This is a genomic window from Streptomyces sp. NPDC051243, from assembly GCF_044455405.1.
Classification (GTDB): Bacteria; Actinomycetota; Actinomycetes; order Streptomycetales; family Streptomycetaceae; genus Streptomyces.
Map to the genome: position 1 here is coordinate 1 of NZ_JBITES010000022.1, position 57,304 is coordinate 57,304.

Here is a 57,304-nt window from a genome sequence, read left to right on the forward strand (position 1 = left end):
GAGAACACCCCCCTGCGCCCGGGCAGCGAGGAATACCTCGACTCGGAGAAATACCAACTCCGACCCCGCGACTGGGAGACAGCCGAACGCGAGGGGCGTACGCTCACGCCACTCCTCACCAAGCTCAACGCCGTCCGGCGCGCGAACCCCGCGCTCCGGCAGCTGCGCGATCTGCACTTCCATCACGCGGACAAGGACGCGGTGATCGCCTACTCGAAACGGCAGGGATCGAACACGGTTCTGGTGGTCGCCAACCTCGACCCCCACCACACCCAGGAGGCCACGGTCTCGTTGGACATGCCGCAACTCGGCCTGGAATGGCACGAGTCGGTGCCGGTGCGCGACGAGCTCACCGGCGAGACCTATCACTGGGGCAGGGCCAACTATGTGCGCCTCGGGCCTGGCGGAGCACATGTGCTTGTCGTCGGCTGGGGGTCCGGGGACCGCGCGGCGGAAGCCGCTGGTGTCGCGCCCCCGGACAAGCACAGCCGTGTTCTGCGACCGTCCACCCCGCAGATCGGAGGGTCACCCACAAAATGAGCGTCAACGAGCCCGTTCAGGACACCTTCGAGGACACCCCTGCCAAGGATCGTGACCCCGACTGGTTCAAGCGCGCCGTCTTCTACGAGGTCCTGGTCCGCTCCTTCCAGGACTCCAACGGCGACGGCGTCGGCGACCTCAAAGGCCTGACCGCAAAACTCGACTACCTGCAATGGCTCGGCGTCGACTGCCTGTGGCTGCCGCCCTTCTTCAAATCACCGCTCAGGGACGGCGGCTACGACGTCTCCGACTACACCTCGGTCCTGCCGGAATTCGGCGATCTCGCCGACTTCGTGGACTTCGTGGACTCCGCCCACCAGCGCGGCATGCGGGTCATCATCGACTTCGTCATGAACCACACCAGCGACCAGCACCCGTGGTTCCAGGAGTCGAGGAAGGACCCCGACGGGCCCTACGGCGACTACTACATGTGGGCCGACGACGACAAGGCATACGCCGACGCCCGCATCATCTTCGTCGACACCGAAGCCTCCAACTGGACCTTCGACCCGGTCCGCAAGCAGTACTTCTTCCACCGCTTCTTCTCCCACCAGCCGGATCTCAACTACGAGAACCCGACCGTGCAGGAGGAGATCCTCTCCGCGCTGCGGTTCTGGCTGGACCTCGGCATCGACGGCTTCCGCCTGGACGCGGTGCCGTATCTGTACGCCAAGGAGGGCACGAACTGCGAGAACCTGCCCGCGACCCACGAGTTCCTCAAGCGGGTACGGAAGGAGATCGACGCCCACTACCCGGACACGGTGCTGCTGGCGGAGGCGAACCAGTGGCCGGAGGACGTCGTCGACTACTTCGGCGATTTCCGGAGCGGCGGCGACGAATGCCACATGGCGTTCCACTTCCCGGTCATGCCGCGGATCTTCATGGCCGTACGGCGGGAATCCCGCTACCCGGTCTCGGAAATCCTCGCGAAGACCCCGGCCATCCCCTCGCGCTGCCAGTGGGGCATCTTCCTGCGCAACCACGACGAGCTGACCCTCGAAATGGTCACCGACGAAGAGCGCGACTACATGTACGCGGAGTACGCCAAGGACCCGCGGATGCGCGCCAACATCGGCATCCGGCGCAGGCTCGCCCCGCTCCTCGACAACGACCGCAACCAGATCGAGCTGTTCACCGCCCTGCTGCTGTCGCTGCCCGGCTCGCCGATCCTCTACTACGGCGACGAGATCGGCATGGGCGACAACATCTGGCTCGGCGACCGCGACGCCGTCCGCACGCCCATGCAGTGGACCCCGGACCGCAACGCCGGCTTCTCGTCGAGCGACCCGGGACGCCTGTTCCTGCCCACGATCATGGACCCGGTCTACGGGTACCAGGTGACGAACGTCGAGGCGTCGATGTCCACGCCGTCCTCTCTCCTGCACTGGACCCGGCGCATGATCGAGATCCGCAAGCAGAATCCGGCCTTCGGACTCGGCTCGTACACGGAACTCCAGTCGTCGAATCCGGCCGTGATCGCCTTCCTCCGTGAATACGAGGACGATCTCGTCCTGTGCGTCAACAACTTCTCCCGGTTCGCCCAGCCGACGGAACTGGACCTGCGCAGGTTCAACGGGCGGCATCCGGTGGAGCTGTTCGGCGGGGTGCGATTCCCGGCCATCGGTGAGCTGCCGTACTTGCTGACGCTCGGCGGTCACGGCTTCTACTGGTTCCGGTTGCGCAGGGACACCGCCTGAGAGCCCGGGCGGGGCGGTTTCTCCCGCCCCGCCCGGGGCACGCATGAGTAACACCCCGCCCCCGGGGAAAGGACGCGACGCCATGTCGGAAGCCGTCACCCGTATCACCACCACCCCGCCCGCTCTCCTTGCGTCACTGGATCCACTGTTGCGGGAGTGGCTGCCGAGGCAGCGCTGGTTCGCGGGCAAGGGGCGTCCGGTCACCGGCTTCTCGCTGGTCGCGGCCACCGAGCTGCTGCCGCCCGGCGGCAAGCTGGGCCTGTACCACCTGCTGGTGCGCGCCCATCAGCCCCTCGTGCCCGTGCCGGGCGCGCCCGAGCAGCCCGCCGACTGCTACCAGCTCCTCATAGGCGAGCGCGAGGCGCTGCCGCCCCGGCTGGCGCCCGCGCTGATCGGACACGTGGCCGAGGGCCCGCTCGCCGGACACACGGTGTACGACGCCCTGTACGACCCGCGCCCCTGCGAGCTGCTCCTGGAAGCGCTGCGCACCGGGGCCAGGATCGGCGGACTGCGCTTCGAACGCGACGGGAGCCAGGAGATCCGGTCCGCCCTGGTGCCGCGCCTGGTCACCTCCGAACAGTCCAACTCCTCGGTCGTCTACGGCGATACGTTCATCCTGAAGCTGTTGCGCAGGGTCGTGCCCGGCGTCAATCCCGACCTGGAACTCCCGCTGGCCCTGGCCCGCGAGGGCTGCGACCGGGTGCCCGCGCCGACGGCGTGGATCCGCGCGGAGCTGGCCGGTGAGCCGTACGTCCTCGGCGTGCTCCAGCCCTTCGTGCAGGGCGCGGCGGACGGCTGGGAGCTGGCGCTGCGTGAGCTGGCCAAGGGTGAGGACTTCGCCGCAGCGGCACGTGCGCTCGGGCGCGCCACTGCCGAGGTGCACACCGCGCTTGCCCGTACGCTGCCGACCGTGACCCTGGGGCATTCGCAGGTGCAGCAGCTGGTCGACGGCATGGTCGAGCGGCTGGAGACCGCCGCGCAGGCGGTACCCGCGCTGCGGCCGTACGCGCCCGGCCTGCGCTCCGCCTTCGAGGCGCTGGCCGACCTGGCCGCCGAGGGGTGCACCTGGACCGCCCAGCGCATCCACGGCGATCTGCACCTCGGGCAGTGCCTGCGCTCGCCCGCCGGGCAGTGGTGGCTCATCGACTTCGAGGGTGAGCCGTCGAAGCCGATGGCCGAGCGGCGGATGCCGCAGCCGCCGGTGCGGGACGTCGCGGGGATGCTGCGCTCCTTCGACTACGCGGCCCACTCGGCCGACCGCCCGATACCCGGCTGGGCCGAGGCCTGCCGAGCCGCGTACTGCTCCGGTTACGCACAGGTCAGCGGCGCCGATCCGCGGACCGATCCGGTGCTGCTGCGCGCGTACGAGACGGACAAGGCGATCTACGAGGTCGTCTACGAGGCCCGGCACCGCCCCGACTGGCTCCCGGTACCGCTGTCCGCGATACACCGCCTCGCCATGGACAGCGGTACCCCCGCCCCCTCCACTCCCCCATCCCCACCTTCGCCTAGGAGGCCCCGCCCGTGACCCCCCGCACCACTCCCTCCAGCAGCTCGGAAGCCGAGAACACGGCCGAGGAGTCGGTCGAGAAGAAGAGCGTCGTCAAGAAGGCGACGACCAAGGCCGCGGAGGCCGCGGAGGCCGTGAAGAAGGGGACGGCGAAAAAGGCGGCGTCCAAGTCCGCCACGAAGAAGACCGCCGAGAAGAAGGCGCCGGCGAAGAAAGCCACGGCCAAGAAGGCGGCCGCCAAGAAAGCCGTGGCGAAGAAGGCTGTGGCGAAGAAGGCCGCGGCGTCGAAGACCACGGCAGCAAAGACCACCGCGTCGAAGTCCACCGCGGCCAAGAGCACGGCGGCCAAGACGACCGCGGGCAAGACGACCGCGGGCAAGAGCTCTGCGTCGAGCGCCGTCGGCAAGAAGGCCGCCGCCAAGAAGATTCCCGCGCAGAAGGCGGCGCAGAAGAAGATCCCGGCGCAGAAGGCGATCCCCAGGTCGCCCGAACCCGTCGAGGTCGCCGTCTCCCCCGCCCTCGACGCCACCGACCGCGACCGTCTCCTCACCGGCGCCCACCACGACCCGCACTCCGTCCTCGGCGCGCACCCCGTGCCCGGCGGTGTGGCCTTCCGGGCCTTCAAGCCGTACGCCCTGTCGGTGACCGTCGTCGTGGGGAGCATGCGGGCCGAGCTGCACGACGACGCGGAGGGGTTCTTCTCGGGCCTGCTGCCGCTGCGTGAGGTACCGGCCGACTACCGGCTTCTCGTGGCGTACGAGGGCTCGGTGCAGGAGACCGAGGACGCGTACCGTTTCCTGCCCGCGCTGGGCGAGCTCGACCTGCATCTGATCGGTGAGGGCCGGCATGAGGAGCTGTGGCGGGCGCTCGGCGCCGAGCCGATGACGCACCAGGGCGTGACCGGCACCCGCTTCACTGTGTGGGCGCCGAACGCGCGCGGTGTGTCCCTGGCCGGCACCTTCAACTACTGGGACGGCACCGGCTATCCGCTGCGCTCGCTGGGCGGCACCGGCGTGTGGGAGCTGTTCGTGCCCGGCATCGGCGAGGGCGAGCTGTACAAGTTCGAGATCACCCGTCCCGACGGCTCCAAGACCCTGCGCGCGGACCCGCTGGCCCGCCGGACCGAGGCGCCGCCCAACACGTCGTCCGTCGTGTACGCCTCGCAGTACGAGTGGGGCGACGCGGCGTGGCTGGAGCGGCGCGGGACCGTGCCGACGCACGAGGCGCCGTTCTCGGTCTACGAGGTCCATCTGGCCTCGTGGCGCCCGGGTCTGACGTATCGTCAACTCGCCGAGCAGCTTCCGGCGTACGTCAAGGACCTGGGCTTCACGCACGTCGAGCTGATGCCGGTCGCGGAGCACCCCTTCGGCGGCTCCTGGGGCTACCAGGTCACCGGCTTCTACGCGCCCACGGCCCGCCTGGGTACGCCGGACGACTTCAAGTACCTGGTCGACGCGTTGCACCAGGCCGGCATCGGCGTCCTCATGGACTGGGTGCCGGCGCACTTCCCGCGCGACGACTGGGCGCTGGCCGAGTTCGACGGCCGTCCGCTGTACGAGCACGAGGACCCGCTGCGCTCCGCGCACCCGGACTGGGGCACCCTCGAGTTCGACTTCGGCCGCCGCGAGGTGCGCAACTTCCTGGTCGCCAACGCCCTTTACTGGTGCGAGGAGTTCCACATCGACGGGCTGCGGGTGGACGCCGTCGCCTCCATGCTCTACCTGGACTACTCGCGCGAGCCGGGCCAGTGGGTGCCGAACGAGCACGGGGGCCGGGAGAACCTGGACGCGGTGGCGTTCCTGCAGGAGATGAACGCGACGGTGTACCGGCGGGTGCCGGGGGTCGTGACGATCGCGGAGGAGTCGACGGCCTGGGACGGCGTGACGCGTCCGACGCACGTGGCCGGTCCCGGCGGCTTCGGGGGCCTCGGCTTCGGGCTGAAGTGGAACATGGGCTGGATGCACGACTCGCTGGAGTACATGGCCAAGGAGCCGGTGCACCGCAAGTACCACCACAACGAGATGACGTTCTCGATGGTGTACGCCTACAGCGAGAACTACGTCCTGCCCATCTCGCACGACGAGGTCGTGCACGGCAAGCGGTCGCTGGTGTCGAAGATGCCGGGCGACTGGTGGCAGCAGCGCGCGAACCACCGGGCGTACCTGGGCTTCATGTGGGCCCACCCCGGCAAGCAACTGCTCTTCATGGGGCAGGAGTTCGCACAGGGCGCGGAGTGGTCGGAGGCGCACGGGCCGGACTGGTGGCTGCTGGATCCGGCGTACGGGGCCGAGCCGGACCATCGCGGGGTGCGGGACCTGGTCCGCGACCTGAACACGGTCTACCGGCACACACCGGCGCTGTGGCAGCGGGACACGGACCCCTCCGGGTTCCAGTGGGTGGTGGGTGACGCGGCCGACGACAACGTCTTCGCCTTCCTGCGGTTCGACGCCGACGGCGGTCCGCTGCTCGCGGTGTCGAACATGTCACCGGTCGTCCGGCACGACTACCGGCTGGGCGTCCCGGACGACGCCCCCGCCTGGCACGAGACGCTGAACACCGACGCGGCGAAGTACGGGGGCAGCGACGTGACGAACCCCGACCCGATCAAGCCGGAGGCCCAGCCGTGGCACGGCCGCCCGGCGAGCATCCGGCTGACGCTGCCGCCCCTTGCGACGGTGTGGCTGCGCCCGGCTTAGTCAGTCGGCGGGCTCGGCCAATGACTCGACGAGTTCCGGGAGTTCACGAAGGGCGCGTAGGGCACGGGGCACATCGCGAGCGATCGCGTCGGCCTGTCCTCGGCTGAACACGAAAGGCACCTCCTCCTCGCGCGCCCGGTCGGTCATCTGGTCGATGACCTGTTTGGCCAGCCGGGACTCGTCGAGCAGTCGACCCACCCGCACCGCCAGCTCGTCGGCCCACTGTCCAAGGCTGGGCGCGCCCGCAGTACCGGGAGACGAAAGCTGGGCGCCGCCTTGTTCCGCATCATCCGAGTTCTGCGTGGACGAGGCTCCGGGTTCGCCCTGTTCCCTTGGGGACGGGACCCCGGGGACGGATGCGGGGACAGGGTCCCCCTGCGGGGCGGCCACGACCGACGACACGGCGGTGCCCGTGGCACGGCCCAGTGGGAGGGCGGGGGGCTGACCGGCTGGGCCGGCGGACACGTTCAGCCGGCTGAGCGGTGCCGCCCCGGCTCCGGGCGCCGCCATGGCGACGGACGCGGAGGGAGGCTTGGGCTTGTTGGGACGCTTTCCCGTCGCCTTGGGGAACTCTCGGTTGAACCACGTCCGGTTCATGGACTCCACCAGCAGGTCTCCGGAGCTGCTCACCCTCCTGGGCTTCCGGTCGCCCTGGTCCATGGCCCGGGCCAGTTCTCTCAGCACGGCGACAGCCTGAGTCCGGTTGTTGTTCCTCAGAGCGTTGAGGGCGTTGCGCACGGTACGGCGTACGCGGGTCGCCTCCGTACCGTCGTCCTCGTCGGATTTCTGGCCCGTGAGCGATCCACGGTCGGCGTCGATGATGCCGAAGGCGGCGAGCCAGTGTGCGGCGCGGTAGCTCACGAGTTCCTCGAACGCATGGTCATCGGCATCAGCGTCCGCGAGCAGCGTCCTCAGCGGGCGGTCGGACGGATTGATGCCGTCTCGCACGTCCGAGGCCTGGAACATCTCACCGATGCGCGGGTTCCAGGCCTTGGGGTAACTCTCCGAGGTCAGGGCTGACCATGCGCGCGCCCGCCGGTTCACCTCCATGGCGGAGAGCTGTGAGGGAGGCGATTCACTGAGCACACGTCGGATCACGAAACGCTTGGCGCGGTCGGCAGGGAACAGCTCCCGCAACAGCATCATGGAACGCAGATCCCTGAGCTCGCTCACCGAGGCATCGCCAGGAACGCCCGGCAGGTCGGTCACGGGAGCGGAGCCGGAGAGGACCTCCGCGGTCTTCTCGTCCAGCAGGCTCGCCGCCACATAGGCGCCGAGAACGCTGCGGGCGAGTGCACGGCCCCGGTCGTTCTGGGTGAATTCCAGCGGCGGATGGACGTGGTCACGTCGATTGCTCATCTGCACGATGCGATACAGGCGGTGCGGAGTGGAGCTGCCCACCACCAGATGGGCCTCGACGACGGCGACCTTCACGGCCCGTACGGCGCGGGAGGGGCTCTCCGGGTCCCAGCCCCCCGCAGCGGCGTATTCGTCGTTGAGCGTCTCCGACAGCCGTGTCAGCCAGTCGTGCGGTTCGAAGACGAGCTCTTCGCCCTCCCCGCCCAGTTTCTTCATGGGGACACCGGTCAGCACCTCGGCAGACCTCACCCCAAAGATCTCCTGGCGCTCCTTCGTCCGGTTGTTGCCCCGGACAGCCATCCACCCCCAGTGCTCGGAGGGGTGCAGCGGCCGACCGTCGTCGCCCTCCGTCGGCGCCTCGATGAGATGGAACTGCTGGGCGACAAACAGGCCGGGCTCCAACTGCCCGTTGAGGACAAGGTCCTGATTCAGGTCGTACGGCCGATGGCCGACCCGCTTGCCGAGCGCTTCGGCCGCCAGATCGACGTCGGCGATCAACTCCGCCCGGCTCGCCACGGAACTGCGGAGTGCCGCGAGGACCTGCTGCTTCCCGCCGGGGTCAGTCCGCGTCCAGGCGTGGACCTGGGGCAGAGCGCGCCGCTCCTCCGTGACCTCGGAGGGATCGGCCGGGGAGTGCCAGGCCGAGCTGATCCGTTCGTTGTTCTCCCAGACGACTCCTCCGACGCCGTGCATACGGACAGCCACGGCCGTCATGTCCCCGGCTTCGGTGACGATCCGGCGCAGGGCGCTCTCCGTCAGCCTGCGCCGCCCTGCGCTGTCGGCCATCCCCAGCAATCGGCTCGGCTCCACAAGAAAGGGAGCGATATTGCTGAGCGCTTCCCGGGGGATGTTGACCCCCGGGGTGGCGACTACCGCCTCGATCCACTCTTCCTGCTCCTCCTTTGCGGCGGGCAAAGGAAAAGGACGCTCGATCTCGGCCACCGAATCCCCCAAATTCTCTAGGCTGGATACCGTATTAGAGAATGAGCGGAAGGCCGACGTCCATCAGAGCTTTCCACTGTCACCGATACGAGGGAGCACCGTGACGGTTAAACCCCCAATAATGATCAGCTTTGATCGAACGCGCTCAACTCTTGAGAAGGTCGATCAGGAGCCCCAGGAGGAGGCTCACCAGAGAGATACACATCGCCCTGACCTTGCCCCTACCCTGCTCCAGTCGCATCCGCTCGAGTTGATCTTTCAGCTCGGCCAGCTGAACACTCAGCCCATCAAGCCGCTTCCCCAGCTCTTCAGAGCGCATAGAGCCATCGTCATCTGTTGCGGACACAGGCGATCCTTAAGGAAACATACTCCAGCGCCGGACCCCCTGCCCGACCGCCAGCAGATTGTCATTTCGATCGCCACGTGTCGACTCTCATCAAACGCCCCCGCGAGGCATCGTCAGCCAGCCTGAGTCCGATTTGATTCGCCGTACCACGACGGATCACACACAGAAAATCCATGGCCAGACATTCCAATTACTAATTTCACCGAGAAGTCCACCCGCTCGCACTAAGCACCGAACAAACGATCCCTTATGCGCGAGCAGATGGTCGCCCCTCAATATGCTTGACCCAAAAGGTCACTCAGTGATAGCCGTCGAGTCAGCCAACGCCCTCGGGAGCGGCTCGGCATGCAGCACCCCGAGCCGCTGCGTCGCCCGCGTCAGCGCCACGTACAGATCACTCGTGCCGTACAACCCCGGCTCCACCACCAGCACGGAGTCGAACTCCAGCCCCTTCGACTGACGCGGATCGAGCAGTACAACCCTCTGTGTGAGGTCGGGCTCCGCCCCCGCCGTCACCCCGTCCAACCCCGCCGCCAGCCTGCGGTGCAGATGACGCGGTGCGATGACCGCGAGGCGGCCCTCGGTGGGGGTCAGCTCCGTCACCGCCTTGGCGACCGCGCCGGGCAGGTCGTCGGTGGCGCGCACCCAGGGCCGTACACCGGTCGAACGCACCGAACTCGGCGGCTCGAAGTCCGGGTTCTCGGCGCGTACCACGGCCGCCGCGAGCTCCATGATCTCGGCCGGCGTTCGGTAGTTGACGCCGAGGCGGGTGTGCTCCCAGCGGTCCTCGACGTACGGGGAGAGGATCCCCGACCACGAGCCGACGCCCGCGGCCTCCGCCGTCTGGGCCGGGTCGCCCACCAGCGTCATCGAGCGGGTCGGGCTGCGTCGCATGAGCAGCCGCCAGGCCATCGGCGACAGTTCCTGCGCCTCGTCGACGATGATGTGCCCGAACGCCCAGGTGCGGTCGGCCGCCGCGCGCTCGGCGGCGCTGCGGTGGTCGTCCTCCTCCTGGCGTTCGGCGAAGCGCTCGGCGTCGATGATGTCGTGCGCGGAGAGGACCTCGCTGTCCTCGTCCTCCTTGTCCTCGAACTCGTAGGTGCGTGAGGCGTACGAGACGTCCAGCACGCCCTGCGCGTAGGCGACCTGGGTCTCCCGCTCGCGTTCCGCGCGCGCCCGCGCCAACCGGTCGTCCTCGCCGAGCAGTTCGGCCGCCTCGTCCAGCAGCGGCACGTCGGACACCGTCCACTCCCGCGTCACCGGACGGCGGATCGCGGCCGCGTCCTCGTCGGGGAGGTAGCCGACCGGGTCGGCGAGGAAGTCGGCGACCAGGCGCTGCGGGGTCAGACGCGGCCACAACTGGTCGATGGCCGCCCACACTTCGGGGTTCTCGGCGATCTCGTCGCGGATCTGGGTGATGTCGGCCGCGTCGAGGAGGCTGCTGCCGTCGTACGGGTCGGTGCCGACCCGCTCGGCGTACAGCTCGGTGAGCGTGTTGAGGATGTGGCCCTCGAAGTGCTCGCGCGCCACGTTGTGCGGGAGCTTCGCGGCCCGGGTGCGCTCGCGGGCGACCCGCACGAGGTCGTCGTCGAGCATCAGGACCTCGCGGTCGTGCTCGATCGCGATCACCGGATCGGGCAGCGCCTGCCGGTCGCGTACGACTTCGGCGAGCACGTCCGCCATGTCGGCCCGCCCCTTCACCGCGGCCGCCGCGCGTGTGTCGGTCGCCGTCGCCTTCACGCCGGGGAACAGTTCGCCGACCGTGGCCAGCAGCACGCCGGTCTCGCCCAGCGAGGGCAGCACCTCGCCGATGTAGCCGAGGAAGGCCGGGTTGGGGCCGACGATCAGGACCGCGCGCTTGGCGAGCAGTTCGCGGTGTTCGTAGAGGAGGTAGGCGGCGCGGTGCAGGGCGACCGCCGTCTTGCCGGTGCCGGGGCCGCCCTCCACCACCAGCACCCCGCGGTGGGGCGCCCGGATGATCTCGTCCTGTTCGGCCTGGATGGTCTGCACGATGTCGTTCATCCGGCCCGTGCGCGCGGAGTTCAGCGCGGCGAGCAGCACCGCGTCGCCGGTCGGGTCCTCGTGGCCGGTCCGCTCCTGGTCGCCCAGGTCGAGGATCTCGTCGTGCAGGGCGGTGACGGTACGGCCGCTGGAGGTGATGTGCCGACGGCGACGCAACCCCATCGGGGTGTGGCCGGTGGCCAGGTAGAAGGGGCGGGCGACGTCGGCGCGCCAGTCGATCAGGATCGGCGTGCGGTCGGCGTCGTCGGTGCGCAGGCCGATCCGGCCGATGTGGTGGGTGACACCAGAGGCGAGGTCGATCCGGCCGAAGCACAGCGAGCCGTCCACCGCGTTCAGCGCGGCGAGCAACCCCGAGCGCTCGGCGACGAGGATGTCGCGCTCCAGCCGGGCCTGCATGGGCGTGTTCCCCTGGGCGAGCGCGTCCGTGACGGACGTCTCGGTGTCACCGCGCAGCGCGTCCACGCGCGCGTACAGGGCGTCGATGAATTCCTGCTCGCGTCGCATTTCACCGTCTTGAAATTCGGTGTTTGACAATTCTGCTCCCGCCCGGATATACTGTGCTCACTGAACTTCTCCGCGACCAATTCCACTGAAGTCGCGAACCATTGAATATACGCAGAGAAATCCCCCGAGCGCAATTGCTCGGGGGATTTCTTCGTATTGCGTCGGGTCGGGCCGCGTCGTGCGTCCGGTCAGAGGACGTCGGCGAGCTCCTCCAGCAGCCGCCGCTTGGGCCGTGCCCCCACCATCGACCTCACGGGCTCCCCGCCCCGGAAGACCATGAACGTCGGCATCGAGAGCACCTTGTAGGCGTTCGTGGTCTGCGGGTTGGTGTCCACGTCCAGCTGCACCACCTTCAGACGGCCGCTCGTCTCGTCGGCCAGACCGCTGAGCACCGGCCCCATCTGCCGGCACGGCGGGCACCAGTCCGCGGTGAACTCCACCAGCACCGGCAGCTCCGACCCGATCACCTCCGTCTCGAAGTCCGCGTCGGTCACCTCGGCCACGCCCGCCGCCTTGATCACAGCTCCTGCCCTCCCAGTTCGCACAACGGTGGTTCCGCCTCGCTCATCGCCGCCAGCCGCACCCCGATCTGCGCCCGCACGGCCCGCAACTCGGCGATCAGCGCGTCGAGTTCCGCCAGCTTGCGCCGGTAGACCGCGAGCGAGGCGGGACACGAATCGCCCTCCGGGTGCCCGGCCCGCAGACACTCCACGAACGGCCGGGTCTCCTCCAGGTCGAACCCGAAGTCCTGGAGCGTCCGGATCTGCCGCAGCAGCCTCAGATCGCTCTCGTCGTACGTCCGATAGCCGTTGTCGCCGCGCCGCGCGGGCAGCAGCCCCCGCGACTCGTAGTAGCGCAACGTGCGCGTCGTGGTCCCGGCCCGCGCGGCCAGCTCGCCGATTCGCATGCGTACGAACGTAAGCCTTGACGTCGGCGTCAGGGCAACCGCGGCAGCAGGGGCTTTGTGCGCACCGGGGAGGACAGCACGATCGACGTCGTCGTACGGCCCAGCGCCGAGGTCTGTTCGAGGACCTCCTCCAGATGGACCGTGTCCTCGACGGCGACCTTGAGGATCCAGCAGTCCTCGCCCACGACATGGTGGACCTCGATGATCTCGGGGCGTTCGATCAGCTCCAGGGTGCGCGGGTGCCGGAGGTTGTAGCCGCCGTGCGGGTTGACCCGGATGAAGGCCTGGATGCCGTAGCCGAGCCGGGCGGGGGCGACCTGGGCGCCGTACCCGGTGATCGCGCCGGCCGCCTCCAGCCGCCGTACCCGTTCGGTGACCGCCGCCGGGCTGAGCCGCACCCGGCGGCCCAGTTCGCTCAGCTTGATCCGGCCGTCGGTCTGGAGGAGTTCGAGGATCTGCCGGTCCAGGGCGTCGAAGGCCACCGGGGTTTCGTTGGCGGCAGGGCGCAGATGCCGTGGTTCTTTCGGCGCGGTGGCCGGATCTCCCATGTCTTCCCCTTCAGGAGGTGGTGCGGAGCCAGGAGAATTATGGTCATGCGAAAGGCACGAGAGGTACTGGTCATCGGCGGCAACCGCTATTTCGGCAAGCGGCTGATCGCGCGACTGCTGGCCGCCGGAGACCGGGTGACGGTTCTCAACCGCGGATCGTCGGCGGCCCCGCCGGGCGTGGTTCACCTTGTCGCCGACCGCAACGACGAGAAGTCCCTGACGGCGGCGCTGGGTGCACGGACCTTCGACGTCGTCGTCGACCAGGTCTGTTACACCCCGCGGCAGGCTCGGATCGCCCGCCGGGTGTTCGCCGGCCGCACCCGTCGTTACGTGCTGACGTCCACGGTCGAGGTGTACGAGTACGAGGACTCCGTCGCCCCCGTGCGCGAGTCGGACGTGGATCCGCTGAGCGTGGCCGTGAACCTCGAACTCCCTTGGGACGACCCGGAGTTCCTCGAAAACCACTACGGCGAGGGCAAACGGCAGGCGGAGGCGGTCCTCGCCGCCGACCCGGCGTTCCCGTACACGGCGGTGCGCGTCGCCCATGTGCTGGGCGGGGACGACGACTTCACGGGCCGTATGGCCCACTATGCGAGCCGCATCCGCGCCGGTGAGCCGATCGCCGTACCGATGGTGAACCACCCGGCGACATACATCCATGTCGAGGAGATCGCCGACTTCCTCTTCTGGGCGGTGGGCCAGGACTTCACGGGCCCGGTCAACGCCGCGTCCCACGGTCTGCTGACCACCGAGGAGCTGTGCGCGGAGATCGCCGCGCACATCCCGCACGGCCGGACCGTCTTCGGGCGGGTCGAGGTCGGCGAGGTCTCCCCGTTCGCCTTCACCCGCGCCTACGGCATGGACAACTCCCGGGCCACGCGGCTCGGTTTCCGCTTCACGCACACCCGGCAGTGGCTCCCGAAGGCCGTCGCCGAGACCCTCGGAAAGGACGGCGGCTGACATGCGGTACCGCACTCTGGGCCCCCACCGGGTGAGCGCGATCGGCCTCGGTGTGATGCCGCTGTCCATCGAGGGCCGCCCCGACGAGCAGCGCGCCCTGGCCACCGTGCACGCCGCGCTGGACTCGGGGGTGACGCTGCTGGACACGGCGGACTCCTACCATCTGCCGGGCGCCGGGCCCGGCCACAACGAACACCTCGTCGCCCGCGCACTGGCCACGTACGGCGGTGACACGGACGGCGTTCTGGTGGCCACCAAGGGCGGCCGGGGCAGACCCTCCGACGGCAGCTGGACGGTCAACGGCCACCCCCGTCACCTCAAGGCGGCCGCCGAGGCCTCGCTCCGGCGACTGCGCGTCGAGGCGATCGGTCTCCACCAGCTGCACAAGCCCGACCCGGCCGTCCCGTTCGAGGAATCGGTCGGCGCGCTGCGCGAACTCCTCGACGAGGGCAAGATCCGCCTGGCCGGCGTCTCCAACACGGACGCGGACCAGATCCGCACGGCCCGTCGGATCCTCGGCGACCGGTTGGTGTCGGTGCAGAACCAGTACTCGCCCGCCGTACGGGACAGCGAGGCCGAGCTTCGCCTGTGTAGCGAGCTGGGCCTGGCGTTCCTGCCGTGGAGCCCGCTGGGCGGTATCTCGCGCAGCTCGCTGGACGGGCCGTCGCGGACGGAGGGCGAGGGCCGCTTCGGTGCCTTTCGCGCCGTCGCGGACGCGCACGGCGTCAGCCCTCAGCAGGTGTGCCTGGCCTGGCTGCTGGCACGGTCCCCGGCCGTGATCCCGATTCCGGGGGCGAGCCGTCCGGAGTCGATACGGGACTCGGCGGCCGCGGCCGAGCTGGTGCTCGACGCGGAGGAGCTGGCGCGGCTGGACGGTGGGGAGGAGCGGGAAGGGTGAACGGCGCTGTTGGCGTCACTTCGCGTGGCCGTGCACGCCGCGCTGACTGGGCCGGTCACGTCCTGGCGAACGGTGAGCGGCTGCGCGCATGCGTTACTCCTGCTGTCCGTTGCACCTGCTCACGGCCGGTCTGACGTAAGGGGTGCTCCGAGTGCCGGCCTGGCGTCGGACGAGCGGTCCATGGATCGGCCCCGTGCCGTCGTGCAGGGGCAAGCCGGTGGCGTGGTCGGCGTGGGAGATGATCTCCGCCGTGATGGAGACGGCTGTCTCCTCGGGGGTACGGACGCCGAGGTCGATCCCGATCGGTGAGCGCAGCCGGGCCGGCCGGGCCTCGGGCACACCGGCTTCGCGAAGGCGGCGCAGGCGTTCGTCGTGCTTTTCGGGGCAGGCGTCTGCGTCGCCGCCGATCTGGACGCGGGCGGTGCGTCCCGCCCGCAGGAGGGCAGCCGCCTGTGCCGTCACCGCCCGGTCCGCCTCGCCGTCGTCCAAGGTTCCGTGGGCCGCGTCGCCGAGGATGCACAGGGTGCGGCCGAGGAGTTCCTCGGGACCGTCGACGACCTGTGCCACAGCCGTGGGCCCACCCCGTCGGACCTCGTCGAAGGCGGCGGCCAGGTGGGGCTGCGCTGTGGGGTCGACGCGCTGGACCAGGACGTCGAGCTCGCCGCCGCAGGTCAGCCCGTCGGCGAAGGCGTCGTCGTCGGAGTAGCCGAACCAAGCGCGCCGGGGCATGCCCCCCTTCCTTGAGTACCTGCCGGCACAGCTCGTATGCGGCGCCCTCGACGCAGCCACCGGAGATGCTGCCGACCGCGTTGCCGTCCCTGTCGACCGCGACCGACGTACCGGCCGGCAGAGGGGCGCTGCCGTGGACGTCGACGACGGTGGCCAGGGCGAAGGGGCGTGCTTCGCGGCACCAGCGGTGCAGTGTGTCCGCGACGGTGAACATGGGCCTGTCTCCGTGGGTGTGGGGGAAGGGCCGCCTGCACGCTCTACGGGCCCGGGAACGCGGCGGCGGCTCTGGGCCCAGATCAACGCCTCCGCGAAGATGGGCAGTTCGCGGATGCGGCGGCCGGTGGCGTTGTAGACCGCGTTGGCGATGGCGGCCGCCCGGATCCACGCCGGTCAGTTGACGCGGGGCGGGTCGGCTCAGGTGACGGAGGCGCTCATTCCCCCTCGGCCCTATATGTCCTCCGCCGCCACACCCACGTCCTCCCCGCCGCGGTCCGTCTCCGCGTCCCGCACCCCGAGCAGGCGGCGGGTGAGGTGGTCGTGGTCGGAGAGGAGTTCGTCGAGGGCGGCGCGGACGTCGTCCGGTTCCGTGCGGGGTGACTCGCGCTCGGCCGCGATCAGTACGGAGCGCCGTACCAGCTCCTTGGTGAAGGAGGCCGTCGTGCCCTCCGTGCGGGCCACCACCTCGTCGGCGATGTCCTTGCCGAGGCCGAGACCGGCGCCGTAGAGCCGGAGGAGGCGGGCGCGGCCCTCGGCATCGGGGAGGGGGATCTCCACGGCGAGGTCGATACGGCCGGGGCGCTGGACCAGGGCCGGCTCCAGCAGGTCGGCGCGGTTGGTGGTGAGGAGGAAGGCGACGTCGGCGTCGTCGCCGAGGCCGTCCATCTCGTTCAGGACCTGGAAGAGCAGGGGCTGGTCGCCACCGCCGTAGTCCCGGGCCTCGGCGATCAGATCGCAGTCCTCCAGGACGACGAGCGCCGGCTGGAGCATACGGGCGAGGGCGCAGGCGGGGCCGATGGCCGAGATGCTGGTGCCGGAGAGGATCACGACCGTGAACTGCGGGAGGTGGGAGAGCAGATAGCGGATCGTGTGGGTCTTGCCGGTGCCGGGCGGGCCGTACAGCAGCAGTCCGCGGCGAAGGTGCTGGCCTGCCGCGCGGAGTTGGTCGCGCCGCCGGGCCACGCCCATGACCTGGCGCTCCAGGCGTTCGAGGAGGCCGGTGGGCAGCACGACCTCGTCGCGGGTGAGGCCGGGGCGGCGGTGGAAACTGAAGGGCCCGAGGCCGTGCCGGAACTCGGATCCCTCGAAGGAGAGGACCTGGCCGCGGAAGACGTTGTGTTCGCGTACGAGGGTGTCGAGCCCGGCGAGCAGACGGTCCGCGAACTCCTTGTCCCGCGCGAGGACCTCCACCTCGACCTTGTTGCGCCCGTACTCGTCGCGCGGGCCGCGCAGCAGCACGGCGAACCGTTCGTCGCCGTCCCGGCCGAGGTAGAACCCGCAGGAGACGCAGGCCAGTTCGGTGTCCGGTGCGACGGGGAGATGGGCGTAGTCGACGGCGCCGATCACGAAGTGGTCGTAGCGGTCGGCCGCGTCGAGGATGTCGCCGAGGGTGAGGTCGCCGTGGTGCCGGCCGCCGCGCAGGCCGATCAGTTCGTAGGAGCGGGCGGGGTCGGCGGCGAACCAGCGCTCCAGGGCGAGGTGCACGTTGGGCAGGTCGTACGGCGCGTAGGCCGCCTTGACGACGGGGCGGTCGGCGGGGGTGGAGCCGAGGTGGGCCATCAGGCGGGCGCTGAGGTTGCGGCCGTCTTCCCGGTCCTTGCCGGATGCGCGGGTGACCGCGGTCAGGAACTCGTGGAACAGGTCGTTGACTTGGTCGAGTGAGACACGTGGGGGCTCATGACCCGAGCTGAGCATCGCCTCTTCCGCCATGCCCGCCTCCTGCTCCCGGTGGACGGCCTGCATCAGGGCTCCAGCGTGCGGGCCGAGCGGGCGGCAGGTCAAAGCATTTCATTCGGCCGGGCACGCCTTCACCACGTCTTCCGGTGACGCGGTTCAGGCGTACGGCAGTTGCCGTACGCCTGAATCGGGAAATCGGGGACCGGCGACCGTGACCGGGCGGCTGAGCGACGGGGGAGCCACTCAGCCGCCCGGAGTGTGTCGGCCGGACGCCCGGCCCCGGTTCAGGCGGGGCCGGACGTCCGGAGCGAGGAGGGGCCGAAGGCACCTTCAGGGGGCTCCCTGGCAGAGCGCCTACGCCTTGGCGAGTTCCTTCTCGCCACCCTGTTCCGACGCCTCCGCGGCCGGGCCGCCGTGGCCGTCGTCGTCCAGGAGGGTCTTCTCGTCGAACGGGAGCTGTCCGGCGAGCACCTTGCCCACCTGGTCCTTGTCGATCTCCTTGGTCCAGGTGCCGATCAGGACCGTGGCGACGGCGTTGCCCGCGAAGTTCGTCAGGGCGCGGGCCTCGCTCATGAAGCGGTCGATGCCGACGATGAGGCCGATGCCGTCCACCAGGGCCGGCTTGTGCGACTGCAGACCACCGGCCAGCGTGGCCAGACCCGCACCGGTGACACCGGCCGCGCCCTTCGAGGCGACCAGCAGGAACAGCAGCAGCGGGATCTGCTCACCGATCGACATCGGTGTGCCCATGGCGTCGGCGATGAACAGGGACGCCATGGTCATGTAGATCATGGTGCCGTCGAGGTTGAAGGAGTAGCCGGTCGGGACGGTGATGCCGACCACCGGCTTGCTGACGCCGAGGTGCTCCATCTTCGCGATGAGGCGCGGCAGCGCGGACTCGGAGGAGGAGGTCGACAGGATCAGCAGGAACTCACGGCCCAGGTACTTGAAGAGCGTGAGGATGTTGAGACCGGCGACGATCCGCAGCAGCGCGCCGAGCACGATGAACACGAAGAGGAAGCAGGTGACGTAGAAGCCCAGCATCAGGATGGCCAGCTTCTTGAGCGCGTCGACACCGGCGGACCCGGTGACGGCGGCGATGGCGCCGAAGGCACCGACCGGGGCGGCCCACATCACCATGGCGAGGACGCGGAAGACGAGCCGCTGGATGTGCTGCACACCACGCAGGATCGGCTCGCCGGTGGAGCCCATGCCCTGCAGCGCGAAGCCGACGAGCAGCGCGACCAGCAGGGTCTGGAGGACCTCCTGGACGGTGAAGGCGGAGACGAGCGTGGTCGGGATGATGCCGAGCAGGAACTCGGTGGTGTCCTTGGCCTCCGAGTCGACCTGGGCGTGACCGGCCTCCTTGACCGCGTCGGTCACGGCGAGCCCGGTGCCCGGCTCCAGGATGTTGCCGACGACCAGACCGATACCGAGCGCGACCAGCGACATCGCGAGGAAGTAGACCAGCGCGAAACCGCCGACCTTGCCGACCTTGGCGGCCTTCCGTACCGAGCCGATGCCCAGCACGATCGTGCAGAAGATGATCGGCGCGATCATCATCTTGATCAGGTTCACGAAGCCCGTTCCGATGGGCTTCAGCTCCACCGCGAAGTCGGGCGCGATGAGACCCACGGCGATACCGAGGGCGACCGCGATGATCACCGCGATGTAGAGGTAGTGCGTGCGGTCCCGCTTGGCGACGGGTGCGGCAGGTGCCGTATCGGGGGAACTGGCGGCGGCCACGGCTGCCCTCCTTGACGTCTTCGTCGGCATCACCGGCGTGCGGCTCACGTCCGGGGTGGGGGTTCGCTGATCAGGTGCCGTACCCCGGGGAGGGGCACGCCGCCCCGGGGGACGGGGGTGTCGTGCGGGGTGTCTTCATTCAGCGATGCGGTGACTATCTCCTGCCGTGTGAGGGCGGTCACCCTTCCGTTCATTTAGTTCACAATCAGCCAGGGAGGCAGACTGACGACATGCGCATCCCCGCGATTCCGAGACCCCGCAGCCTGGCCGGCCAGCTCTTCGCCATGCAGGCCGTGCTGATAGCGGTGCTCGTCGCCGGGTACGCGGTGTTCACGTACGTCAGCGACCGCGGCCAGGCCGAGGAGGCGGCGGGCCGGCAGGCGATGGCGGTGGCCCAGTCGATCGCCGACGCCCCGTCCGTACGGGAGGCGATCCGCACCTCCGACCCGACCGCCGAGCTCCAGCCGTACGCGCTCCGCGTCCAGCACGACGCCGACGTCGACTTCGTCACGATCATGAACTCCGAGGGCATCCGCTGGACGCACCCCGACCCGGAGCAGATCGGCCAGCACTTCCGCGGCCACACGGAGCGCGCCCTGCGCGGTGAGCCGTTCACCGAGGTGTACACCGGCACGCTCGGCCCGTCGGTCCGCGCGGTCGTGCCGATCTACGACGGCGGGCGTACGCCGCGGGACATCGTCGGGCTGGTCAGCGCGGGTATCCGGGTCGAGGCGATCAGCAAGCGGGTGCAGGACCAGCTGACGGCCCTGATCGGGGTGGCGGGGGGCGCGCTCGCGCTGGGCGCGATCGGGACGTACGTCATCAACGCGCGGCTGCGCCGTCACACGCACGGCATGAACGCGGCCGAGCTGAGCCGGATGCACGACTACCACCAGGCCGCGTTGCACGCGGTGCGTGAGGGGCTGCTGATGCTGGACGGGCAGTACCGGGTGGCGTTGATCAACGACGGGGGACGGGAGCTGCTGGGGGTGGCGGGTGACGTGGTCGGCCAGTCGGTGGCGGACCTGGGCCTGCCCGCACCGTTGACCGGGGCGCTGCTGGCGTCCGAGCCGAGAGTGGACGAGGTCCATCTGACCGCGGAACGGGTCCTGGTGGTGAACACGTCACCGGTGTCGGGCGGTGAGCGCCGCGGAACGGTGGTCACGCTCCGGGACGTCACCGAACTCCAGTCCCTGATGGGCGAGTTGGACTCCGAGCGGGGCTTCACGCAGGCACTGCGGTCACAGGCGCACGAGGCGGCGAACCGGCTGCACACGGTCGTTTCGCTCATCGAGCTGGGGCGCGCGGAGGAGGCGGTGGAGTTCGCTACGGCTGAGCTGGAGCTGGCGCAGGCGCTGACCGACCAGGTCGTGGCGGCGGTGAGCGAGCCGGTGCTGGCGGCACTGCTGCTAGGGAAGACCGCGCAGGCGAACGAGCGGGGCGTGGAGCTGGTGGTGTCGGAGGACAGCCGGCTGGATGACGGGCTGCTGCCGGAGACTCTGCCCGCGCGGGATCTGGTGACCATGTTGGGCAACTTGATCGACAACGCGGTGGATGCGGCGCAGGGGAGCGTGCGGGCGCGGGTGACGGTGACGGCGTACGCGGAGGGGGGCGTGGGCGGCTCCGGTGGCGAGTTGGTGCTGCGGGTGTCCGACACGGGGGCGGGGGTGGATCCCGCGCATGCGGAGGCGGTGTTCCAGCGGGGGTTCTCGACCAAGCCGGCCGGGCCGGGGGGCCGGGGGCTGGGGTTGGCGCTGGTGCGGCAGGCCGTGAGCCGGCATGAGGGTCGGTTGTCGGTTGCGGAGGCCGACGGAGGTGGGGCGGTGTTCGAGGTGCGGTTGCCGTTGGGCGAGGGGGCCGGTTCGACGGGCGGGACCGGTCCGGCAGAGGGCGCCGTGTCCGGGGGACGGGGCACTTCGGCGGACGAGGCCGACGGGGCCGGTGGCCAGGACGGGGGCGCGTCGGCAGAGCGGGCGGATTCCGCGGGCGGCGTCGTTTCGGCGGAAGGGGCCGTTTCGGCTTCGGCGAAAGGGGCCGCTTCCAAGGGCTCGGTGAGTTCAAGAGGTGACGTATGACGGCGGCGGCCGAGAAGGCGATTCGCGTCCTGGTCGTGGAGGACGACCCGGTGGCGGCGGACGCGCATGTGATGTACGTCGGCCGGGTGCCGGGGTTCGTCGCGGTCGGCAAGGCGCATACGGGCGCGGAGGCGCGGCGGGCGCTGGAGCGGACGCCGGTGGATCTGTTGCTGCTCGATCTGCACCTGCCGGATGTGCACGGGTTGCAGTTGGCGCGGTCGTTGCGGGCGGCCGGGCATCACGCGGACGTGATAGCGGTGACGTCGGCGCGGGATCTGGCCGTGGTACGGGAAGGCGTGTCGCTGGGGGTCGTGCAGTACGTGCTGAAGCCTTTTACGTTCGCGACGCTTCGGGATCGGCTGGTGCGCTACGCCGAGTTCCATGCGGCGGTGGGTGAGGCGAGCGGGCAGGACGAGGTGGACCGGGCGCTGGCTGCGTTGCGGGCGCCGGGGCCGGCGGCGCTGCCGAAGGGGTTGAGTGGGCCGACGCTGGAGCGGGTCACCGGGGTGGTGCGGGACGCCGAGGAGGGACTCACGGCGGCCGGGGTCGCCGAGGCCGTGGGGATCTCCCGGATCACGGCCCGGCGGTATCTGGAGCACCTGGTGGAGGCGGGGAGGGCCGAGCGGAAGCCGGTTTATGGGCAGGTGGGGAGGCCGGAGTTGGTTTATCGGTGGGTGAGGGGGGTGGAGAAGGGGCGTTAGGGGGCGTGTCGTTGAGGGCGGCGGCGTAGGTGCGGGCCTGAGCGGCTTGGTCCAGAGCGTTGGCGTGGGTGTAGGCGTCGGCGGCCTGAAGCCAGTGGGTGCGGGCCTGGGCGGTGCGATGAGCATACCTGTGGAGCACAGCCAGGCTGTGGAGAACGACTGCCTCGCGATACCAGTCCTCGAAGTCCCGGAAGATCGCACGGGCCATGCCGTATGCCTCAACCGCCTCCTGCGCCCGGCCCATCTCCCCCAGGGCTCTGCCGAGGTTGCCCCACGCGAAGGCCTCGCGGTGGCGGTCCCCTTCGGCCTGGTACAGGTCGCGGGCGCGGGTGTGGGCATCGACAGCCTCCTGCGCCAGCCCCGCCTCCCGCAGGGCAGCGCCGAGGCTCGTCCACGCGCTGGCCTCTCCGAGGCGGTCACCGGTTGCCTGGAACAGGTCGCGGGCGCGGGTCTGGGCGTCGACAGCCTCCTGCGTCAAGCCCGCCGCCCATAGGGCGCCGCCGAGGTTGTTCCACGCTCCGGCCTCGCCATGGCGGTACCCGGCGGCCTGGAACAGACTGCGGGCCCGGTTGAGGACGTCGATCGCCTCGTCCGCCCGGCCAGCCTCCCGCAGAGCGAGGCCGAGGTTGTTCCACGCGCCGGCCTCGTCCCACTGATCCCCGGCCCGGCGGGCGGCCTCCCGCGCAGCCCCCGCGACGGCGATCCAGTCATCGAAGTACCGCCGCCACTCCAGATACGTCCCCAGATGCTGGGCCAGCGTCACCGCCGCCCCCGCGAACCGCTCCTCCCGCCCCCACCCCACCGCCGCCACCAAACCCGTCCGCTCCCCGTCCAGCCACGCCAACGCCTGCCCCCGATCCCCGAACCGCTCCGGCACCGGCTTGCCCGGCAGCCACAACAAGCGGGCATCAGCCGCACCCGCCCACCGCCGGTAGAACTCCAGCACCCGCTCCCGCGCCGCCTCCCCCTCCTCCCGCAACCCCGCATCCCCCGCCATCACACCCGCCCCGAACACCCGCACCAAGTCATGCAACCGCCACCATCCGCGCCCACTCCCCCGCTGAACGAGGTGTGCACGGGCCAAGGCCTTCATCTCCCGTACCGGAGGCACCTCGCCACCGACCAGCGCGGCGACGACCTCGTCACTCACCTCGGACCCCGGCGCGAGAGCGAGCAGGCGCAACAGCCGGGCCTGCTCGAACGGCAGTCGGCGGTAGGAGAGCTCAAAGGCGGCACGAACGCTGCGCTCGCCGTCGTCCAGATGGTCCAGCCGATCCCGAGACTCGGCCAGTTCCTCCACAAGTTCCGCCACCGGCATGTCCGGGTCCTCCGCCAGCAGAGCGGCCGCAATCTGCAGGGCCAGCGGGAGATGCCCGCACAGGCCGGCCAGCTGCTCGGCCGTATCGGGGGCGTCGACGACCCGGCTGTCGGACGGGTCGGCGATCCGCAGTGCGAGGTCGAGGAGTTCGTACGCCTCCCTCGGGCTGAGCTGGTCCAAGGGGACCAGCCGCGCGCCCAGTTGGGGCAGCCTGTCGCGGGACGTGACCAGGACCTGGTGCCGGGCGTCACCCGGCAGGAGAGGCCGCACCTGGTCCGGCGAGGAGGCGTTGTCGGTCAGGACCAGCACCGCACCGCGTTCCTCGGCCCGGGTGGCCAGCGTCGAGCGGTAGAGCACCGCCCGCTCATCTGCTGTAGTGGGGATGTGTTCCGGCGGGATGCCCAGGGCGCGGAGCAGTGCCTGGAGGGCATGGTCGGCGGTGACGGGCTCCTGGTCGTAACCGTGCAGGTCGATGAAGAGAACCCCGCCCGGAAACCAGCCCCGCGCGCAGGCCAGATACGCGGTCTCGACGGCAAGCGCGGTCTTGCCGATGCCACCGAGCCCGGACACGGCAGCCACGAGGGTCGCCGCCGACTCGGACGACTGTTCCCCGGCTGGGTCCAGCGCGCCCAGCAACACATCCGTCTCGCGCTCCCGGCCGGTGAACCCGCCGGGCCTCGGCGGCAGCCCGGCCATCGCCTCGGGAAGGGCGGCCCCTCCCTGGTGGACCACAAGCTGCACGCCGACCACCTCGCGCAGGAAAACCCCGCCCCGAAAGTCGGCGTGGTCGCCGTCGTACCAGGACGTCTCACTCCCCGGCGCATACCGCTCCATGGCCCGCGCGACGACACCGGCGACGCCCCGGGGATCGGCGCCGAGCAGGTCGGCCACGGCCTCGCCCCACTCCCGTACGGCAGCCCGCCGGGCCGGGTCTTTCGCCGCCTCAGCGATATCCAGGGCAGGCGCCCCGGCGTCCAGCCCAACCGCTCGCGCAAGCCGCTCCACCGCCCGGCGTCCGCCGTCCCCACCCGCGCCCTCGGCCAGGGCCGCCAGTAGCGCCGCTTTCATCCGCCCGTTCCCTACCCGTGCTCACCCCGTTGGCCAGCGCATAGTGCGTACGTCAAAGGTACGGCGTCAGGAGGGAGTTCACGGTGCCTTCGCGTACCACAGGACCTGCGAGGCAAGCCCCGCCACGGCGAGCGCTTCCAGCACCGACAGCGTGACCATCAGCCCGCCGCCATCGCCGTCCGCCCAGAACACCACCAGCGCGGCCAGCGGCACGGCGCAGAAGGCCGTCAGGTCGACGACGGTCTGGACGGCCTTACGGGCCCTGCGCCGCGCGTCCCCACGGTGCGCGGTCTCCCAGCCGAACGCCTGGAAGCCGCCCCCCGGCTCGGCCAGCGCCGCGAGCCGCGGACCGAGATCCTCGCGGACGTACCTGCCGATCGCGGAGATCTTCTCGTCGTTCACGAGGTAGGTCCACCCGAGCACGACGCACACCGGCGGCAAAGCGAGCAGCATCGACGCCTGTTTGGCCTGCGCGGCCGCGGCGATGACGGCGGCGACGACGGCAAGCGTCACGTAGAGCAGGTTGTCCCGGAACCCGATCCGCGCCTTCTGCTCGTCCTTCACGCTCTGGTACTCGGCGAGCAGCAACTGCCCGACGGTGACGTCCTGTTCCGGCACTCGATTCCTTCCCCCGGCGGTACGTTATGAGTGTGCCGGAGACACAGCCCACTGTTCTCGTCCTGACCGCGCTCCCCCTCGAATACGCCGCCATCCGCGTGCACGTCGAGGGGCGGCGGGAGCTCGTGCACCCTGACGGAACCCGAGTGGAGAAGGGCCAACTGCCCAGCACTTCCTGGCATGTTGCCATCGCCGAACTTGGCATGGGCGCCGAGCGGGCCGCCTCTCTCACCACACAGCTCATCAACTGGCTGCATCCCGAGGCCGTGCTCTTCGTCGGTGTCGCCGGCGGTCTGAAGGACGACGTCGGGATCGGGGACGTCGTCGTGGGTACGCAGGTGTACGAGATCCACGGCGGTAAGCAGACGCCCGAGGGTTTCCTTGTGCGGCCGAAGGCCCTGCCGGGCTCGCATGCGCTGGAACAGGCGGCGCGTTCCGCCGTGCGGGACATGCCGGAGGTGCGGGCGCACTTTATGCCGATCGCCACGGGGGACGTGGTCTTGGCGGACGCCGAGTCCGAGATCGCCCGGTTCATCCGCGGGAGCTACAACGACGCGGGCGCGATCGAGATGGAGGGCTCCGGGACGCTCCAGGCGGCCCACCTGAACGGCCAGTTGAACGCCCTGGTGATCCGGGGCATCAGCGACCGGGCCGACGCGGGTAAGAGCAGAGCCGACGCCTCGGGTTCGCAAGAGCTCGCCGCCAAGCAGGCGGCCGCGGTGACGGTGGCGGTGCTGCGCAAGCACCGGCCCCGCAAGGGATCCTCCGCTTCCTCCGACTCCGAGGAGGGTCCCCATCGGCACGGGGACGGCGCGGCGACGTACGGCGGAGACCACATCGACTTCCGGGGCGGCACCTTCTACGGCCCCGTCACCGGCAAGGGCAACGGGCGAGGGTAGGGGCGGCAGGGGCACCACCCATGGTCCGGTCCCGCGCGCGACCGCGACACTCCCGCCCCGCCCTCTGGGCTTCACCGGCCGATCGGCGGATCTGGACCGCCTGCTCCCGCACCTCTCCCCCGGGGAGGACGACACGGCCGCGCTCCCACTCCTCATCTTCGCCGTCACCGGTATGGGCGGCGTCGGCAAGACCGCGCTTGCGGTGGAGGCGGCGCACCGGTCCCGTGCGCGGGGCTGGTTCCCGGGCGGAACGCTCTTCGTGGACCTGCGCGGGTACGACGACGACCCGGTTACGGCCGATCAGGCGGTACTGGCTCTGCTCGACGCGCTCGGCGTACGGGACCGGGATCTGCCGCCGACGTCCGAGCGCCAGTACGACGCATATCGGGCGCTCCTCGCTGAACGAGACCGGATGCTGCTGATCCTTGACAACGCCTCGGACCCGTCCCAGTACCTGCCGCTGCTGCCCGGAACGGACCACCACCGGGTGCTCATCACGTCCCGGGACCGGCCCGACGCCCTTGCGGTGCGCCTGATCGACCTGGAAACACTCGCCCCGGATGATTCCGTCGCCCTCGTGACCCGCGCCCTGCACGACACCGACGAACGGGACGACCGTCCGGCGCGTGACCCCGACGCGCTACGCGAACTGGCCGACCTTTGCGGCCACTTGCCCCTGGCCCTGCAGATCGCCACGGGGATGCTGCGCCGAAGACGGCATCGGGACATCGCCTCGCTGGTGGCTGAGATCGGCGACGCCGGGGACCCGACCTCCGTCCTCGACCGCGGCAGCCCCGGAACCGACCTGTATGGACGCTCACTCGTCCTGCGCCCCGTGCTGGAGACCTCGTACCGTCGGCTGCCGCCCAATGAGGCCCGGCTGCTGTGTCTGCTCTGTCTTGCTCCGGGTGCGGAGACCGGCACAGAGGCGATCGCTGCTCTTGCCGACCTCGACACGGAGTCCGCGCTGTCCCTGCTGGAGGACCTGGCCGCCAGATATCTCGTCGCGCCGGCGCGGGGCGGCTATGGGAAGGCTTCCGCAGTGCGGTGGCGGGTGCATGACTTGGTGCGGGTATTTGGTGCGGGAGTGGTGGCGGGGGAGGCGGGGTTGCGGGAGGAGGGAGAGGCGGCGCAAGAGCGGGTGCTGGACTTCTACTGGCGGTGGGCGGATGCGGCGGATGACCGGTTGCGGTGGCTGCCGGGGATGGCGGAGCCGGAGCGGTTCGGGGACCGGGGGCAGGCACTGGCGTGGCTGGACGGGGAACGAGCGGGTCTGGTGGCGGCTGTGGCGTGGGGGCGGGAGGAGCGCTTCGCGGACGCGGCGGTGAGGCTGGCCGGGTGTCTGGGGGAGTACTTGCGCTGGCGGCGGTATTTCGACGACTGGATCGCCGTCGCGGAGGCCGCGCGGGAGGCCGCCCACCTTGCCGGGGACCGACTGGGCGAGGCCATGGCGTGGGACCATCTCGGCCTCGCCCTGCGGGACGCAGGCCGGGCGGAGGACGCGATCACCGCCCACACCCAGGCCCGCGACCTGCACCAGGACGCAGGAGACCGCCACAACGAAGCCGGCTCATGGAACAACCTGGGCCTCGCCCTGCGGGAGGCAGGCCGGGCGGAGGACGCGATCACCGCCCACACCCAGGCCCGCGACCTGTTCCGGGTCGCCGGAGACCGCCACCATGAGGGCGTCGTGTGGAACAACCTCGGCAGCGCTCTGCGCCAGGCGGGCCGGGCGGAGGAGGCGATCGCCGCCCACATCCAGGCCTGCAACCTGTCCCGGGCCGCAGGAGACCGCCACAACGAAGCCGGCTCATGGAACAACCTCGGCCTCGCCCTGCGGGAGACGGGCCAGATGGAGGAGGCGATCGAGGCGTACGGCAAGTCCCTGGTGCTCCGCGAGGAGTTCGAGGACTGGTACGGCGAAGGGCAGACCCTCGAAAACCTGGCCTTCCTTTATGAGGACGCCCACCGGCCCGCCAAGGCTCGCGCCGCCTACCTCCAGTCCGCCAACGCCTTCACCCGTGCCAATGCTCCGGACCGAGCAGCACAAGCCCGCGCCCGCGCCGCCGAACAACCCGGATAACTCCCCGCCCTCACCTCACCCCCAAATACCCCCGAGCCCCCGCCAAGGCACCACCGCCGCATCCGTGTCCCACCCGGACTCCCGAGCCTCCCCGAACCCCCAGTCCCCGTTACACGCCCGCACCACGCACCCCAACACGCGCAACGCCGCCCGCCTCCGCGCATCGCACGCCGCGACCAGCCGAGGATTCTCGTGCCGCCGATGCCCGTCGTACAGCACCACCCGCAGCGCCCCCTCCCGATACCGCAACGACAGATACACCTCGTGCCCCGGCGTGAACCGGCAAGCACATGCGGCGAGATCCCCCACCACCTGCACCACCGCATCCGCCATGTCCTCCAGCCCATGCCCTTGAAGCACGGCCCGCGTGGTGACCCGAGCGATCCGCGAGCTGACCGGCCCTGCGGGCAGGGTGAGGCTGTACGTGAGCGCGTCGGGCGAGGGCGGCGCGATGTCCGTCTCCTCGGCGAAGACGGGACAGGTGGAGACGGCCCCGAGTACGGACACAGACATGAGCAACCCCCTTGTCGACTGCGGACGTTCGACGGCGTACCGACACCCCGCCCGGTACGCGGGCAGGCTCGTGCGATGCACTTCCAACGGCGTCGGGCCGTAAGCGGCTCATCACTGGCTGTAGGACATGATCGGAGTACGTGTACTACTTTTCGCGGAACTCCTCGGCCAGGAAGACCACTACCTCACCGACACCCGCGAAGCCCTCCGCACCCTCATCCGCGACATCAAGGCCGGAAAGGCCGACCACCTCCTGTAGCCGATAGCCGAAGCCGCCATCGCCACGGCAACCACCGCCGCCCAATCGGCCGCACACACATTGACCTGACTAGACCACTCAACTTACGTTCACCAGGCAGCCATCCCCGCGCCACAACGAAGTGCGTCCGCAGGAGGTCATGCCCCGTGCGCCCCACCGCCGCCCGCCCCGCCCTCCCCACACTCCTCGCCCTCACCCTCGCCGCCGCAGGCACCCTCACAGCCTGCGGCAGCAGCTCCGGCAGCGACCCGGACACCGTCAAGGTCTCCTTCAAACAGTCCACGGACAACTCCATCAAGGTGATGGACACCTACCTGGCGGACATCAAGAAGCAGTTCGAGAAGGCGAACCCCGGCAAGAAGGTCGAGTTCGTCCCCATCAAGGCCCCGGACTCGGAGTACTACACCAAGCTCCAGCAGATGCTCCGCTCCCCCAAGACCGCCCCCGACCTGGTCTACGAGGACACCTTCCTCATCAACTCGGACATCACCAGCGGATACCTGAAACCCCTCGACCCGTACCTCGCCAAGTGGCCGGACTGGAACCAGTTCCTCGACACGGCCAAAGAAGCCGCCAAGGGCGAGGACGGCAAGACGTACGGCATCCCGGACGGCACCGACACCCGGGGCCTGTGGTTCAGCAAGGACATCTTCAAGAAGGCCGGCCTGCCCACCGACTGGCAGCCGAAGACCTGGAACGACATCCTCGACGCGGCCCGCACCATCAAACAAAAGGCCCCCGACGTCATCCCCCTCAACGTCTACACGGGCAAACCCGTCGGCGAAGCCGCCACCATGCAGACCTTCGAGATGCTGCTCTACGGCACGGATGGCGCCGGCACGAACGGCGGCACCTCGGACCCCCTCTACGACAAGTCCGCCAAGAAGTGGATCGCCGGCAGCCAGGGCTTCAAGGACGCCCTTGCCTTCGTCGAGACGGTCTACAAGGAGAAACTCGGCCCGGACGTCTCCGACGCCCTCGACCCCAACGTCATGACCCGCGTCCGCGGCGAGTGGCTCCCGCAGGGCAAGCTCGCCATCGCCCTCGACGGCTCGTGGCTCCCGCAGGACTGGCTTGCGGGCAGCGGACACGAATGGCCCGAGTGGTCCGACGAACTCGGCCTCGCCGCCATGCCCACCCAGAACGGCCAGGCCCCCGGCAAGGTCAGCATGTCCGGCGGCTGGACCTGGTCGATCCCGGCCAAGGCGGGCAACCCCGACCTCGCGTTCGAGTTCATCAAGACGATGCAGACGAAGGCGAACGCCCAGAAGTGGTACGTCGCCAACTCCGGCATCGCGGTACGGCAGGACGTCGCGGAGGACCCCGCCTACATCGACGCCCAGCCCGGCATCAAGTTCTTCACGGACCTGGTCGCCAGCACGCACTACCGGCCCGCCTACCCGGCGTACCCGAAGGTCTCCACCGCCGTGCAGGAGGCGATGGAGGGGGTGACGACGGGCGACATGTCGGTGGACGAGGCCGCGAAGGGCTACGACGAGGAGTTGAGGTCGGCGACGGACGACCAGGTGATCGAGAAGAAGTGAACGAACGGCGAGGACGACCGCCCATGACCGCCGAACCGCAGCACTCCGCGGCGGGCCCGGGGAACGCCGAATCCCCGTCGGACCCGCCGACTTCGCCCCAGCCGCCCCAGCCGGCCCAAGCGACCCCGCCGACCCCACCGACCCGACGGACCCGACGGACCCGATCGGCCCGACCGACCGCCCCCACCGCTCCACTCCCCCGCACCCTCACCCGAGCCCTCCCGGTCATCCCCGCCGTAGTCCTCCTGCTCCTCTTCCTGGCCGGCCCCATCGCCTACTGCGCCTACATCGCCTTCACCGACCTCCAGCTCACCGGCCAGGCCGAGGAGTCCTTCGTCGGCTTCTACAACTTCCGTACGGCGTTCGGGGACGAGGCGTTCCTCAACGCGGTCTGGCTGACCCTCGTCTTCACCGTCATCTCGGCCCTGATCGGGCAGAACACCCTGGGCCTCGGCCTGGCCATGCTGATGCAGCGCGCGTCCAAGCCCCTCCGCACGCTCACCGGCGGCATCGTCATCACGGCGTGGGTCCTGCCGGAGGTCGTCGCCGGATTCCTCCTCTACGCCTTCTTCCGCCGCGAGGGCACCCTGAACGCCATCCTGGACTGGCTCCATCTGCCCGCCCAGAACTGGCTGTTCACCCTGCCGATCCTGGCCGTGTCGTTCGCGAACGTATGGCGGGGCACGGCCTTCTCGATGCTGGTCTACTCGGCCGCGCTCAACGAGATCCCGCGGGAGATCACCGAAGCGGCCGAGGTCGACGGCGCCGGCGGCTGGCGCCGTATGTGGCACATCACCCTCCCGATGATCCGCCGCTCCATCGGCACGAACCTCATGCTGATCACCCTCCAGACCCTGTCCGTATTCGGCCTGATCTGGGTGATGACCAGGGGCGGCCCGGGCGGCAAGAGCCAGACGCTGCCGCTGTTCATGTACGAGGAGGCGTTCCAGAAGAGCATGATCGGCTACGGCACCGCGGTCGCCCTGCTGCTCCTGGTGGTGGGCTCGTTGTTCTCGGTGGTCTACCTGCGTCTGCTGCGAACGGAGGTCTGACGCCCATGGCCCGGACATCCAGGACCCTCGCCTCCCGCAGGACCAAACGCCGCCTGGCCGCCGACGCGGGCCTGCTGGTGGTGGCCGCCGCGTTCGTGCTCCCGCTCGCGTGGGTGATCCTCTCCGCGCTGGACACGCACGCGAACCTCCAGGTGAAGCTCCCGGACGGCATCACCCTGGACAACTTCGACGCGGTCCTGACGCCGGACATCACCTTCACGCCCCTGCTCAACAGCCTGCTCCTGTGCGGTGGGGGCACCGCCCTGACCGTCGCGTGCGCGGCACTCGCCGCCTACCCGTTGTCGCGATTCCGGTCGCGTTTCAACCGTCCGTTCCTGCTGACGGTCCTGTTCGCGACGAGCCTGCCGATCACGGCGATCATGGTGCCGGTGTACGCCCTGTTCGTGCGGGTGAACCTGATCGACACCATGCAGGGCACGATCTTCTTCTTCGCCGCGTCTCAACTGCCGTTCGCCATCTGGCTGATGAAGAACTTCATGGACGGTGTACCGAGGGAGTTGGAGGAGGCGGCCTGGACCGACGGGGCCTCGTCGCTCCAGTCGCTGGTGCGGATCGTGCTGCCGCTGATGGGGCCCGGGGTGGCGGTGGTGACCGTGTTCTCCTTCGTGATGATGTGGGGGAACTTCTTCGTCCCGTTCATGCTCCTGCTCACCCCGGACCAGATGCCGGCCGCCGTGAGCATCAACGAGTTCTTCGGGAATCGCGGGACCGTGGTGTACGGCCAGCTCGCGGCGTTCTCGATCATCTACTCGACACCGGTGATCTTGCTTTATGTGCTGGTGGCCAGACGTTTGGGTGGGGGGTTTGCCTTGGGTGGGGCGGTCAAGGGATGAGTGCCCGAGCCCCAGCTCAGCTCAACTCAACTCAGATCAGCTCCCGGGCAACACCCCAGCCCGAAAGTCCTCCACCCCCACGACCCTCCGCACCCGCACCGGTTCGATCAGCAGCATCACCCGCCGCTCTCCCGGCAGCAGCCACGGGTACCGCTCCTCCCCGATGTACTTCTGCGCGAGCCGGTCCATCGCGCGCTCCGCCTCCTCGCCCTCCACGAACCGCACGACCCGGCCCCGGATCTCGGCCCGGTCGTACGGGTTCGCCACGTCATGGTGGGAGAGGGAGACGTTGGGATTCAGCCGCAGGTTGTCCACCTTGACGCGCCCGATCGACGTGTTGACCATGACGTACTCGTCTTCGATGTCCGCCCACATGGGCGAAACCTGGGGCATCCCGTCCGGGCCCACCGTCGCCAGATGCCAGAAGTTCGGCGCGCGGAGACGTTCTCGAATATGCCCGCTGAGCTTGCCGTTCACGGCGGTCACCACCTTCCGGGCCGCCTCCGTGACGACCTTGGGCCCATCCTGGCCGCCGCCCCGCGCCGGTCGACAGACGATCTTCGGCCAGCGGCGAACCCGCCAGTAGCCGTAGCTTCCTACAATCCGTGATCCTGGCTGAACCGACCGTAGTCACCCCGCCCCGTTCGCCCTACGTTGTGCCCGTGCGTCGACCCCCAGCCCAACCGAACCAGCCGAACCACCCCAACCGCTCCGGCCGCCGGAACCCACCCACTCCCCCCTTCAACGCCTCCGCCGCCCGCAGGCTCCGTGCCGCCCTGAACATGGGGCCCGCGCATGTCGCGTACGGCCTGCGCGTCTCGTACGGACTGCCCTACGTGACCGAGGATCTCGTGATCGCGTGGGAGCGGGAGCTTGCCGCTCCCACCAGCAACGAGCTCACCGCCCTCGCGGGCGTGCTGTGGTGCTCGCCCAGTGAGCTGCTCGGGAAGCCGCGGACGCTGCGCGAGCACCGGATCGCCCGTGGCCTCGCGCCCGAGGACGTGGCCCGTACCGTCGGGCACGAGCTGACCGCGTACCTCCGTATGGAGGAGAACGAGGACTGGCGCGGCACCGACCGTCAGTCCGCCGCCCTCGCCGAGATCCTCGGGCTGTCGCTGCCCGACTTCATCACCGTCACGGGGCGCGACGGCAAGCTCGCCGAGCTGCTGCGCAGCGCCGTGACGACGCGCTGGCAGGGGTACGTGCGTCCGGTCGGCAAGATGCTGCCCCTGGACCGGCGTGCCCTGGAGGCGACCCTCCAGGAGCTGCACCAGAACTACCAGGGCCAGATGACCGCCACCCTCAGCTGGGGCGGCGGCAGTGGTGACTCCAGCGCGGCCGGCCGCGAGTTCCTGGACCGGATCGTGGAGCACTTCTGGACGATGCTCCAGGGAAACACGGCCTGAGTCCCGTGCGATCGTCAGTGATCGTTCGGGAACATCCTGAGCCGGCCGCCGCTAGGTCGTGTCGTTTGGATCATCCCGGCGTCGCGGGGTCTGGCACGCGCTCCCCCAAGCTCTTCGAGCAGGGGGTACCCCCAGCCGCGTTGTCGTCATTCGCCGACTCCCCCACGCTCGAACCGGCTGCGCCCGGCTCGCGCGGGGACACCCCCCATCGCCGCCGGCTCGGGTCGACTGAAAGGCGCCGCACCTCACGGCCGACCTGATCCAAACGACAGGGCCTAGAAGACCGACTCCGCCTCGTCCATCCGGTCCTTCGGCACCGTCTTCAACTCGGTGACCGCCTCCGCCAGCGGCACCATCACCACGTCGGTACCGCGCAGCGCGGTCATCTTGCCGAACTCGCCCCGGTGCGCCGCCTCCACCGCGTGCCAGCCGAAGCGGGTGGCGAGGACGCGGTCGTACGCCGTGGGCACGCCGCCGCGCTGGACATGGCCGAGGATGACCGGCTTGGCCTCCTTGCCGAGGCGGCGCTCCAGCTCGAACGCCAGAGCCGTGCCGATGCCCTGGAAGCGCTCGTGGCCGTACTGGTCGATCTCGCCCTTGCCGTAGTCCATGGTGCCGTCGGCGGGGTGGGCGCCCTCGGCGACGCAGATCACCGCGAACTTCTTGCCGCGCGCGAAGCGCTCCTCGACCATCTTCACCAGGTCGGCCGGGTCGAACGGGCGCTCCGGGAGGCAGATGCCGTGCGCGCCCGCCGCCATGCCGGACTCCAGGGCGATCCAGCCCGCGTGGCGGCCCATGACCTCGACCACCATGACGCGCTGGTGGGACTCCGCGGTCGTCTTCAGACGGTCCATGGCCTCCGTGGCGACTCCGACCGCGGTGTCGAAGCCGAAGGTGCGGTCGGTCGAGGAGATGTCGTTGTCGATCGTCTTTGGGACCCCGACCACCGGCAGACCCGCGTCCGACAGCATCCGCGCCGCCGTCAGGGTCCCCTCGCCGCCGATCGGGATCAGCGCGTCGATGCCGAAGTCGCGGGCGATGTCCGGGGCGCTCTCGCACGCCTCGCGCAAGCGGTCGCGCTCCAGCCTCGACGAGCCCAGGATCGTGCCACCACGGGCCAGGATGCCGCTGACCGCCTCCAGGTCGAGGCTGCGGTAGTGGCCGTCCAGCAGGCCCGCGTATCCGTCCTCGAAGCCGATCACCTCGTCGCCGTACTGTGCGACGGCCCGGTGCACGACCGACCGGATCACGGCGTTCAGGCCGGGGCAGTCGCCGCCTGCGGTGAGAACTCCGATACGCATCGTGCTGTGTCTCCTGCTCGCTGTTGATACCGGTGAGCCAATCCGATTGTTTCACGTCCCGGAGAACGATGTCGGCCCCCGAACCTGACGGGCGCCTTATCCGTAGGCAAGGGTATTGTCAAGAGGGTTTCGCTCACCTCACTGGGCGATTTTGCGACCGAGGCTCCGCCAAGCCGCTGACATACGAAGCTGACATACGAAACGGAGAGCACGCGTGACGCGCAGCGTGTACGTGACCGGCATCGACCGCGGCGACGGCCGCCAAGTCGTCGAACTGGGGGTCATGGAGCTGCTGACCCGCCAGGTCGACCGGGTGGGGGTGTTCCGGCCGCTGGTCCACCACAGTCCCGACCGGCTGTTCGAGCTGCTGCGCTCCCGCTACCGGCTGTCCCAGGACCCGGCCACGGTCTACGGCATGGACTACCACGAGGCGTCCGCCCTCCAGGCCGAGCGGGGAACGGACGAGCTGGTGTCCACGCTGGTCGACCGGTTCCATGCCGTCGCCCGCGACTACGACGTCGTCCTCGTCCTCGGCACCGACTACGCCGACACCCAGCTCCCGGACGAGCTGTCCCTCAACGCCCGGCTCGCCAACGAGTTCGGCGCGTCCGTGATACCGGTCGTGGGCGGGCGCAGGCAGGCCGCCGAGTCGGTGCTCGCCGAGACGCGCAACGCCTACCGGGCGTACGAGGGCCTGGGCTGTGACGTGCTGGCCATGGTCACCAACCGGGTCGCCCGGGAGGACCGGGACGAGATCGCCGAGCGGCTCGACTCGCGGCTGCCGGTGCCCTGTTACGTCGTCCCGGACGAGCCCGCTCTCTCCGCGCCGACCGTCTCGCAGATCGCCCAGTCCCTCGACGCGAAGGTGCTGCTCGGCGACGACTCGGGGCTCGCGCGCGACGCCCTCGGCTTCGTCTTCGGCGGCGCCATGCTGCCGAACTTCCTCAGCGCCCTGACCCCGGGCTGCCTGGTCGTCACCCCGGGCGACCGCGCCGACCTGGTCGTCGGCTCGCTGGCCGCGCACAGCGCCGGCACGCCGCCGATCGCCGGTGTGCTGCTCACCCTGGACGAGCGCCCCGGCGACGAGATCCTCACCCTGGCCGCCCGTCTCGCCCCGGGCACCCCGGTGCTGTCGGTGCCCGGCTACAGCTTCCCCACCGCCGAACAACTCTTCTCGCTGGAGGGGAAGTTGAGCGCGGTCACGCCGCGCAAGGCGGAGACCGCCCTCGGCCTGTTCGAGCGGTACGTCGACACCGGTGACCTGCTGAAGCGGGTCTCGGCGCCGAGCAGTGACCGGGTCACGCCGATGATGTTCGAGCACAAGCTGCTGGAGCAGGCCCGCTCGAACATGCGGCGCATCGTGCTGCCCGAGGGCACCGAGCCGCGCGTCCTGCACGCCGCGGAGGTGCTGCTGCGGCGCGGGGTCTGTGACCTGACCCTGCTCGGCCCGGTCGACCAGATCCGCAAGAAGGCCGCCGACCTCGGTATCGACCTGGGCGAGTCCCAGCTGATCGACCCGGCGACCAGCGACCTGCGCGACGCCTTCGCCGAGCGGTACGCCGCCTTCCGCGCCCACAAGGGCGTCACCGTCGAGCTGGCGTACGACGTGGTCAGCGACGTCAACTACTTCGGAACGCTGATGGTCCAGGAGGGGCTGGCCGACGGCATGGTGTCGGGGTCCGTCCACTCGACGGCCGCGACCATCCGGCCCGCCTTCGAGATCATCAAGACCAAGCCGGACGCCGGCATCGTGTCGTCCGTCTTCTTCATGTGCCTGGCCGACAAGGTCCTCGTCTACGGCGACTGCGCCGTGAACCCCGACCCGAACGCCGAGCAGCTGGCCGACATCGCCATCCAGTCGGCGGCCACCGCCGAGCGGTTCGGTGTGGAGCCGCGGATCGCGATGCTGTCGTACTCGACGGGTACGTCCGGTTCGGGCGCCGACGTCGACAAGGTGCGTGAGGCGACCGAGCTGGTGCGCGAGCGGCGGCCCGATCTGAAGATCGAGGGGCCGATCCAGTACGACGCCGCCGTGGAGCCGTCGGTCGCCGAGACCAAGCTGCCGGGGTCGGAAGTCGCCGGGCAGGCGACGGTGCTGATCTTCCCGGACCTCAACACCGGCAACAACACCTACAAGGCCGTGCAGCGTTCGGCCGGCGCGATCGCCGTCGGACCGGTGCTGCAGGGTCTGCGCAAGCCCGTCAACGACCTGTCCCGGGGCGCCCTCGTCCAGGACATCGTGAACACCGTCGCCATCACGGCGATCCAGGCCCAGTCCCCCGCCCTGTCCCACGTCAACGAGAAGGCCACCGCCCAGTGAGCTCCCACCCGTCGCCCACCACCGCCCTGCGGGACGAGCTGCGCTCGGCCCCCTCTTCTCGCGTCCTCGTCCTCAACTCCGGCTCCTCGTCGGTGAAGTACCAGCTCCTCGACATGCGGGACAGCAGCCGGCTGGCCGTCGGGCTCGTCGAGCGCATCGGCGAACAGCACTCCCGGCTCAAGCACACCCCGCTGGCGGCGGGCGGCGAGAGCCGCGAGTGGACCGGGCCCATCGCCGACCACGACGCCGCCCTGAAGGCCGTGTCGGCGGAGCTCGCCAAGGACGGGCTCGGGCTCGACTCGCCGGAACTGGCCGCGATCGGCCACCGCGTGGTGCACGGCGGCAAGCACTTCACCGAGCCGACCGTCATCGACGACGCCGTGCTCGCCGAGATCGAGCGGCTGATACCGGTCGCCCCGCTGCACAACCCGGCCAACCTCACCGGCATCCGCACCGCACAGCAGCTGCGGCCGGACCTGCCCCAGGTCGCCGTCTTCGACACCGCGTTCCACACGACGATGCCGGAGTCGGCCGCCCGCTACGCGATCGACGTCGAGACCGCCGACCGGCACCGGATACGCCGGTACGGCTTCCACGGCACCTCGCACGCGTACGTCTCCCGGGCCACCGCCGAGCTGCTCGGCAAGGCGCCCGAGGACGTGAACGTCATCGTGCTGCACCTGGGCAACGGGGCGTCCGCGTCCGCGGTGCGGGGCGGTCGTTGCGTGGACACCTCCATGGGGCTGACGCCTTTGGAGGGGCTCGTGATGGGTACGCGATCCGGTGACCTGGATCCCGCCGTCATCTTCCATTTGGCGCGGGTTGGTGAAATGTCCATCGAGGAAATCGACACTCTTCTCAACAAGAAGAGCGGATTGATCGGCCTGTGCGGCGACAACGACATGCGGGAGATCCGCCGACGGATCGACGAAGGTGACCAGCGGGCCCAATTGGCCTTCGACATCTACATTCACCGGCTGAAGAAGTACATCGGCGCCTATTACGCGGTCCTCGGCACGGTGGACGCGATCGCGTTCACGGCCGGGGTCGGCGAGAACGCGGCGCCGGTACGGGAAGCCGCCCTGGCCGGCCTCGAGCAACTGGGCCTCGCGGTGGACGCCGAGCGGAACGCCGTACGCGGTGACGGGCCGCGGCTGATCTCTCCCGCCGGGGCGAGGGTGGCGGTCGCCGTGGTACCGACGGATGAAGAACTGGAGATCGCGACGCAGACCTACGCACTGGTGGGCAACGCCTGAGTAACACGGCTGAGCAATACGCAGCTCATTTGTATCTTCCACCAGACGGAATATTCCGCAGCGAAACAAACCGATAGGATCGTCCCATGCGCCGTTCGAAAATCGTTTGTACTCTCGGCCCCGCGGTCGACTCCCATGAACAGCTCGTCGCGCTGATCGAGGCGGGCATGAACGTGGCCCGCTTCAACTTCAGCCACGGCACGCACGAGGACCACCAGGGGCGCTACGAGCGCCTGCGCGCCGCCTCCGCGGAGACCGGCCGCGCCATCGGCGTCCTCGCCGACCTCCAGGGCCCGAAGATCCGTCTGGAGACCTTCGCCGAGGGCCCGGTCGAGCTGGAGCGCGGCGACGAGTTCGTCATCACGACCGAGGACGTCCCGGGCGACAAGTCCATCTGCGGGACCACGTACAAGGGCCTGCCCGGCGATGTCGCGCGCGGTGACCAGATCCTGATCAACGACGGCAACGTCGAGCTGAAGGTCCTGGACGTCGAGGGCCCGCGGGTGAAGACGATCGTCATCGAGGGCGGCGTCGTCTCCGACCACAAGGGCATCAACCTGCCCGGCGCGGCCGTGAACGTGCCGGCGCTGAGCGAGAAGGACGTCGAGGACCTCCGCTTCGCGCTCCGCATGGGCTGCGACCTGGTCGCCCTGTCCTTCGTGCGGGACGCCAACGACGTGCAGGACGTGCACAAGGTCATGGACGAGGTCGGCCGCCGCGTCCCGGTGATCGCCAAGGTGGAGAAGCCGCAGGCGGTCGCCAACATGGAGGACGTCGTGATGGCGTTCGACGGCGTGATGGTCGCCCGCGGCGACCTGGCCGTCGAGTACCCGCTCGAGAAGGTCCCGATGGTGCAGAAGCGCCTGATCGAGCTGTGCCGGCGCAACGCCAAGCCGGTGATCGTGGCGACCCAGATGATGGAGTCGATGATCACCAACTCCCGCCCGACCCGCGCCGAGGCCTCCGACGTGGCCAACGCGATCCTGGACGGCGCGGACGCGGTCATGCTGTCCGCGGAGTCGTCGGTGGGCGCCTACCCGGTCGAGACCGTCAAGACGATGTCGAAGATCGTCGCCGCGGCGGAGCAGGAGCTGCTGAGCAAGGGCCTGCAGCCGCTCGTGCCGGGCAAGAAGCCGCGTACGCAGGGCGGTTCGGTGGCCCGTGCCGCCTGCGAGATCGCCGACTTCCTCGGCGGCAAGGGCCTGGTCGCCTTCACCCAGTCCGGCGACACCGCCCGCCGCCTGTGCCGCTACCGCGCCGCCCAGCCGATCGTGGCCTTCACCACGGACGAGGGCACCCGCAACCAGATGACGCTCAGCTGGGGCGTGGAGCCGCACGTGGTGCCGTTCGTCAACAGCACCGACGAGATGGTCGACCTGGTGGACCAGGAGATCGTGAAGCTGGGGCTGTTCAACGAGGGCGACATCGTGGTCATCACGGCGGGGTCGCCGCCTGGGGTGCCGGGGACGACGAACATGGTGCGGGTGCATCATCTGGGTGGCGGGGCGCGGGACTGACGTCAGGCCTGGTCAGGCCGCCGTACGACATCGAGGGCGCCCCCTGTGGCAGGGGGCGCCCTCGTCCCTTGTGCGATCAGCGGTGCCGGAGGGCATCCACGGCAGCCTGCCTGATCCTCTTGGTTCGGCCCTTTCGAGAGACGACACGCAGGACATCCTGGTCGGCGGTCACACGGACCGCTCTTCCTTGAAGCCAGTCGGACCAGGTGTCGATGAGATCATCGACGGCCTCTGCCGACACGGCGCCCCGCTCGAGCGATTCCAGGGTCCCGAGGTCCTGCGCCCGCCCTGCCGAGAAGCCACGCACCGCCGGCGGGAGGATCTGTACCCACCGTTCGCGCTCGTCCCCCGGAACGCGTTCCAGTACGTCACCGACAACACCGGATGCCAACGGACCGTCCGGCTCCAGGGACACCGCCTCGAACAGCAGCGGCAGTGCGGCGGGAGTGTCCATCGCCACCTGGTAGAGGGACCAGCGGTCGTGACCGTCGGCGAACGAGGCATCGTCCTCGTACCGGCCGACGGCCCGGGCGAGCTGCCGCAGAATCCCGCCCAGTGCCGGGGAGAGATCAGCAGCCACGAGCCTTGAACCTTTCCATGGCGACTCGGATGTTCTCCCTGATCGTACGGATGTTCTCGGTGACCACGGCCGGCTGGTGCCTGGACAGTTCCGGGTCGCCCGCCAGTGGCTTGCCGTTCTGGCCGATGCGGACTTCCGCGCCCTTGCCCTTCACATGTGCGTGCGGCGGTGCGTGGTCGTTCGAGTAGATCTGGATCTTCACGCCGTCCTGGTTCACGATCGTACCGACACCCGGGTACTCCGAGTCCGCCGCAGCCGGTGCGGAGGCAGGCCCCGCGGCCAGGCCCTTGACGGACGGGCCCGCCAGAGTCTTGGCGGACACTGGACGGCCGTGGCGACACGTACGACTGCCTTCGCCACCGCGGGGAACTTCAGGACGGGAATCGCCACACCCACGGCGCCGACCACGGTCCACAGGCAGCTTTCGACATCGCCTTCGGTGAAGCACCGCTTGATGTCGTTCGCACCGATGTACTCGAGGAGGATCTCGGCGCCGTTGGCCTTGATCCAGTCCAGGCCGGAGCCGTTCTCCTCCAGCAAGGCCTGGGCCGCCTTTCGTTCCCGCTCCCTCTCTTCCTCCTCGGCCCGGGTGGCGGCCGCGTCCGCCTCCTTGGCCGCGCTGTCGGCGTTGGAGGCCGCCTTCTCGGCCTTCACCGCGTCCGACTCGGCCTGGGTGGCGGTCCGGTCCGCTGCGGTTGCGTCGGCCTCGGCCGTGGAAGCCGCGGAGCGGGCGCCGGCCGCGTCCTTCTCGGCCTCCGTGGCGTCTCGGTCGGCCTGGGCGGCGGCCGATTCGGCGTCGTTCACGGCGGAGTTGGCGTAGAAGGCCCGCCTGCTGGTCGTACTTCTGGGCGTTCGCGTCGGCCTTCTTCGCGGCCGCCGCGTCCGCCGCGGCGGCCTTGGCGGAAGCGTTGGCCGCGGCGGCGGATTCGACCGCCTGCACCGCGTAGTTCGCGGCGTCCGCCGCCGCCTGGAGGGCGATCTTGGCGTCGCCGGCGGCCTTGTCGGCGAGTGCCTTGGCTTGCGCCGCCGCCTTCTTCGCCTCGTCCGACTTGGCCTTGGCCGCCGTGGCCTGCTGCTCGGCGAGCGTCTTGGACCCCTCGAAACCCTTAAATCGACTTTGCGTTCGACCAGAGATCCGGGGACAGCACTGTGCCCCGCCAGGGGTTGGCCCGGCGGGGCACAGTGCTGTGCGGCTCCCGGAAAAGAGTTCGGGACGGCGGCGCTCAGTCGGTGACGTACTGATGCAGCCCCGGAACGGTCAGCGTGCCGCCGAACTGACCGGCCTGCGTGACCTTCACGTTGGTGAATTTGATCCACGGGATGTTCAGCGGCGGCGGGTGCTCCGGGTCGAACGTGACCGGGATCAGGCCGAGCAGGTTCCCGGAGATGCGCTCGGTGTACATCACCGTCTTGCCGTCGGTGATCGTGGAGTCGGAGCCCTTGGCCGCCTGCACGTGGTGCGTCTTGCCGGACTGCTTGTCCTTGACGATCTGGTGCAGGTCCCCGATGACGGTGCCGTCGGAGATGACGTACTTCAGCACCTTCTTGGTCTTGCCGCTGGCGGTCTTCACCTCGACGATGCCCTGGTAGTCGGCACCGTTGAGCGTCAGCGAGCTGGCCTCCAGGTACCAGGGGTCGTCCGGCAGCAGGATCTTGTTGTCGATGCCGCCCTCGGCGTCCGTGGCGGCCTCGCAGCCCTCCGGGAGCTCGGTGGAGCTCGCGGACGGGCTCGGGGAGGCGGTGGCCTCGTCGGCCGCTTCCTCGGCCGCCTGCTGGGCCGCCTCGGTGGCGTCCTCGGCCGCGTCGGACGCCGTGTCGGTGGTGTCCTTCACGGTGTCCTTCACCGTGTCGGTGACCTTGTCCGTGGTCTCCTTCGCGGCGTCGGACGTGTCCTCGGCGTCGCTCCCGGACGACGACTCCTCGCTCTCGCTCGCCGACGCGGACGGCGTCGGGCTCGGGCTCGCCGTCTCCTGGTTGCCGCCGTTGAAGATGCCGGAGATCGCGTCGCCGATGTCCTCCAGCAGGTTGCCGCCGCTCTCGGACGGCGACGGGGACGCCGTGGCCGTGTCGCCGGACTGGGCCTCGCTCGACGTGCTCGGGGAGGGCGTCGGCGCGGGCTCGGCCGCGTCGCCGGAACCTGAATCCGACGACGAGTCACCCGAGGAGCCCGACGAACCCGAGGAGTCCGAGGAGCCCGAAGAGCCGGACGAATCCGAGGAGTTCGAGGACTCCGACGCCGAAGGGGTCGGCTCCGCCGTCTCGTTGTCGTCGGAGGACTCGTCGGCCCCCGGGGTCGGAGACGCGGACGCACCGTCCTCCAGGGCCGCCACACACTCCTTGTACTCGTCGGCCGTCAGGCTGTTGGACGTCGGCGACTTGTCGTCGGCCAGGGCCAGCGTCGGCGTGAACCCCATTCCCATGAGGACCGCCGTCGGCATGGCGGCCATGGCTATCGCCTTGCCGGCCGGCATCTGCAACCTCGTGAACAGCGGCTTCTTGGGCGCCGCGTGGCGCGGCCCCGTTCTCTGCCGTGCCGGGGCCACAGGGCTCTGGCCGGGGGCCTCGTCAGCCGACACGGTCACCCCCCAAGCGGTCCTCGGCCCGGAAACCGTCCCCGCCACCGTGCGCGGGACCGCCGTCGGCGGTGCCGTACGGCGGGTGGGGATGCCCCGGCTCGAAGGTGCCCTGGGGAGCGGTGGGCGCGGCGCCCTCGTCCGTGGGGCCTTCCGCGCCGTCGTGCGGCTTGCTCGCCTCGGGCTGCGCCTCGCCGGGCACCCAGGAGATGGCCAGCGCTCCGCCGATCATCGCCAGCAGGAAGCCGACGATGAAGCCACCGATGTTGGAGACCACCAGGGACACCAGGGCGAGGATGATCGCCGCGACGCCGGCGAACACGCGCGTCGCCTGCTGGAACCACATGGTCAGCCCGAGGGTGACCAGGAGGACGCCGATGATGAGGGAGCCGGCACCGGCGGTGGTCGCCATGGTGAGCGACATGGTGCCCAGCTTGAGGGTGGCGTACGGGAAGTAGGCGATCGGCACCCCGCCGAGCAGGGTGAACAGGCCTGCCCAGAACGGCCGGGTGCCCCGCCAGTCACGGAATCGCAGACGCAACCGGGCGAAGCTCCCGGCGCTCTGGACCGGAGTCTCGGCACTCATGGAAAACAGCTCCCTGGGTCCGGTGGAAGTACGTACCGGCTCGGCCGTAGGCGTGGATGAAGCCGGAACTCTGAGTCTGTGAGGGGCCCGGCCCGCTCGGGGGCCGGGCCGGCGGGGCGGAGAAGCGAGGGCTTCCCCGCCCCCCGGGGCAGCTCAGCCACCCCAGGACGCCCCGGTGACGGAGACCGTCAGTAGCACTCCATCTTGGAGTCCGTGCCGAGACGCATGGACAGGCCGCTGAGCTTGAACGTGCCTGCGGTGGTCGCCCACGCCGTCTGCTCGACGCCGTAGAGGTCGGCTTCCTCCGCCTGCTGGGCGAATCCGCCCGGCAGTACGTTCTCGCGCTGCTTGACGTCGGGGCCGCGGGTCTTGTCCTTGACCGCGACGCCGATGTCGATGTTCTTGAACTCCGCATCGGCGTCGAGCTGAGCGACGTCGATGTAGAGGTTCTTCGCCTTGACCGGGTTCTTCGCGTCGTTGCCCGCCTCAAGACGAAGGTAGATCGTCTTGCCTATGACGGGGATCTCCGTCTTGACGGACTGGCACATCTTGGTGATGGTCGCGTCGTCGAACGAAGAGATCGCGACCGGGACCTGCGTCTGCTTATCACCCTTGGTCGAGGTGTAGACGGTGTCGATGCCGCCGTACTGGGCGAAGCCCTCACCGTGCAGGTGAGCGGCCGTCACCTTGAACTGCTGGCCGGAGACGCTGAACGAAGCGGCCAGCGCACCCTGCGCAAGCCCGACACCCACCGCCGCGGCCGCGGCGACGCTGGGCACCATGACCACAGCGAACCGCTTCCATCTGGTCCCGCCACGCACCTGGGACTCCATATTTCCTCCTTCTCGGACGTACATCGCCTGCCCCGACCCACCCTCAAAAAGGGCTCAATCGGGCAGGGATGGGAGAAGTGCTACGTCCTCGGGAAGGAGAGCGCCCGTACTCGAAAGGCGCGAACCGCGCCCGAATCACCGGCGATCACCCCCGAGCGACAACCACTGGTCGCGCCTGACACGCATCACGCACAACCTTGCTGGACAGGCTTCGCCGGGTGGACGAAGACCCCCCTGCCCAAGAGCCGGCGCCACTGCCGCCGACTCTGCTCGGTGGGGACCCAGGAACTCCCGTGACCCAACCGGCTGTCGGGGTACGGGGAAAGGACCGAGCGTGGCCGATCGTGGTCCATTCTCGCCGCCCGCACAAGGGGCTTCGTTACTCAGTAGTAACGGCCGGATAACCGAACAACGACCCGCCGGTCTCGGACAGCGACCCAGGGTGGCGTCAAGCGACCGGACAAATCCAGGTATCACCGGACAGGCTCTGACAGAACGAAGCCCGCAACTTACCCCCAGTAACTGCGGCCGTGATTACCAAGATTTGGTAAAGCACGGCCGCACTGGCGCTCTGTCGACAAATCTTTCACTCGCGCAACACGGGCCCGAGCGTTTAGTCACTGGTCAGAACGGGGCCACCGCCCCGCTCGTCGAATCGGTCAGAACAAAGCACGCGCCAGGGCCCTGCGCGCCGCCGCCACCCGCGGATCCTCGCCACCCACGACCTCGAACAGCTCCAGCAGCCGAAGCCGTACGGTGTCCCGGTCGTCACCCACCGTGCGCTGCACCGTCTCGATGAGCCGGCCGAAGGCGTCCTCGACATGCCCGCCGACCAGATCCAGGTCGGCGGCGGCGATCTGCGCGGCCACGTCGGCGGGCTTGTCGGCGGCGTCCTTGCGCACCTGCTGCGGGTCCACACCCTGCACCCGCTGGAGCAACTCGGCCTGGGCGAGCCCGAGTTTGGCCTCCGAGTTCGCCGGGTCCTCGCTCAGCACGTTCTTGTACGCCTGTACGGCGCCGCCCAGATCGCCCGCGTCCAGCGCCTGCACGGCGGCCTCGAGCAGGGCGTCGTAAGGACCGGCCGGTGCGGCCGGTGACGCCTGCGCGCCTCCCGGCTCGGCGTCCGGGTCGACCGTCAGGCCGGTCAGGCCGAACCGCTGCTCGGCAACGGCGACGAGCTGGTCGAGGGTCTCGCGGATCTGCGCCTCGCCGGCCGCCCCCTGGAAGAGCGGCAGCGCCTGCCCGGCGACCACGGCGAACACGGCGGGGATGCCCTGTACGCCGAACTGCTGCATCAGCATCTGGTTGGCGTCGACGTCGATCTTGGCGAGGAGGAAGCGGCCGTTGTACTCGACGGCGAGCCGCTCCAGCACGGGGCTCAGCTGCTTGCAGGGCTGGCACCACTCGGCCCAGAAGTCGATGACGACGGGCACCTCGGCGGACCGCTGAAGGACGTCCCGCTCGAATCCGGCTTCATCGACGTCGATGACTAGATCGGCGGGCGACACGGCGCCGGCACCCCCGCCCTGCCGGGCGGCCTCGGCGCGCGCCTGCTCCGCCTTCGCCTTGGCCTCCTGGGCCGCCTTCACCGCGGCGAGGTCGACGACTCCGCTCATGGACATGTTCCGTGGCTGCATGCGTCTATCCTCCCCCGTTCCCCGCGCACACGTGAAAAGCACCGTGAAAGCCGGTCGGGCCTGATGCTGTTCGACGCCGGGTCCCCACCCCACGTCGTGCGTGTCGTCGCTCGCGTACGTCCATCGCGAGCTTTCGCTACGAGTCGTAGCGTAATGGCACCGAGTGCCTCAAGGACACCATGCCCGGGTGATCTCCCTCACCCCCACACAGCCGGGTGATCTCCCTCACCACCACACAGAATCCCCCGATATCACGGGGATATGGTCGTGGGATGCAGAGCAGGACCCCCGTCACCCGCCCCGGACGCCCGCGCAGCGCCGCCGCTGCCACGGCGATCCTGGCCGCGACGCGGGAGGCACTGGTCGAGGTGGGCTGGTCCAGGCTCACCCTGGGAGACGTGGCGACGCGCGCCGGGGTTGCGAAGACGACGCTTTATCGTCGCTGGTCCGGCAAGAACGAGCTGGTGGTCGACGCCGTGGCGGAGCTCTTCGACGAGCTGGAGCTCCCGGACCGCGGCTCCCTGGCCGCCGACATCGAGGGCGTGGTCCTGCAGTTCGCGGCGATCCTGGCCCGCCCGGAGGCGAGGAGCGGGCTGATGGCGGTGGTGGCGGAATCGACGAGGGACGACGCGCTGCGCGAACGCATCCGCGCGTCGATCGTCGAGCGCCAGAAACACCTGGTCGTCCTGGGCCGCTCCCGGGCCCAGAAACGCGGGCAGCTCCCCCCGGAGACGGATCCGGAGGAAGCGGCGCGCACGGCGGACCTGATCTTCGACGTGGTGGCGGGTGCCGTGGTCCACCGCACCCTGGTGAGCGCGGAGCCGGTGGACGAGGAGTGGGTGCGGAGTTTCGCCGGGCTCCTGTTGAACGGTCTGACGGCGGACCCGGCGGCCTGACGCCCTGCCCCCTACCTCACGAGGTGCTCGACCCCGTCGACGTGGTACGCGCCGTACCCGAACCGGTCGCCGAGGGCCCGGTACCGCTCGTACTGCCCCGGCGTCACCGGCACCGACAGCACCCGCAGAAGCACCATGAACAGCCGCAATCCGAGGTCGGGGTCGACCTGCTGGACCACCTGTTCCAGCGCGGCCATGGCCTCCGCGGCCGGGATCGGCCGCCAGGAGGGACTGACGGCCTGGTCCGCCACCGCGAGCGCCGTCTCCCGGACCTCCCGCAGCACGGCGTCCGCCGGCTCCGTGACGGCGGGCGGTACGACGGGGGTGTACGCGGGGGCGATCTCCCTCAGCCGCTCCTCGCACACGTCCGCGACCAGCCGCAGCCAGCCCCGCCCGTCGACACGCAGTGCCGCGCCCGAGACCGCGGCCCACAGCGTGGTGATCGTGCCGTCGGACAGCGGGGACCGCGACAGCCGCAGCGCGTCCTCCAGCAGAAGGGCCGCGGCCGTGCCCGGGGACTGCCCGGGCTCGTCCGCGTCGGCCACCCGGCTGATCTCTCTGCGGGCCCTGTCGGGACTCCAGTCCTGGTGGGCGTTCCCGGCGAGCTGTGAGAACCCGAAGTCCCACTCGGTTTCACGGCGCGCGGTGTCGATGGGTGGCCAGTCGACGGCGAGACCGTCGCGTACGACCGCCACCGGGTACCCGAGCCGCTCGCCGAGCCCGAGGAACCGGTCGTACCGCTCCTTCGAGACCCGCACGGACGACGCCTTCAGGGCCCGCAGGAAGAGCCGGAAGCCGACATCGGCATCGTTCAGGCCGACCACCTGCCGCAGCGCCGGAACGAGATCGGGCAGCCCGGCGGCGCCGGTCAGTTCGGCGGCGAGCCCCCGGATCTCCGCCACGATCTCCCCGCACAGGCCCTCGTCCCGTACCGGGTGGACCGGCGGCGGCACGTAGGAACGCCTGTTCTGCCGCAGGCGGTCCGTGGCCAGGTCCGAGACCGCCCGCAGCCAGGTGCGGATGTCCATGCCGTGGCCGGCCGGATCGAAAGCCCGGCCGACCGCGGCCAGCCACACGGTGTGCAGAACCTCGTCCGGCAACGGGCCGTCCAGCAGACGACGGGCGTCCTCCCCCAGTTCCACGGCTTCCTCGCCGTCGGAGGCGTCCGCCAGCCGGGCCGCGACCGCGAGCGCGGCCGGGAGATCGGCGGTGAGGTCGACGGCAGGGCGGTCCGGGGAGCACAACTGCGCCGCCAGAGCGGTTAGTCCGAAGTCATCGGAGTAACCCAGTTCGACGTACGTCGGACGGTTCTTCGGCATGGGTCGTGTTCTACACGAGGTACACGCCGCCTCAGAATCCCGCAGGCTCCGTGTACACCCCCCACTCCTCCCGCAGCACCCCGCAGATCTCCCCCAGCGTCGCCTCGGCCCGCACCGCGTCCAGCATCGGCTCGATCATGTTGCCGCCGTCCCGCGCGGCAGCGAGCATCGCGTCGAGCGCCGCCCGCACGGCACGGTCGTCCCGGGCCTCCTTACGAGCGCCCAGCACCCGCACCTGCTCGCGCTCCACCTCGTGGCTCACCCGCAGGATCTCCAGGTCGCCGGTGACGGATCCGGTGTGGGCGTTGACCCCCACAACCCTCTTGTCACCCTTCTCCAGCGCCTGCTGGTAGCGGAAGGCCGACTCCGCGATCTCCCCGGTGAACCAGCCGTCCTCGATCCCCCGCAGGATCCCGGAGGTGATCGGCCCGATCGGGTGCTGCCCGTCCGGGTGCGCCCTGAGGCCCCGCTCCTTTATCCGGTCGAAGATCTTCTCGGCGTCGGCCTCGATCCGGTCGGTCAGCTGCTCGACGTACCAGGAACCGCCCAGCGGATCGGCCACGTTGGCGACCCCGGTCTCCTCCATCAGCACCTGCTGCGTGCGCAGCGCGATCTCGGCCGCCTGCTCGCTCGGCAGCGCGAGGGTCTCGTCGAGGGCGTTGGTGTGCAGTGAGTTGGTGCCGCCGAGCACGGCCGCCAGCGCCTCCACGGCCGTACGCACCACGTTGTTGTACGGCTGCTGGGCGGTCAGCGAGACGCCGGCGGTCTGCGTGTGGAAGCGCAGCCACTGGGCCTTCTCGGACCGCGCGCCGTAGACGTCCCGCATCCAGCGCGCCCAGATCCTGCGCGCTGCGCGGAACTTGGCGATCTCCTCGAAGAAATCGACGTGCGCGTCGAAGAAGAAGGACAGGCCGGGGGCGAAGACGTCGACGTCCAGGCCGCGCGAGAGTCCGAGCTCGACGTATCCGAAGCCGTCCGCCAGCGTGTACGCCAGTTCCTGCGCGGCCGTCGCGCCCGCCTCGCGGATGTGGTAGCCGGAGACGGACAGCGGCTTGTAGGCGGGGATGCCGGCCGCGCAGTACTCCATGAGGTCGCCGATGAGGCGAAGGTGCGGCTCGGGCTGGAAGAGCCACTCCTTCTGGGCGATGTACTCCTTGAAGATGTCGGTCTGCAGCGTGCCGTTGAGCACGGACGGGTCCACGCCCTGGCGCTCCGCCGCCACCAGGTACATGCAGAAGACCGGTACGGCCGGACCGCTGATCGTCATGGACGTCGTCACGTCGCCCAGCGGGATGTCCTTGAACAGGACCTCCATGTCGGCGGCCGAGTCGATGGCGACACCGCAGTGGCCGACCTCGCCGAGCGAACGTGGGTCGTCGGAGTCGCGGCCCATGAGCGTCGGCATGTCGAAGGCGACCGAGAGACCGCCTCCGCCGTTGCCGAGGATCATCTTGTAGCGCTCGTTGGTCTGCTCTGCGTTGCCGAACCCGGCGAACTGCCGGATGGTCCACGTCCGCCCTCGGTAGCCGGTCGGATACAGCCCGCGGGTGAAGGGGTACTCCCCCGGCCAGCCGATCCGCTCGAAGCCCTCGTACCTGTCCCCGGGTCGGGGTCCGTACACCGGCTCCACGGGATCGCCGGAGAGCGTGGTGAAATCCGCCGTGCGCTTGCGCGCGGCGTCGTAGCGGGCCTGCCAGCGGCGGCGGCCCTCCTCGATGGCGTCAGCGTCCATACCCTCGAATTTACTAGGACGTCCAAGTAAATGTCGATGGGAGAACCGCCGCACACATCGGTACGGCGGTTGCGTCAGGCTCCGTCAGGCCTTGGCGACAGCCGGTTCCGGCCCGCTGACCAGCGGCTCGACCGTGCGGGTGACCTTGCGCTCGACGAAGAAGGCGGCGAAGGGGATCGTCCCGGAGAGCAGCACCCACAGCAGCTTGCCGAACGACCACTTGGCCTTGGAGCCGAGGTCGAAGGCGAAGACCAGGTAGATGATGTAGAGGAATCCGTGCACCTGGGAGACGGCGAAGGTGACGTCCTCGCCCATGTCGAAGCCGTACTTGAACACCATGCAGGTGCACAGCACGAGCAGCATGACGGCGGTGACGTAGGCCATCACCCGGTAGCGGGTCAGGACGCTCTTTTTCATGCGTACGAGCGTAACCACCCGTTCCGGGGGATCTTGCCCGGGGTCGGGGCGGGTCAGCTCTCCTCGAAGTCGTGCGCGGCCACCCTGAGCGGGCGCAGCATCGCGAAGATCTCCGCGCACTCCTCGGCGTCGTAGACCCCGAGCCCGAAGTCCATCGCCATCAGGTCGCGGGTGGCCGCGTCGACCACCTCGCGGCCCTTGTCGGTGATGGAGGCGAGCGTGCCGCGCCCGTCGTTCGGATTGGGCCGCTTGTCCACCAGGCCGGACTTCACCAGCCGGTCGACGGTGTTGGTCACCGACGTCGGGTGCACCATGAGCCGCTCGCCGATCTTGGACATCGGCAGCTCGCCGGCCTTGGAGAAGTTGAGCAGCACCAGCGCCTCGTACCGCGCGAACGTCAGCCCGTACGGCTTGACCACCGCGTCGACCTCGGCGAGCAGGATCTGCTGGGCCCGCATGATCGAGGTGATGGCGGCCATGGACGGCACGTTGCCCCAGCGCTGCTTCCAGAGTTCGTCGGCGCGGGCGATGGGATCGAAGGGAAGACTGAGCGGCTTCGGCACGGAACCGACCTTACCGGCCGGTCACATGCCGGTCAGCCCTGTCTCGCCTTTCGGTCTTCCAGCCGGACGGATCCCTGCTTGTCCACCGTCTCCCGTACCTGGAAGACCGCCGTCCACCGGTCGTCGTGCAAGCAGGCGTTCATCGGCTCGACCAGGGCCTGGTGCTCGGGGTCGGACCGCCACCGCTTGACGGACTCCAGGCTCTCCCACTCGCTGGTGAGCAGCCACTGAGTGGGGTTCTCGATCGAGCGGCACAGCTGTTCGCCGAGGTGGCCGGGGAAGCGCAGGGCGCGCGCACGCACGCCCTGGTATGAATCGACGAAGTCCGCTTCCTTGCCCTCCTGGACGTTCAGCAGCCGAATGACGCGTACGCGTTCCATGGGTGCTCCGTCAGGACGGGTCGAGGAGGACGGGGAGTTCCGCCAGCCCGCGGAAGGCGGGGAACGGCACCGTCATCCAGCGCGCGTCCTCCGGCGCCACGGCCAGGGCCATGTCCGGGAACCGCCGGAACAGCGTGCCGAGCGCGATCTGCATCTCCAGCCGGGCCAGCGGCGCGCCGGCGCAGTAGTGCGGGCCGTAGCCGAAGGCGAGATGCGTGGCCTGGACGTTCGGGCGCTGGACGTCCAGTTCGTCGGGCTCGGCGAACATCTCCGGGTCGCGGTTGGCCCCGGCGATCGAGATCTGGACGAGCGCACCCTTGGGGATGAGCTGGTCGCGGATCACAATGTCCTCCTTCGCCCAGCGGAAGGTGGAGTTCTCCACGGAGGTCTCGAACCGGAAGATCTCCTCGATCGCCGCGGCCAGGGCGGCCGTGTCCCTGAGCGCGAGCTGCTTCTGGTCCGGCCGGCTGAGCAGGTGGTAGACGCTGTTGCCGATCTGGTACGCCGTCGTCTTGTGGCCCGCGAAGAGGAGCACCCACGCCGTCGACACGAGTTCGTGGTCGTTGAGCGAGCCCTCCTGGTCCTGGGCCGTGACCAGTGCGCTGAGCAGGCCCGAGTCCGGCTCCTTCCGCTTGCGCGCGCAGAGGTCCACGAGATAGTCGCGGAGATTCCCCTCGGCGATTTCCAGCGCTTTTCTTGCCTCCGGCCCAAAACCGGTCTGCGCGACCGTGGCCGACCATTCCTGAGCCTGTTTGCGCTCGTTTTTCGGGACGCCCAGGAGTTCACAGATCACCTGGAGCGGCAGCGGGAAACAGAACTCCGGGAGGAGATTGACCGGTCCCGTCGTCGAGCATTCGTCCAGCAGTTCGTCGGTGATCTGCTGGACGCGGGGACGCAGCGATTCCACCCTTTTCGGAGTGAACGTGTTACCGACGATCCTGCGGAGCCTCGTGTGTTTCGGCGGGTCCGCGAACAGCATGTTGTCGTCCAGCGCGATCGACGAGTCACCGAAAATGCGGTGGTAGGCGTCGATGGCGCCGTACATGTCCTTGCTCAGCCGGGGGTCGGCCAGCGCGGCGCGCGCGTCGTCGTACCGCGTGATCAGGTACGTCTCGACGCCGTGCGGGGGCGACAGCGGGCACACGGGCGCCGATTCCCGCAGCGTGGCGTAGACGGGATGCGGGTTGGCGCGGAACTCCCGGCTGCACGCCGAGGCCGCGGCCGCGGCTTCTTCGGGCGACAGTGCCTCGGATTCCTCGGATGCGAACGCTTGCGTCATGGCTGTCCCCGGGTAGGTGTGGATTCCGGCGGTCGGATTCCGTCGGTCAGTGCCACCGTTTCCCGGGCGGCACGTCTCCGCAAACGGCACTGCGCCATATGGGTCGGGTCGCCGTACGACGTGTGGACCGGAGTCCGAACTGGTAAACATCGTCGACGTGAGTGGACACGAAGCGGAATCGGTACCAGTTCTCATCGTCGGCGGATCCCTGGTGGGTCTTTCCACTTCGGTTTTCCTGGGGCGCCATGGAATTGAGCACATGCTCGTCGAGCGGCATGCCGGGACATCGACGCACCCGCGTGGCCGCGGCAACAATCTACGCACCATGGAGATTTTCCGGACCGCCGGTCTGGAGTCGCGTATCCGGGAGGCGGCAGGTGTCCTCGCCGGGAACGACGGCATCCTCCAGGTGGACACCCTGACCGGGGAGCAGCGCCGCTGGATCATTGGGGACATCTCCGGCGGCATCGACATCTCCCGGGTCAGCTCCTCGGACTGGTGCCTGTGCAGCCAGAACGATCTGGAGCCCGTCCTGCTGAACTACGCCCGCGACCAGGGTGCCGACATCCGCTTCGGCTCGGAGATGCTCTCCTTCGAGGACACCGGGGACGGCGTGCGGGCCCAGATCATGCGCCGGGACACCGGTGAGACGTACACCGTGAACGCCGACTTCCTGGTGGCCGCCGACGGTCCGCGGAGCCCCATCCGCGGTCAGCTCGGGATCGGGCAGTCGGGGCCGGGCGAGCTGTTCCACAACGTCAGCGTGACGTTCCGGAGCAGGGCGCTGAAGAACCATGTCGGAGAGAAACGATTCGTCGTCTGTTACGTCACCAACCCCGAGGGCGAGGGTGCCCTGCTGCCGGTGGACAACGAGGAACGGTGGGTGATCCACGTTCCCTGGTACCCCGACCGGGGCGAGGCCCTGGAGGACTTCACCGACGAGAGGCTGGCGGCCCACATCCGCGCCGCGGTCGGCGTCGCCGGCATCGACGTCGAGATCACCGGGAAGGCGCCCTGGCACGCCTCGAAGCGGGTCGCTGACAGCTACAGCGAGGGCCGGGTCTTCCTGGCCGGCGACTCGGCCCACGAGATGCCGCCCACGGGGGCGTTCGGCTCCAACACCGGCATCCAGGACGCCCACAACCTCGCCTGGAAACTGGCCTCGGTGCTCCGCGGCTGGGCCGGCCTGCCGCTGCTCGACTCCTACGAGCGGGAACGCCGGCCCGTCGCCCTCGCGACCGGCACGCGCGCGTGCGTCCAGGCGGCCGACGAGCAGCACCCGGGATTCAGTCCCGACGCGGGGCGCAACGACGACCCGGCGGACCTGCTGACCGTCGCCCTGTGCTACCGGTACGCGTCGAACGCCGTGGTGGGTGCCGCGCCCGAGCAGCCGATCGTCCCCGACTCCTTCCAGCTGGGCGGCGAACCGGGGAGCCGGGCACCCCACATGTGGGTCATGCGCGGCGCCGGCCGGATCTCCACGCTCGATCTGTACGAGCGTTCCTACGTGCTGCTCGCCGGGTCCGGCGGGCAGAAGTGGCGCAACGCGGTGGAGAAGGCGTCCCGGAACCTGGGCGTCCCGGTCGAGGCGTACCTCGTGGGAACGGGGGCCGATCACGACCTCGTCCCCGAACCGGACGCCGACTGGGCGGAGCTGCACGGCACGGCCGAGGACGGCGCGGTCCTGGTCCGCCCGGACGGTTTCGTCGCCTGGCGCGCGGACGCGGCGATGCCGGACGCCGACCGCGTCCTGACGAACGTGCTGCAGACGGTGCTGTGCCGCGACTGAACTCCCGCGCAGTCGCTGAACAACACATGACTGAACGACACATGCCTGAACAAGACACATGCCTGACAACACATGCCCGTACGACCCACGTCTGAACACCCCGCGCTTGAACACCCCACGCCTTCAGAACCCCCCACACCGAGGACGTTGTTATGACCCTTGTCGGACGCGTCGACGTCCACCACCACTTCACCGCACCGACCTGGCTGGACTGGGCCGAGGAAGAAGGCGTGGTCAACCGCGAGAAGCTGCCCTGGTGGACCCGCTGGGACCTGGACTCGGCACTGGAGGTCATGGACAAGACGGGTATCGGAACGTCCGTCATGACCGTCGCGATGCTCGGCCGGTTCCGTGAGCGGGCCCAGCGCCAGGAGAGCGCGCGGATCGCGTTGCGGGCGGCGGCCGACGTCGTGGAGAGCCACCCCCAGCGGTTCGCCTTCTTCACGCCCGTGTTCCTGGACGACCTGGAACTGTCCGCGTGGAGCGTCGGTTACGGCCTCGACGAGCTCGGTGCCGTCGGGGTGAGCACGAGAACGAGCGTGGACGGCGCGGTCCTCGGGGACGAGTCGCACGACCGCCTCCTGCGGGAGCTGGACGAGCGGTCCGCGGTCATCAGCACGCACCCCATGGAGGTGCCGGCCGCGAAGGACGGCGGGGCCCTGCCGGGCATGCCGCCCTTCGTGTGCGACTTCCTGATGGACACGACCCGCGCGGCCATCAACCTCATCAGGAACGGCACCCTGGACCGCTACCCGAACCTCAGCTTCATCCTCCCGCACGGCGGCGGCTTCCTCCCCTATATGGCCACCCGGCTCGAACTCTTCGGCGGGCGCATCACCCCGGGGATCGAGCCCGGCCGGGTCCGTGACTACCTGCACCGGTTCTACTTCGACACGGCGGGCCCGATGTCCCCGTCGGCCACGCCCACACTGCTGGCGACGGTCGACCCCGCCCGCATCCTCTTCGGCACGGACTGGCCCCCCACCCCCGCCCATGTCATCGCCGACAACGTGACGCCGGCCCTGGACAGCGACCCCTTCCTCACGGAGGAGCAGCTCCAGGGCATCAACCGGGAGAACGCGCTGCGGCTGATGCCGGCGCTCGCGCGTATGTGACCGGGGCACACAAACAAGTAGTCCGCCGCCCGCGCTGATCGAGCGCGGGCGGCGGACTTGGTCGTTCACCTTCGTCGTTTCAGTGCTTCTCCCGGTGCGTCTCTGAGTGCTTCTCCCGGTGCGTCTCTCAGTGCTTCTCCCAGTGGTAGAAGCACCGCGCCATCGCGTCCTTCGGGCTCCGCCAGGTCTCCGGGTCGTACGGGCTGACGAACGCCTCGAGCCGTCTGCTGATGTCGACGAACTCGGGGTGCCCGGCCACCTTCGCGATGGCGGGGCCCGGGTCCTGCTCCGCCTCGATGAAGTGCATGTACACATCGCCGAACTGGAACAGGGACCGCTGCGTCACCCCGACGAGGTGCGGGAGTTCGCCGCGGTCGGAGTCCGCGAAGACGCCGGCGATGTCCTTGGCCGACTGCGGGGCCATCCTGGCGACGATCAGCGCGTGGTGCATGCGGCCTCCTCGACGCGGTCGCGGATGAGGGCCATCTGGATGGGCGAGTTGCGGTTGATGTTGTCCGTCATCCAGGCGTCGTCGACCGGGGCGTCGGGCTTCATGGCGAAGTCCTGCGTCCAGTGCATCCTGGTGCCCTCGGGAGTCTCCTCGTACTCCCACACGATGTTCATGTACTCGAAGGGGCCGGTCTCGACCCTGCGGGCGCGCACGATGAGCTTGTCGCGGTCGGCGGTCCGTTCCGAGACCCAGCTCCACACCTTGCCGTTCTCGTCGGGGTGCATCGTCAGCCGGAAGGTCACGGTGTCGCCCTCGCGGGAGAGCACCTCGCAGGAGGCGTACTCGCTGAACAGCTGGGGCCACCTCTCCAGGTCGTTCGTCATGTCCCAGACGAGGTCGACGGGTGCGGCGATGGTGATCTCGTTCTCGGTGTGTCCTGCCACCTCATGCTCCTGTCGTGAGTGCGCCGTTGACGAGGTCGAGGAAGGCGCGGGGGCTCTTGCAGCGCTCCGCGTCGGTGGGCAGCGCCCGGCCGTAGCGGTTCTCCAGCTCGCCCACGATGCCGAGGAGGCCGAGCGAGTCCAGCCCGAAGTCGGCGAAGGGGTCGTCCGCCCGGCTCTCGAGGTCGTGCGGGTCCACGGTCACGCCGGCGGCCTTCTTCATCAGCGAGGCCAGTTCTTCGACGGTCAACTGGGTTATGTGGGTGGTCATACGGGTTTCTCCTTGTCGTACACGGTGCGGAGGTGGTGCCTCCGGGCCGGCGCCCGTCCACGGCGCGCCGGCTGGGCGGCACACGTACTAGACGGCGGATCCGGGCCCGCGGCGCAGGACGAGCGCCGAGTTGGAGCCCATGAGCCCCCGACTGAGAATCAGGGCCGTGCGCAGGTCGGCCGCGCGGGCCGTGGAGGTCACCAGATCGATGTCGTGGCAGACGTCGAAGACGCCCGGAGTCGGGGGGATCTGCCCGTGCTCCATGGCGAGCACCGCGGCCGCGATGTCCAGCAGGGGCGCACCGCAGTAGGACCGGCCGATGCCGGTCTTGGGGGCCGTGACGGGCACCCGGGTGCCGTGCG

Annotated in this window: 49 protein-coding genes and 3 pseudogenes (1 of these 52 cut by a window edge); 21 read left to right on the plus strand and 31 right to left on the minus strand. The window is 69.7% G+C overall.

What is annotated here, in order from left to right:
• The 4 genes and pseudogenes from ACIBAG_RS40620 to glgB form a co-directional block, all read left to right on the plus strand.
• Positions 1-540: pseudogene (locus ACIBAG_RS40620) on the plus strand (alpha-1,4-glucan--maltose-1-phosphate maltosyltransferase); the annotation flags it as partial.
• The gene (gene treS, locus ACIBAG_RS40625; protein WP_399112525.1) at positions 537-2,237 is read left to right on the plus strand and encodes a maltose alpha-D-glucosyltransferase; all 1,701 of its coding nucleotides are present in this window, start codon (positions 537-539) and stop codon (positions 2,235-2,237) included. The pseudogene ACIBAG_RS40620 and the gene treS, both read left to right, overlap by 4 nt.
• Before the next feature lie 82 nt (positions 2,238-2,319).
• Positions 2,320-3,765 carry a maltokinase gene (locus ACIBAG_RS40630; protein WP_399112526.1) on the plus strand — a complete coding sequence of 482 codons (1,446 nt, stop codon included), beginning with the start codon at positions 2,320-2,322 and terminating at the stop codon, positions 3,763-3,765.
• Positions 3,762-6,443 carry a 1,4-alpha-glucan branching enzyme gene (gene glgB, locus ACIBAG_RS40635; RefSeq protein WP_399112527.1) on the plus strand — a complete coding sequence of 894 codons (2,682 nt, stop codon included), beginning with the start codon at positions 3,762-3,764 and terminating at the stop codon, positions 6,441-6,443. The genes ACIBAG_RS40630 and glgB overlap by 4 nt, the downstream gene beginning before the upstream one ends.
• On the opposite strand, the gene ACIBAG_RS40640 is transcribed toward glgB, so the two are convergent.
• The 6 genes from ACIBAG_RS40640 to ACIBAG_RS40665 all read right to left on the minus strand — a co-directional run bounded on the left by ACIBAG_RS40640 (position 6,444) and on the right by ACIBAG_RS40665 (position 13,071).
• The gene (locus ACIBAG_RS40640; protein WP_399112528.1) at positions 6,444-8,588 is read right to left on the minus strand and encodes a hypothetical protein; all 2,145 of its coding nucleotides are present in this window, start codon (positions 8,586-8,588) and stop codon (positions 6,444-6,446) included.
• A 301-nt stretch (positions 8,589-8,889) separates the two neighbouring features.
• Positions 8,890-9,063 (minus strand): hypothetical protein, encoded by a 174-nt coding sequence (locus ACIBAG_RS40645; RefSeq protein ID WP_399112529.1) that lies wholly within the window; start codon positions 9,061-9,063, stop codon positions 8,890-8,892.
• A gap of 321 nt (positions 9,064-9,384) precedes the next feature.
• Complete coding sequence (locus ACIBAG_RS40650) at positions 9,385-11,616, minus strand: HelD family protein (RefSeq protein WP_399112530.1); 2,232 nt, start codon at positions 11,614-11,616, stop codon at positions 9,385-9,387.
• A gap of 188 nt (positions 11,617-11,804) precedes the next feature.
• Entirely contained in the window at positions 11,805-12,119 is a 315-nt protein-coding gene (locus ACIBAG_RS40655; RefSeq protein WP_399112532.1) for a thioredoxin family protein, read from the minus strand.
• A 14-nt stretch (positions 12,120-12,133) separates the two neighbouring features.
• Complete coding sequence (locus tag ACIBAG_RS40660; RefSeq protein ID WP_399112533.1) at positions 12,134-12,523, minus strand: MerR family transcriptional regulator; 390 nt, start codon at positions 12,521-12,523, stop codon at positions 12,134-12,136.
• 29 nt (positions 12,524-12,552) lie between these two features.
• Positions 12,553-13,071, minus strand: coding sequence for an Lrp/AsnC family transcriptional regulator (locus tag ACIBAG_RS40665; RefSeq protein WP_399112535.1), 519 nt, complete (start codon positions 13,069-13,071; stop codon positions 12,553-12,555).
• A gap of 45 nt (positions 13,072-13,116) precedes the next feature.
• Between ACIBAG_RS40665 and ACIBAG_RS40670 the strand changes: the two genes are divergently transcribed.
• The gene (locus ACIBAG_RS40670; RefSeq protein ID WP_399112536.1) at positions 13,117-14,031 is read left to right on the plus strand and encodes an NAD-dependent epimerase/dehydratase family protein; all 915 of its coding nucleotides are present in this window, start codon (positions 13,117-13,119) and stop codon (positions 14,029-14,031) included.
• Between the two features lies 1 nt (position 14,032).
• Positions 14,033-14,929: an aldo/keto reductase gene (locus tag ACIBAG_RS40675; RefSeq protein ID WP_399112537.1), complete on the plus strand. Its 897-nt coding sequence runs from the start codon at positions 14,033-14,035 to the stop codon at positions 14,927-14,929.
• 93 nt (positions 14,930-15,022) lie between these two features.
• Here the strand turns inward: ACIBAG_RS40675 and ACIBAG_RS40680 are convergent.
• From ACIBAG_RS40680 to ACIBAG_RS40690, 3 genes and pseudogenes are all read right to left on the minus strand, one after another.
• Positions 15,023-15,872: pseudogene (locus ACIBAG_RS40680) on the minus strand (XdhC family protein).
• A 233-nt stretch (positions 15,873-16,105) separates the two neighbouring features.
• Positions 16,106-17,617 carry an AAA family ATPase gene (locus ACIBAG_RS40685; protein ID WP_399112539.1) on the minus strand — a complete coding sequence of 504 codons (1,512 nt, stop codon included), beginning with the start codon at positions 17,615-17,617 and terminating at the stop codon, positions 16,106-16,108.
• A gap of 288 nt (positions 17,618-17,905) precedes the next feature.
• Positions 17,906-19,327, minus strand: coding sequence for a cation:dicarboxylate symporter family transporter (locus ACIBAG_RS40690; protein ID WP_399112713.1), 1,422 nt, complete (start codon positions 19,325-19,327; stop codon positions 17,906-17,908).
• Positions 19,328-19,527: 200 nt separating this feature from the next.
• Here ACIBAG_RS40690 and ACIBAG_RS40695 point away from each other — a divergent pair, with 200 nt between their 5' ends.
• A complete protein-coding gene (locus ACIBAG_RS40695; RefSeq protein WP_399112540.1) occupies positions 19,528-21,372 on the plus strand; it encodes an ATP-binding protein in 1,845 nt (614 codons plus the stop codon).
• Positions 21,369-22,073 carry a DUF977 family protein gene (locus ACIBAG_RS40700; protein WP_399112542.1) on the plus strand — a complete coding sequence of 235 codons (705 nt, stop codon included), beginning with the start codon at positions 21,369-21,371 and terminating at the stop codon, positions 22,071-22,073. The genes ACIBAG_RS40695 and ACIBAG_RS40700 overlap by 4 nt, the downstream gene beginning before the upstream one ends.
• Positions 22,074-22,155: 82 nt before the next feature.
• On the opposite strand, the pseudogene ACIBAG_RS40705 reads toward ACIBAG_RS40700, so the two are convergent.
• Positions 22,156-24,459: pseudogene (locus ACIBAG_RS40705) on the minus strand (tetratricopeptide repeat protein); the annotation flags it as partial.
• A gap of 78 nt (positions 24,460-24,537) precedes the next feature.
• Positions 24,538-25,077: a hypothetical protein gene (locus ACIBAG_RS40710; protein WP_399112543.1), complete on the minus strand. Its 540-nt coding sequence runs from the start codon at positions 25,075-25,077 to the stop codon at positions 24,538-24,540.
• A 26-nt stretch (positions 25,078-25,103) separates the two neighbouring features.
• Here ACIBAG_RS40710 and ACIBAG_RS40715 point away from each other — a divergent pair, with 26 nt between their 5' ends.
• The gene (locus ACIBAG_RS40715) at positions 25,104-25,976 is read left to right on the plus strand and encodes a nucleosidase (protein WP_399112545.1); all 873 of its coding nucleotides are present in this window, start codon (positions 25,104-25,106) and stop codon (positions 25,974-25,976) included.
• A gap of 100 nt (positions 25,977-26,076) precedes the next feature.
• Positions 26,077-28,059 carry a tetratricopeptide repeat protein gene (locus ACIBAG_RS40720; protein ID WP_399112715.1) on the plus strand — a complete coding sequence of 661 codons (1,983 nt, stop codon included), beginning with the start codon at positions 26,077-26,079 and terminating at the stop codon, positions 28,057-28,059.
• A gap of 15 nt (positions 28,060-28,074) precedes the next feature.
• Here ACIBAG_RS40720 and ACIBAG_RS40725 read toward each other — a convergent pair whose 3' ends face one another.
• Positions 28,075-28,572 (minus strand): ATP-binding protein, encoded by a 498-nt coding sequence (locus tag ACIBAG_RS40725; protein WP_399112547.1) that lies wholly within the window; start codon positions 28,570-28,572, stop codon positions 28,075-28,077.
• A gap of 127 nt (positions 28,573-28,699) precedes the next feature.
• Between ACIBAG_RS40725 and ACIBAG_RS40730 the strand changes: the two genes are divergently transcribed.
• From ACIBAG_RS40730 to ACIBAG_RS40745, 4 genes are all read left to right on the plus strand, one after another.
• Positions 28,700-28,831, plus strand: a complete 132-nt coding sequence (locus tag ACIBAG_RS40730) for a hypothetical protein (RefSeq protein ID WP_399112727.1) — start codon at positions 28,700-28,702, stop codon at positions 28,829-28,831.
• Between the two features lie 146 nt (positions 28,832-28,977).
• Positions 28,978-30,375: an extracellular solute-binding protein gene (locus ACIBAG_RS40735; protein ID WP_399112549.1), complete on the plus strand. Its 1,398-nt coding sequence runs from the start codon at positions 28,978-28,980 to the stop codon at positions 30,373-30,375.
• Between the two features lie 23 nt (positions 30,376-30,398).
• Positions 30,399-31,427, plus strand: a complete 1,029-nt coding sequence (locus ACIBAG_RS40740) for a carbohydrate ABC transporter permease (protein WP_399112550.1) — start codon at positions 30,399-30,401, stop codon at positions 31,425-31,427.
• A gap of 5 nt (positions 31,428-31,432) precedes the next feature.
• Positions 31,433-32,281, plus strand: coding sequence for a carbohydrate ABC transporter permease (locus ACIBAG_RS40745; RefSeq protein ID WP_399112552.1), 849 nt, complete (start codon positions 31,433-31,435; stop codon positions 32,279-32,281).
• Positions 32,282-32,317: 36 nt separating this feature from the next.
• Here ACIBAG_RS40745 and ACIBAG_RS40750 read toward each other — a convergent pair whose 3' ends face one another.
• Positions 32,318-32,758, minus strand: a complete 441-nt coding sequence (locus tag ACIBAG_RS40750; protein WP_399112554.1) for a PPOX class F420-dependent oxidoreductase — start codon at positions 32,756-32,758, stop codon at positions 32,318-32,320.
• A 185-nt stretch (positions 32,759-32,943) separates the two neighbouring features.
• Between ACIBAG_RS40750 and ACIBAG_RS40755 the strand changes: the two genes are divergently transcribed.
• Entirely contained in the window at positions 32,944-33,687 is a 744-nt protein-coding gene (locus ACIBAG_RS40755; RefSeq protein WP_399112555.1) for an XRE family transcriptional regulator, read from the plus strand.
• Between the two features lie 275 nt (positions 33,688-33,962).
• On the opposite strand, the gene ACIBAG_RS40760 is transcribed toward ACIBAG_RS40755, so the two are convergent.
• Positions 33,963-34,988, minus strand: coding sequence for an ATP-dependent 6-phosphofructokinase (locus ACIBAG_RS40760; protein WP_399112557.1), 1,026 nt, complete (start codon positions 34,986-34,988; stop codon positions 33,963-33,965).
• Between the two features lie 214 nt (positions 34,989-35,202).
• On the opposite strand from ACIBAG_RS40760, the gene pta reads away from it, so the two are divergent.
• The 3 genes from pta to pyk all read left to right on the plus strand — a co-directional run bounded on the left by pta (position 35,203) and on the right by pyk (position 40,081).
• Positions 35,203-37,308 carry a phosphate acetyltransferase gene (gene pta / locus ACIBAG_RS40765; RefSeq protein ID WP_399112559.1) on the plus strand — a complete coding sequence of 702 codons (2,106 nt, stop codon included), beginning with the start codon at positions 35,203-35,205 and terminating at the stop codon, positions 37,306-37,308.
• A complete protein-coding gene (locus ACIBAG_RS40770; protein ID WP_399112561.1) occupies positions 37,305-38,564 on the plus strand; it encodes an acetate kinase in 1,260 nt (419 codons plus the stop codon). The genes pta and ACIBAG_RS40770 overlap by 4 nt, the downstream gene beginning before the upstream one ends.
• An 86-nt stretch (positions 38,565-38,650) precedes the next feature.
• The gene (gene pyk / locus ACIBAG_RS40775) at positions 38,651-40,081 is read left to right on the plus strand and encodes a pyruvate kinase (protein WP_399112563.1); all 1,431 of its coding nucleotides are present in this window, start codon (positions 38,651-38,653) and stop codon (positions 40,079-40,081) included.
• Between the two features lie 76 nt (positions 40,082-40,157).
• Here pyk and ACIBAG_RS40780 read toward each other — a convergent pair whose 3' ends face one another.
• The 7 genes from ACIBAG_RS40780 to ACIBAG_RS40810 form a co-directional block, all read right to left on the minus strand.
• Positions 40,158-40,661, minus strand: a complete 504-nt coding sequence (locus ACIBAG_RS40780; RefSeq protein WP_399112564.1) for a hypothetical protein — start codon at positions 40,659-40,661, stop codon at positions 40,158-40,160.
• The gene (locus ACIBAG_RS40785) at positions 40,651-40,878 is read right to left on the minus strand and encodes a DUF4160 domain-containing protein (protein WP_399112565.1); all 228 of its coding nucleotides are present in this window, start codon (positions 40,876-40,878) and stop codon (positions 40,651-40,653) included. The genes ACIBAG_RS40780 and ACIBAG_RS40785 overlap by 11 nt, the downstream gene beginning before the upstream one ends.
• Positions 40,875-41,465, minus strand: a complete 591-nt coding sequence (locus ACIBAG_RS40790; RefSeq protein ID WP_399112567.1) for a hypothetical protein — start codon at positions 41,463-41,465, stop codon at positions 40,875-40,877. The genes ACIBAG_RS40785 and ACIBAG_RS40790 overlap by 4 nt, the downstream gene beginning before the upstream one ends.
• A gap of 419 nt (positions 41,466-41,884) precedes the next feature.
• Positions 41,885-43,237, minus strand: a complete 1,353-nt coding sequence (locus ACIBAG_RS40795) for a hypothetical protein (protein ID WP_399112717.1) — start codon at positions 43,235-43,237, stop codon at positions 41,885-41,887.
• Positions 43,227-43,820, minus strand: coding sequence for a DUF6114 domain-containing protein (locus ACIBAG_RS40800; protein WP_399112568.1), 594 nt, complete (start codon positions 43,818-43,820; stop codon positions 43,227-43,229). Before ACIBAG_RS40800 ends, ACIBAG_RS40795 begins: the two co-directional genes overlap by 11 nt.
• A gap of 188 nt (positions 43,821-44,008) precedes the next feature.
• The gene (locus ACIBAG_RS40805) at positions 44,009-44,653 is read right to left on the minus strand and encodes a DUF6230 family protein (protein WP_399112569.1); all 645 of its coding nucleotides are present in this window, start codon (positions 44,651-44,653) and stop codon (positions 44,009-44,011) included.
• Positions 44,654-45,312: 659 nt separating this feature from the next.
• On the minus strand, positions 45,313-46,290 hold the full coding sequence (locus ACIBAG_RS40810) for a tetratricopeptide repeat protein (RefSeq protein ID WP_399112571.1): 978 nt from the start codon (positions 46,288-46,290) through the stop codon (positions 45,313-45,315).
• A gap of 272 nt (positions 46,291-46,562) precedes the next feature.
• On the opposite strand from ACIBAG_RS40810, the gene ACIBAG_RS40815 reads away from it, so the two are divergent.
• The gene (locus ACIBAG_RS40815; RefSeq protein ID WP_399112573.1) at positions 46,563-47,186 is read left to right on the plus strand and encodes a TetR/AcrR family transcriptional regulator; all 624 of its coding nucleotides are present in this window, start codon (positions 46,563-46,565) and stop codon (positions 47,184-47,186) included.
• An 11-nt stretch (positions 47,187-47,197) separates the two neighbouring features.
• Here the strand turns inward: ACIBAG_RS40815 and ACIBAG_RS40820 are convergent, their stop codons facing one another.
• The 6 genes from ACIBAG_RS40820 to ACIBAG_RS40845 form a co-directional block, all read right to left on the minus strand.
• A complete protein-coding gene (locus ACIBAG_RS40820) occupies positions 47,198-48,505 on the minus strand; it encodes a hypothetical protein (protein WP_399112574.1) in 1,308 nt (435 codons plus the stop codon).
• Between the two features lie 31 nt (positions 48,506-48,536).
• Positions 48,537-50,237: a methylmalonyl-CoA mutase gene (locus tag ACIBAG_RS40825; RefSeq protein WP_399112576.1), complete on the minus strand. Its 1,701-nt coding sequence runs from the start codon at positions 50,235-50,237 to the stop codon at positions 48,537-48,539.
• A gap of 84 nt (positions 50,238-50,321) precedes the next feature.
• Positions 50,322-50,654 (minus strand): DUF3817 domain-containing protein, encoded by a 333-nt coding sequence (locus ACIBAG_RS40830; protein ID WP_031485721.1) that lies wholly within the window; start codon positions 50,652-50,654, stop codon positions 50,322-50,324.
• Between the two features lie 53 nt (positions 50,655-50,707).
• Positions 50,708-51,217, minus strand: a complete 510-nt coding sequence (locus ACIBAG_RS40835; RefSeq protein ID WP_031485723.1) for a MarR family winged helix-turn-helix transcriptional regulator — start codon at positions 51,215-51,217, stop codon at positions 50,708-50,710.
• 32 nt (positions 51,218-51,249) lie between these two features.
• Entirely contained in the window at positions 51,250-51,597 is a 348-nt protein-coding gene (locus ACIBAG_RS40840; protein ID WP_399112579.1) for an antibiotic biosynthesis monooxygenase family protein, read from the minus strand.
• A 10-nt stretch (positions 51,598-51,607) separates the two neighbouring features.
• Positions 51,608-52,876, minus strand: a complete 1,269-nt coding sequence (locus ACIBAG_RS40845) for a cytochrome P450 (RefSeq protein ID WP_399112580.1) — start codon at positions 52,874-52,876, stop codon at positions 51,608-51,610.
• 157 nt (positions 52,877-53,033) lie between these two features.
• Between ACIBAG_RS40845 and ACIBAG_RS40850 the strand changes: the two genes are divergently transcribed.
• Both ACIBAG_RS40850 and ACIBAG_RS40855 read left to right on the plus strand, forming a co-directional pair.
• Positions 53,034-54,665, plus strand: coding sequence for an FAD-dependent oxidoreductase (locus tag ACIBAG_RS40850; RefSeq protein WP_399112581.1), 1,632 nt, complete (start codon positions 53,034-53,036; stop codon positions 54,663-54,665).
• A gap of 152 nt (positions 54,666-54,817) precedes the next feature.
• Complete coding sequence (locus ACIBAG_RS40855) at positions 54,818-55,780, plus strand: amidohydrolase family protein (protein ID WP_399112582.1); 963 nt, start codon at positions 54,818-54,820, stop codon at positions 55,778-55,780.
• 127 nt (positions 55,781-55,907) lie between these two features.
• On the opposite strand, the gene ACIBAG_RS40860 is transcribed toward ACIBAG_RS40855, so the two are convergent.
• The 4 genes from ACIBAG_RS40860 to ACIBAG_RS40875 all read right to left on the minus strand — a co-directional run.
• Positions 55,908-56,231, minus strand: a complete 324-nt coding sequence (locus tag ACIBAG_RS40860; RefSeq protein WP_399112584.1) for a TcmI family type II polyketide cyclase — start codon at positions 56,229-56,231, stop codon at positions 55,908-55,910.
• Positions 56,216-56,674, minus strand: coding sequence for an SRPBCC family protein (locus ACIBAG_RS40865; protein ID WP_399112585.1), 459 nt, complete (start codon positions 56,672-56,674; stop codon positions 56,216-56,218). The genes ACIBAG_RS40860 and ACIBAG_RS40865 overlap by 16 nt, the downstream gene beginning before the upstream one ends.
• A gap of 1 nt (position 56,675) precedes the next feature.
• The gene (locus ACIBAG_RS40870; protein ID WP_399112586.1) at positions 56,676-56,942 is read right to left on the minus strand and encodes an acyl carrier protein; all 267 of its coding nucleotides are present in this window, start codon (positions 56,940-56,942) and stop codon (positions 56,676-56,678) included.
• A gap of 87 nt (positions 56,943-57,029) precedes the next feature.
• On the minus strand, positions 57,030-57,304 hold the final stretch of the coding sequence (locus tag ACIBAG_RS40875; protein ID WP_399112587.1) for a ketosynthase chain-length factor. The gene runs 979 nt beyond the window's last position; only the last 275 of its 1,254 coding nucleotides appear in the window; its start codon lies off the right edge, out of view — the gene reads right to left on this strand; it ends in the stop codon at positions 57,030-57,032.

Coding starts and splice junctions, on each gene's coding strand:
- ACIBAG_RS40805 (WP_399112569.1), bottom strand. CDS start 44,653: ATGGAGTCCCAGGTGCGTGGCGGGACCAGATGGAAGCGGTTCGCTGTG.
- ACIBAG_RS40810 (WP_399112571.1), bottom strand. CDS start 46,290: ATGCAGCCACGGAACATGTCCATGAGCGGAGTCGTCGACCTCGCCGCG.
- ACIBAG_RS40840 (WP_399112579.1), bottom strand. CDS start 51,597: ATGGAACGCGTACGCGTCATTCGGCTGCTGAACGTCCAGGAGGGCAAG.
- ACIBAG_RS40760 (WP_399112557.1), bottom strand. CDS start 34,988: ATGCGTATCGGAGTTCTCACCGCAGGCGGCGACTGCCCCGGCCTGAAC.
- ACIBAG_RS40860 (WP_399112584.1), bottom strand. CDS start 56,231: ATGCACCACGCGCTGATCGTCGCCAGGATGGCCCCGCAGTCGGCCAAG.
- ACIBAG_RS40670 (WP_399112536.1), top strand. CDS start 13,117: ATGCGAAAGGCACGAGAGGTACTGGTCATCGGCGGCAACCGCTATTTC.
- ACIBAG_RS40675 (WP_399112537.1), top strand. CDS start 14,033: ATGCGGTACCGCACTCTGGGCCCCCACCGGGTGAGCGCGATCGGCCTC.
- ACIBAG_RS40725 (WP_399112547.1), bottom strand. CDS start 28,572: ATGTCTGTGTCCGTACTCGGGGCCGTCTCCACCTGTCCCGTCTTCGCC.
- ACIBAG_RS40870 (WP_399112586.1), bottom strand. CDS start 56,942: ATGACCACCCACATAACCCAGTTGACCGTCGAAGAACTGGCCTCGCTG.
- ACIBAG_RS40630 (WP_399112526.1), top strand. CDS start 2,320: ATGTCGGAAGCCGTCACCCGTATCACCACCACCCCGCCCGCTCTCCTT.
- ACIBAG_RS40665 (WP_399112535.1), bottom strand. CDS start 13,071: ATGGGAGATCCGGCCACCGCGCCGAAAGAACCACGGCATCTGCGCCCT.
- ACIBAG_RS40650 (WP_399112530.1), bottom strand. CDS start 11,616: ATGCGACGCGAGCAGGAATTCATCGACGCCCTGTACGCGCGCGTGGAC.
- ACIBAG_RS40685 (WP_399112539.1), bottom strand. CDS start 17,617: ATGCAGGCCGTCCACCGGGAGCAGGAGGCGGGCATGGCGGAAGAGGCG.
- ACIBAG_RS40800 (WP_399112568.1), bottom strand. CDS start 43,820: ATGAGTGCCGAGACTCCGGTCCAGAGCGCCGGGAGCTTCGCCCGGTTG.
- ACIBAG_RS40695 (WP_399112540.1), top strand. CDS start 19,528: ATGCGCATCCCCGCGATTCCGAGACCCCGCAGCCTGGCCGGCCAGCTC.
- ACIBAG_RS40730 (WP_399112727.1), top strand. CDS start 28,700: ATGATCGGAGTACGTGTACTACTTTTCGCGGAACTCCTCGGCCAGGAA.
- ACIBAG_RS40715 (WP_399112545.1), top strand. CDS start 25,104: ATGAGTGTGCCGGAGACACAGCCCACTGTTCTCGTCCTGACCGCGCTC.
- pyk (WP_399112563.1), top strand. CDS start 38,651: ATGCGCCGTTCGAAAATCGTTTGTACTCTCGGCCCCGCGGTCGACTCC.
- ACIBAG_RS40745 (WP_399112552.1), top strand. CDS start 31,433: ATGGCCCGGACATCCAGGACCCTCGCCTCCCGCAGGACCAAACGCCGC.
- ACIBAG_RS40815 (WP_399112573.1), top strand. CDS start 46,563: ATGCAGAGCAGGACCCCCGTCACCCGCCCCGGACGCCCGCGCAGCGCC.
- ACIBAG_RS40830 (WP_031485721.1), bottom strand. CDS start 50,654: ATGAAAAAGAGCGTCCTGACCCGCTACCGGGTGATGGCCTACGTCACC.
- ACIBAG_RS40640 (WP_399112528.1), bottom strand. CDS start 8,588: ATGGCCGACAGCGCAGGGCGGCGCAGGCTGACGGAGAGCGCCCTGCGC.
- ACIBAG_RS40690 (WP_399112713.1), bottom strand. CDS start 19,327: ATGCCGACGAAGACGTCAAGGAGGGCAGCCGTGGCCGCCGCCAGTTCC.
- ACIBAG_RS40645 (WP_399112529.1), bottom strand. CDS start 9,063: ATGCGCTCTGAAGAGCTGGGGAAGCGGCTTGATGGGCTGAGTGTTCAG.
- ACIBAG_RS40845 (WP_399112580.1), bottom strand. CDS start 52,876: ATGACGCAAGCGTTCGCATCCGAGGAATCCGAGGCACTGTCGCCCGAA.
- ACIBAG_RS40740 (WP_399112550.1), top strand. CDS start 30,399: ATGACCGCCGAACCGCAGCACTCCGCGGCGGGCCCGGGGAACGCCGAA.
- ACIBAG_RS40660 (WP_399112533.1), bottom strand. CDS start 12,523: ATGCGAATCGGCGAGCTGGCCGCGCGGGCCGGGACCACGACGCGCACG.
- treS (WP_399112525.1), top strand. CDS start 537: ATGAGCGTCAACGAGCCCGTTCAGGACACCTTCGAGGACACCCCTGCC.
- ACIBAG_RS40825 (WP_399112576.1), bottom strand. CDS start 50,237: ATGGACGCTGACGCCATCGAGGAGGGCCGCCGCCGCTGGCAGGCCCGC.
- ACIBAG_RS40855 (WP_399112582.1), top strand. CDS start 54,818: ATGACCCTTGTCGGACGCGTCGACGTCCACCACCACTTCACCGCACCG.
- ACIBAG_RS40700 (WP_399112542.1), top strand. CDS start 21,369: ATGACGGCGGCGGCCGAGAAGGCGATTCGCGTCCTGGTCGTGGAGGAC.
- ACIBAG_RS40820 (WP_399112574.1), bottom strand. CDS start 48,505: ATGCCGAAGAACCGTCCGACGTACGTCGAACTGGGTTACTCCGATGAC.